The organism is Citrobacter freundii complex sp. 2025EL-00176 (assembly GCF_053309355.1).
In genome coordinates this window covers 115,343-173,013 of sequence record NZ_JBRYHT010000010.1, presented here as the reverse complement: position 1 = coordinate 173,013, position 57,671 = coordinate 115,343, and the positions used below count along the sequence as shown (strand labels likewise).

The following is a 57,671-nucleotide window of genomic DNA, read 5'->3' as shown; positions in this document are numbered from 1 at the left end:
CCTGACAGGCTGTTATCCTCCGCAACCTGACTTTTCCCGCCCTTCAGAGCTTTGCAGAAATTGTTTTACAAAAATGGCGATGCATTCTGTGGCGTGGGGTGGGATGATAGCGCACTTCAAAAGCGCTTTCGGAGACATTTGTCCCGATATCGCCTCTGGTTCAGGTATACTAACAGACGTTTTTAACTCTTTTCACCCAGGGGGAACACTTGCAGGGTAAAGCACTCCAGGATTTTGTAATCGACAAAATTGATGACCTGAAAGGTCAAGACATCATCGCCTTAGACGTTCAGGGCAAATCCAGCATCACTGATTGCATGATTATCTGCACCGGTACGTCCAGCCGTCACGTTATGTCCATCGCAGATCACGTTGTTCAGGAGTCCCGCACTGCCGGCCTGCTGCCGCTCGGTGTGGAAGGCGAGAACGTCGCTGACTGGATCGTCGTTGACCTCGGCGATGTGATTGTCCACGTGATGCAGGAAGAAAGCCGTCGCCTGTATGAACTGGAAAAACTCTGGAGTTAATGCGTGAAGCTGCAACTTGTCGCTGTGGGTACGAAAATGCCTGACTGGGTACAAACCGGATTTACCGAATATCTGCGTCGGTTTCCGAAAGATATGCCCTTTGAGCTGATCGAAATCCCGGCAGGAAAACGCGGCAAGAACGCGGACATTAAACGCATTCTCGACAAAGAGGGTGAGCAGATGCTGGCCGCCGCAGGCAAAAACCGCATCGTCACCCTTGATATTCCGGGCAAACCCTGGGACACGCCGCAACTGGCGACCGAACTGGAGCGCTGGAAACTGGACGGTCGCGACGTCAGTCTGCTGATCGGCGGGCCGGAAGGTCTTTCTCCCGCCTGTAAAGCCGCGGCGGAACAAAGCTGGTCACTCTCTGCATTAACCCTTCCCCACCCTCTTGTTCGGGTTCTGGTCGCGGAGAGTCTGTACAGGGCGTGGAGCATTACCACCAACCATCCTTATCACCGTGAGTGATTATTGATTCTTGAGTAGATTAAGCAGCGGATGAAACTACAGAATTCTTTTCGCGACTATTCGGCTGAGTCCGCGCTGTTTGTGCGCCGGGCGCTGGTCGCTTTTTTGGGGATTTTGCTGCTGACCGGCGTGCTGATCGCCAACCTGTATAATCTGCAAATCGTTCGCTTTACTGATTATCAGACCCGTTCGAACGAAAACCGTATTAAACTGGTACCTATTCCTCCCAGTCGCGGCATTATTTATGACCGCAACGGAATTCCGCTTGCCCTTAACCGCACCATTTATCAGATTGAAATGATGCCGGAGAAGGTAGACAACATTCAGGATACGCTCGACGCGCTGCGCAACGTCGTAGATCTGACGGACGACGATATTGCCGCGTTTAAAAAAGAGCGCGCCCGTTCACATCGCTTCACTTCTATTCCGGTAAAAACCAACCTGACGGAAGTTCAGGTCGCACGGTTTGCCGTTAATCAATATCGCTTTCCTGGCGTTGAAGTTAAAGGCTATAAACGCCGCTACTACCCTTATGGTTCTGCGCTGACCCATGTGATTGGCTACGTGTCGAAGATCAACGATAAAGACGTGGACCGCCTGGACAAAGACGGCAAACTGGCTAACTACGCGGCGACGCACGATATCGGTAAGCTCGGTATTGAACGCTATTATGAAGACGTACTGCATGGGCAGACCGGCTATGAAGAAGTTGAAGTCAACAACCGCGGTCGTGTCATTCGTCAGTTGAAAGAGGTCGCGCCGCAGGCCGGGCATGATATTTACCTCACGCTGGATTTGAAGCTCCAGCAGTATATTGAAACGCTGCTGGCGGGTAGCCGCGCCGCCGTGGTGGTCACTGACCCGCGTACCGGTGGCGTTCTGGCGCTGGTTTCCATGCCAAGCTACGACCCGAACCTGTTTGTGGATGGCATCTCCAGTAAAGATTACTCCGGGTTGCTCAATGATCCGAATACCCCCTTGGTTAACCGCGCCACGCAAGGCGTTTATCCTCCGGCGTCGACGGTTAAGCCTTACGTGGCGGTTTCTGCATTAAGCGCAGGCGTCATCACCCGTAATACTGGTCTGTTCGATCCAGGCTGGTGGCAGTTACCAGGCTCTGAGAAGCGTTACCGCGACTGGAAAAAATGGGGGCATGGGCACCTGAACATCACCCGCTCTCTGGAAGAGTCTGCGGATACGTTTTTCTATCAAATCGCCTATGATATGGGGATAGACCGGCTTTCCGAGTGGATGAGCAAGTTTGGCTACGGCCAATATACGGGCATCGATCTTGCCGAAGAGCGTTCCGGAAACATGCCAACCCGTGAATGGAAGCAAAAACGGTTTAAAAAGCCATGGTACCAGGGTGATACCATTCCGGTCGGCATCGGTCAGGGTTACTGGACGGCAACCCCTATCCAGATGAGCAAAGCGCTGATGATCCTTATCAACGACGGTTTGGTAAAAGTCCCGCATCTGCTGATGAGTACGGCAGAAAATGGCAAGCAGGTGCCATGGGTTCAGCCGCACGAACCGCCCGTGGGCGATATTCATTCCGGTTACTGGGAAATCGCCAAAGACGGTATGTACGGTGTCGCTAACCGCCCTAACGGGACTGCACATAAATATTTCGCTGGCGCGCCTTACAAAATTGCGGCGAAATCCGGTACCGCACAGGTCTTTGGCCTGAAAGCCAATGAAACCTATAACGCGCATAAGATCGCCGAACGTTTACGTGACCACAAGTTAATGACGGCCTTCGCACCTTACGATAAACCCCAGGTCGCTGTCGCCATGATCCTTGAAAACGGCGGCGCGGGTCCGGCAGTGGGTACGATTATGCGCCAGATCCTTGACCATATTATGTTGGGCGACAACAACACCAATCTGCCTGCGGAAAACCCAGCGGTTGCAGCAGCTGAGGACCAATAATCGTGACGGATAATCCGAACAAAAAAACATTTTGGGACAAAATCCACATCGATCCCACCATGTTGCTTATTTTGCTGGCTCTGCTGGTCTACAGCTCGCTGGTCATCTGGAGCGCCAGCGGCCAGGATATTGGCATGATGGAGCGTAAGGTCGGCCAGATCGCGATGGGTCTGGTCATCATGGTAGTGATGGCACAAATCCCCCCCAGAGTTTACGAAGGCTGGGCGCCCTATCTCTATATCTTCTGTATCATTCTGTTGGTGGCGGTTGACGCCTTCGGCGCTATTTCTAAAGGTGCCCAGCGCTGGCTGGATTTAGGTATCGTGCGCTTTCAGCCTTCTGAAATCGCCAAGATTGCCGTGCCGCTGATGGTCGCGCGCTTCATCAACCGCGACGTCTGCCCGCCATCGCTAAAAAATACCGCGATTGCGCTGGTGCTGATTTTTATGCCCACGCTGCTGGTTGCTGCTCAGCCTGACCTCGGCACCTCAATTCTGGTTGCCCTTTCTGGTCTGTTTGTCCTGTTCCTTTCCGGTTTGAGCTGGCGCTTAATCGGTGTCGCTGTGGTTTTGGTCGCCGCGTTTATTCCGATACTGTGGTTCTTCCTGATGCATGACTATCAGCGTCAGCGCGTCATGATGTTACTCGACCCGGAAACCGATCCGCTGGGCGCGGGCTATCACATTATTCAGTCTAAAATTGCTATTGGTTCCGGCGGATTACGCGGTAAGGGCTGGCTGCACGGTACGCAGTCGCAGCTTGAGTTTTTACCCGAACGCCACACTGACTTTATCTTCGCCGTCTTAGCGGAAGAGCTGGGTCTGGTGGGGATCTTGATTTTGCTGACGCTGTACATTTTGCTGATTATGCGCGGGTTGTGGATCGCGGCTCGCGCACAAACCACCTTCGGTCGCGTCATGGCGGGTGGTTTAATGTTGATATTATTCGTTTATGTCTTCGTAAATATTGGTATGGTGAGCGGTATTCTCCCTGTGGTTGGGGTTCCACTCCCACTGGTCAGTTACGGAGGCTCGGCACTGATCGTGCTGATGGCCGGGTTCGGGATTGTTATGTCGATCCACACCCATAGAAAAATGTTGTCGAAAAGCGTGTAAGGGGTACGCAATGCGTAAGCAGTGGCTTGGTATCTGCATCGCAGCAGGAATGCTCGCGGCGTGTTCGAATGATGATGGTCAGCAACAGGTTGCTGTCGCACCGCAGCCTGCGGTGTGTAATGGTCCGATTGTTGAAATCAGCGGGGCCGATCCGCGCTTTGAACCCCTGAACCCAACGGCGAATCAGGACTACCAGCGTGATGGTAAGAGCTACAAAATAGTCCAGGATCCCTCCCGCTTTAGCCAGGCCGGGCTTGCCGCTATTTATGATGCGGAGCCTGGAAGCAATTTAACCGCGTCGGGTGAAGCGTTCGACCCAATGCAGTTGACCGCTGCGCATCCGACGCTGCCGGTCCCAAGCTATGCCAGGATCACCAACCTGGCAAACGGCAGGATGATCGTCGTGCGCATCAACGATCGCGGCCCTTATGGCAACGATCGCGTAATTTCACTTTCACGTGCCGCTGCCGATCGACTGAACACGTCTAACAACACCAAAGTGCGTATCGACCCGATCATCGTCGCTCAGGATGGTTCATTATCCGGACCGGGTATGGCCTGTACGACCGTGGCGAAACAAACCTATGCCCTGCCCGCTCGCCCTGATTTAAGCGGTGGTGGCACTATGTCTTCCGCACCGGATGCGGGCCAGCCGCAAAACGACATCCGCCCTATCAGCAATTCCACGCTGAAAAGCGAAGATGCCAGCGGTGCGCCGGTCAACAGCAGTGGTTTCCTCGGCGCGCCGACAACGCTTGCTGCCGGTGTACTTGAGGGCAGTGAACCCACGCCTGCGCCACAGCCTGTAACCGCCGCGCCCGCAGCATCAACTGCCCCGGTAACCGCGCCAGCCACCGTTGCCGCGCCAGCCGCTGCGACCAACGGACGCTATGTCGTTCAGGTCGGTGCCGTTAGCGATCAAACCCGTGCGCAGCAGTATCAAAAGCGCTTAAGTCAGCAGTTTGGCGTCCCTGGACGGGTAGTGCAAAACGGCGCGGTATGGCGTATTCAGATGGGGCCATTCGCCAGCAAAACGGAAGCCACCTCATTACAGCAGCGTCTTCAATCCGAGGCGCAATTACAGTCCTTCATCACCGGCATGTAATAACGTAAACCGGGCATCTGAATTGTCAATTTCCGTAAATGACATTAACAAAGTCACGCGGAAAGTCAGATGCCTGCCCGTTATGCTTTTGCTATAGTAGGGCACTTTTTTTAATTTCATCACGGACGTCGTAGTTCAGACCATGAAGACCACTTTTTCCGCTCGTTTCGTGCAGCGTATGGCGCTCACCGCGGCTCTCTGCGCAGCTACTCTCTCTGCTGCCCATGCCGATGACCTGAATATTAAAACCATGATCCCCGGCGTTCCGCAGATCGATGCGGAGTCGTATATCCTGATTGATTACAACTCAGGTAAAGTTCTGGCAGAACAGAATGCTGACACTCGCCGCGACCCCGCCAGCCTGACCAAAATGATGACCAGCTACGTCATCGGCCAGGCGATGAAAGCCGGGAAGTTCAAAGAAACCGATCTGGTCACCGTCGGCAATGACGCATGGGCTACGGGTAACCCGGTCTTTAAAGGTTCATCGCTGATGTTCCTCAAGCCAGGTATGCAGGTTCCTGTTTCTCAGTTGATCCGTGGGATTAACCTGCAGTCCGGGAACGACGCATGTGTGGCGATGGCTGACTTCGCTGCCGGTAGCCAGGATGCTTTCGTCGGCCTGATGAACAGCTATGTGAACGCGCTAGGTCTGAAAAACACCCACTTCCAGACCGTTCATGGTCTTGATGCTGACGGTCAGTACAGTTCAGCCCGTGATATGGCGATGATTGGCCAGGCGCTGATTCGCGATGTGCCTAATGAGTACTCTATCTATAAAGAAAAAGAGTTCACCTTTAACGGCATTCGTCAGTTAAACCGTAACGGTCTGCTGTGGGATAACAGCCTGAATGTCGACGGTATCAAAACCGGTCACACCGATAAGGCTGGCTATAACCTCGTTGCATCCGCAACCGAAGGCCAGATGCGTCTGATCTCCGCCGTAATGGGTGGCCGTACTTATAAAGGTCGCGAAACCGAAAGCAAAAAACTGCTGACCTGGGGCTTCCGTTTCTTCGAAACCGTGAACCCATTGAAAGTGGGTAAAGAATTTGCCTCAGAACCCGCCTGGTTTGGTAACACCGATCGCGCATCGTTAGGTGTCGATAAGGATGTCTACCTGACCATTCCGCGCGGCCGTATGAAAGATCTGAAAGCAAGTTATGTACTGAACACCACTGAACTGCACGCGCCGCTGCAGAAAAACCAGGTTGTCGGTACCATCAACTTCCAGCTTGATGGCAAAACCATCGAGCAGCGCCCGCTGGTCGTGCTGCAGGAAATCCCGGAAGGCAACTTCTTTGGGAAAATCATTGATTACATTAAATTAATGTTCCATCACTGGTTTGGCTAAAAATCGAACACTTGAAAGTGTGATTTACGTCCCCATATACTAGGTATCCAGATAACTCCCACGCGCTGTGGGAGTTATTATTTTTTGATGTAACGCCGGAGCTGACATGAAAACCAAACTTAACGAACTGCTTGAATTCCCTACTCCATTTACTTACAAAGTAATGGGGCAGGCGTTGCCTGAGCTGGTTGATCAGGTGGTTGAAGTGGTACAGCGCCATGCGCCAGGTGATTACTCTCCGACGGTAAAACCGAGCAGCAAAGGCAACTACCACTCGGTCTCTATCACCATCACTGCTACGCACATTGAGCAGGTTGAAACGCTGTACGAAGAATTAGGTAATATCGATATCGTACGCATGGTGCTGTAAAAACCTGTCGGTTACCCGCTGCATCCCCGCTCGGGTAACCTCTTCCTCCTGTGATATACTTTTCCCCTCTTTAACCTTCTCTACTCTGTGTGAGTATCTACGGAGATGCCGTTTTGTATCAGGATAAAATTCTGGTCCGCCAGCTCGGTCTTCAACTTTACGAGCCAGTCTCTCTGGCCATGCACGAATTTACCGATACCCGCGATGAAAACAGTCATGATGAAATCTGGCTGGTAGAGCATTATCCTGTCTTTACCCAGGGCCAGGCCGGTAAAGCCGAGCACGTACTGATGCCAGGAGATATTCCGGTGATCCAGAGCGATCGTGGCGGCCAGGTGACCTACCATGGGCCAGGCCAACAGGTTATGTATGTGCTATTGAACCTGAAACGCCGCAAACTGGGTGTTCGCGAGCTGGTTACGCTGCTGGAGCAAACTGTCGTCAATACCCTTGCGGAAATTGGCATCGACGCTCACCCGCGAGCCGATGCGCCAGGCGTTTATGTCGGTGAGAAGAAAATCTGCTCTTTGGGGTTACGTATTCGTAAGGGATGTTCATTTCACGGCTTAGCGCTCAACGTGGATATGGACCTGTCGCCTTTCCTGCGTATCAATCCTTGTGGTTATGCCGGAATGGAGATGGCAAAAGTATCGCAATGGGATAGCGCAGCCACGACTGAGAGCATTCGCCCGCGCCTGCTGGCCAACATTCTGGCGCTGTTAGGTAACCCACCGCACGAGTACGTTGCGGACTAAAAATGCGGTCATACTTTGCCACGGCATATGTTGTGGCAAATGGCACAAAACAACAACTATTTTACATTTTGCCAGCCTGTCAGGCTGCTTTCTGGCCCGTTTCAATGATATACTGCGTATCACTAATTCAAAAATAGTTGATAAATGCAACATTCCCTTGAATTGAAACGCTTTCCTTCGTAATTCGCAACTGGAACACGCAAGCTATGAGTAAACCCATTGTGATGGAACGCGGTGTTAAATACCGCGATGCCGATAAGATGGCTCTTATCCCGGTTAAAAATGTGGCAACAGAGCGTGAAGCCCTGCTGCGTAAACCGGAATGGATGAAAATAAAACTGCCAGCGGACTCCACTCGCATCCAGGGCATCAAAGCGGCAATGCGCAAAAACGGCCTGCACTCTGTCTGCGAAGAAGCTTCCTGCCCTAACCTGGCTGAATGTTTCAATCACGGAACCGCAACCTTTATGATCCTCGGCGCAATCTGTACTCGCCGTTGCCCATTCTGTGACGTTGCCCATGGCCGTCCGGTTGCGCCTGATGCCAACGAGCCGTTGAAACTGGCTCAGACGATTGCGGACATGGCGCTGCGCTATGTCGTGATTACTTCCGTTGACCGTGACGATCTGCGTGACGGCGGCGCACAGCACTTTGCTGACTGCATCACCGCTATCCGCGAGAAAAGCCCGTCGATTAAAATCGAAACGCTGGTGCCTGACTTCCGTGGTCGTATGGACCGCGCGTTGGATATCCTCACGGCCACGCCGCCGGACGTATTTAACCATAACCTCGAAAACGTACCGCGTATTTACCGCAATGTACGTCCGGGAGCTGACTACAACTGGTCGCTGAAGCTTCTGGAGCGCTTCAAGGAAGCGCACCCGGAGATCCCGACTAAATCGGGTCTGATGGTAGGTCTGGGTGAAACCAATGCCGAAATCATTGAAGTCATGCGCGATCTGCGCAGTCATGGCGTGACCATGCTGACGCTGGGGCAGTATTTGCAGCCGAGCCGCCATCACCTACCGGTGCAACGCTACGTTAGCCCGGATGAGTTCGACGAGATGAAAGCCGAGGCCATGGCGATGGGCTTTACCCATGCAGCCTGCGGCCCATTTGTTCGTTCTTCATACCACGCTGACATGCAGGCTAAAGGGCTGGAAGTGAAGTAATCGTGTAATACTCACTTACATATCAGCAATAAAAAAACCGGCAAATTGCCGGTTTTTTTTCATGCAGAGCACGCAGTAAGAGCATCATGCTCCTGACATTACTCTTTATGAGAGAGCTTTTCCGCCTGAACGCTACCATCAGCCTCTTTTCTGGCATCGGCATTATCATCGTTCATCGCTTTCTTAAAGCCCTTAATTGCCGTTCCCAGGTCTCCACCCAGTGTACGTAACTTCTTGGTACCAAACAGCAGAACGACCAGTGCGGCAACCACCAGCAGTTTGGTAATACTAATCTCACCCATAGATACCTTCTTAACTTAAACCAGGCTGCATAAAGCGCCATATTAACCTGAGAATATTAACGGCCTTTCGACGCGCGCACACAATAGCAATCTGTAACAAGGTGAATCAAGCCTTGTTTAAAAAAACGTCATAATAATTGCGGTGGCGCAAAGCGCCGGTTATTTAATACGGGAAGTTGGGCCCTGACCTGCTTCACCCGCTCTGCTGAAACCTCGGCCATAATCAGCGCCGGCGTTTCTGCCGCTGCGGCAATGGTCACCCCAAAGGGATCGATAACCCGGCTTTGACCAATGTTCTTATTACCACATTCTCCAGCCGCAATAACATAGCAAGTGGCATCAAGCGCTCTTGCTGCCAACAATGTTGCCCAGTGATGCTCTTTTAGCGCTCCCCGCACCCAGGCGGCGGGTAAAGCGAGAATGTCTGCACCCTGCAGAGCGTGCGCCAACGCCAGCTCAGGGAAACGCAGATCATAACAGGTCATCAACCCTACCTTTAATCCGTCTACGTCCAGCAGCGGCGCTATAGCGTCTCCTGCATCGACATTCCGCGACTCCTGAATCGCAAACGCGTCGTAAAGATGCAATTTTGCATAATGGGCAACCACCCGACCTCCCCGTAACGCCACCAGCATGTTAAATGCCCGGCCAGGCACAGAAGGAACATGAATCGTCAGGATTGTCGTCATCTCATTTTGCGCGCTTTCTCGTAGTAAACGCGTCAGAAACCCACCCTCCAGTAATTGCGCTGACTTCACTGACAGGTCAGGATCAATATCGTTACGGGCCAGCAACGCCTCCGGTAGTACCAATAACGATACTCCCTCTCCTGCGGCCTGAGACATCAATAAGGCGCAGGTTTCTGCATTCTTTTCCCACGAAGGTCCCACGGCAAACTGCCCTGCTGCAACGAACATATTCCCTCCAGAAAAGTTTGTCAGGCTCGCCAACAGTGATTATTCAGCGTTACACTCATCCTATATACAATCAAATAGCAGGATTTAGCAGTGTTACAACTTCTTTTAGCGGTTTTTATCGGTGGTGGTACTGGTAGCGTAGCAAGATGGATGTTAAGCATGCGCTTCAACCCACTGCATCAGGCTATTCCAGTCGGGACGTTGGTGGCAAACCTGGTTGGCGCGTTTATCATTGGTATGGGTCTGGCGTGGTTTAATCGCATGACAAACATCGATCCCATGTGGAAAGTGCTGATTACTACCGGCTTTTGCGGAGGGCTAACAACGTTCTCCACCTTCTCGGCAGAGGTCGTGTTTTTACTCCAGGAAGGACGCTTTGGCTGGGCTATGGTGAATGTGCTGGTTAATTTGCTGGGATCATTTGCGATGACCGCCCTGGCATTCTGGCTGGTTTCTGCCACTCCCGCACATTAGAGCGAAAAAAACCCGCAATTAAGCGGGTTTTGAATGCTTGCTGTCGTATGCTTACAGAGCGATTACGTTTGCAGCAGAAGGGCCTTTGGCACCGTTAGTGATTTCGAACTCTACGCGCTGACCTTCAGCCAGAGTTTTAAAACCATTGGTCTGGATTGCAGAGAAGTGTACGAACACGTCTTTGCTGCCATCTTCCGGAGTAATGAAACCGAATCCTTTGGACTCATTAAACCACTTAACGTTACCTTTAATCTTAGACATCAAAATTACCTTTACATGAAAAATAGACACAAATGCTGTGTCGGGTATCAGTACAACAATTGTGGTGCGCTTTGTCCAGTCGAACTTTATCAAAAAGTGATAAACGTCGCGTTATTTTTCAGTAAGAGTTTCTATCCGTATGTTTTTTAATGATTTATTAACACCTGGCTGACGCTACAGGTAGCCCATCAAAACTGGAAGCGTAACCACGCAAAGTAGACGTTGCCGTTGTTATAGGTTCCTGGAATGTAAGTCATCTGGAACGTTGCCGGACCATAACCGATCGACGCCAGCGGTAACAGCACCGGCACCGGAATGTAGTTCCAGTTATCGCGCGCGGTAAAGCCAGCAGTAAATCCAAGGCCGGTATGGAAGTTTTCATCGGGCAGCGGACGCCAGGTTTTCTCCCAGCCGTACCCGCCAATCGGTTCCCATTTATTATAGGAATCCTTAAAGGCCATAATATAAAGCCCGTGCCAGTTACCTTTATCATCCCAACGGGACTGGCCAAATCCGGCCCCCCAGGGGCGTTCATTGTAGCGATCCGTTTTTTCTTTATCGTAGGCAAAACGGGCATGCCAGGTAATAGCCGGTACATACAGATCATAATGTTCCGGCTGCTGCCAGGTTTCACTGACATTATCTTTAAACGTGGCGAACCAGCCTTTATCTTCAGCAGCTCCCTGAGGAATGAAAGCTAACTGAATAAAAAGAAATGAAAAAATGAGAAAATATCGTTTAGCAACAATCACAACTTAATTACCATCCTGGGAGTTATTAGCAATTGTAGCAAACTCAACCTTAATGTTAACTTAACAAAAATGCACAGAGATAAAATCAGAATATTCTTCAGATAATACTTATAAGATTATTAACCCTCTATTTATTGAGCTTTATCACAGGAATGATTTTCTCTGAATTGCTATTAAATTATTCTTTTCATACATAACAGCAAAATAAAACAACAATCTATTTACATTTCAATATCAAAACACACACACCAGCAATGCGTTTCACAGTTTTTGTCGGGGATATTCTTTTTTAAACCGCGATGCTGAAAAAACAGTCTGGCCATCGGTTGAATCCGTATTTTTATTGATTTCAATCAGCAATAGTTATTGGTTTATTAGGCACATTCTGTCACCACTTTTTACTTTTTTTAGTTTTTTACTTTCTGGGCAGCAATGCGACAGGGGAAACAATGTTGACATTTATTGAACTCCTTATTGGGGTTGTGGTTATTGTGGGTGTGGCACGCTACATCATCAAAGGTTATTCCGCCACCGGTGTACTGTTTGTTGGCGGCCTGGTTTTGCTGATTATCAGTGCGGTAATGGGGCATAAAGTTCTACCTTCCAGCGCAGCAACGACGGGCTATACAGCTACAGACATTGTTGAATACATTAAAATTTTGCTGATGAGCCGCGGTGGCGATCTCGGCATGATGATAATGATGCTGTGTGGTTTTGCCGCCTACATGACGCATATTGGCGCAAACGATATGGTGGTTAAGCTGGCCTCCAAACCGCTGCAATATATCAACTCACCTTATCTGTTAATGATTGCCGCCTATTTTGTCGCCTGTCTGATGTCTCTGGCCGTCTCTTCAGCGACAGGGCTGGGCGTATTGCTGATGGCGACGCTTTTCCCGGTCATGGTTAACGTTGGGATCAGCCGTGGCGCCGCGGCGGCCATATGCGCCTCCCCTGCCGCAATCATTCTTTCACCGACATCTGGTGATGTGGTGCTGGCGGCAAAAGCCGCAGAAATGCCGTTGATTGATTTCGCGTTTAAAACCACACTGCCAATTTCCATTGCCGCCATCATTGCTATGGCGATTGCGCACTTTTTCTGGCAGCGCTACCTTGATAAAAAAGAGAACATTTCTCACGAAATGTTAGACGTGGCAGAAATCACCACTACCGCGCCGTCTTTTTACGCCATCCTGCCGTTTACACCGATCGTAGGCGTCCTGATTTTTGATGGAAAATGGGGTCCACAGCTGCACATTATTACGATTTTGGTCCTGTGCATGCTCATCGCCGCCGTTCTGGAATTTGTCCGTGGATTCAACACTCAGAAGGTGTTTTCAGGTCTGGAAGTCGCTTACCGTGGCATGGCGGACGCCTTTGCTAACGTAGTAATGCTGCTCGTCGCGGCAGGTGTTTTTGCCCAGGGCTTGAGCACTATCGGCTTTATTCAGAGCCTGATATCTATCGCCACCTCGTTTGGCTCAGCGAGTATTATTCTGATGCTGGTGCTGGTGATCCTGACCATGCTGGCAGCCATGACCACGGGTTCCGGTAATGCACCGTTCTATGCTTTCGTTGAGATGATCCCAAAACTGGCACACTCTTCCGGCATTAACCCGGCTTACCTCGCTATCCCGATGCTTCAGGCCTCCAACCTCGGGCGTACCATCTCCCCGGTCTCCGGCGTCGTTGTGGCGGTGGCAGGGATGGCGAAGATTTCGCCGTTCGAAGTCGTGAAACGTACCTCGGTTCCGGTCCTGGTCGGACTGCTGGTGGTGATCATCGCCACCGAAGTGATGGTACCTGGCTCTTCTTCAGCCGTTGTTGGCGGCTGACTCTCAGCAAAATGTAGGCCGGATAAGGCGTTTACGCCGCATCCGGCATTTCAACCCCGTTGCCGGATATTGATGCTAAAGCATCTTATCCGGCCTACGTCAGAAATCAGCATTTAGCCGCCGTGGTAAATACGCTGCGGTCTACCCACCTTCCCGTGAATAATCTCCGCGATAATCAAATGGCGGCTGGCACAGTACTCCAGATAGCGTCTGGAGGTCGTACGGCTGATGGTGAGCGCCTGGGCGATCGTTTCCGCAGTATGATGTACCGTCGGATCGGCAAATAGCTTCAGCACCGCATTCAGCGTTAACGCATCAATCCCGGTCGGCAAATCGCCTTTCGGCTCGCCGCGCGCATAGGCGTTAAACATTTCATCAATCTGCTTTTGACTGGCGCTGTCATTGCCTGCCAGCATGCGTCTGCGCTGTTGATACCGCGTCAGCGTCTGCCCCAACCGTTCGTAAGCGATAGGTTTGACCAGATAATCAAACGCGCCGCTGCGCACGGCCTCGGAGACCGTTTCCATATCGCTGGCCGCCGTGGTAAAGACCACACCGCCCGGATAGCGCGCCTGGGTCAGCTCATGCAACAAAGTAATACCCTTACCGTCCGGCAAGTAGTTATCAAGAAGAATCAAACCGGGCTTAAAACGCTCAATCATCATTCTTGCCTGCGCAAGATTACCCGCCAGCCATATCTGGCTGAAGCCGGGTATATGGCGGATATATTCAGCATGCATTTCCGCCAGTAGCGTTTCATCCTCAACGATCAGTAGCGTTAATGGTTCCGTCATTATTTTTTTTCACTTTCGGAAGAAATAAAGAAAATAAGGTACCGCAAGGGGAGTTATCTTCGAGCGTAATCACCCCGTCACAGCGCCTCACATAACTTGCAATCAGATACAAACCGATGCCATGTTCGCCTGGTTCATCGGTACGGGTGCTTACACCCTGTTCAAATATTTTTTCACGCAATGCTTCCGGCACACCGCATCCCTGATCGGCAACTTCGATGACCACATCATCCCCTTCGTCGCTCAAATAGAGTTCGACGACTTTGTTGCCTTGCTGGGTGCGTAAACTCGCTTCAAATGCATTATCAAGCAGATTACCAACAATTGCTGCAAACTCTGTGCTATCCAGCCCTTCGGGCAGTTGGTGCAGTTGGCTGCCTGGAACAATGGTCATTGTAAGGCCCAGCTCCCGCGCACGCTGTACCTTGCCAAATAACAGACCCGCCACCTGACGATCGGCAAAAGCGCCGCGCAGGCTGTCAATCAGTTGCTGCTGCGCCTGTGATTCCCCCTGAACCATAGCCAGCACCCGGTCATACTCTTTCATTTGCAGCAGGCCATTGATGGTCGACATCCAGTTCAGGTGCTCATGCCGCAGCGTTCTCAGGCTCTCAACATACTGTTTGATTTGCGTTAATTGCGCATTAAGGGTAGCAATTTCATCTTTACTACGAAAACTGATAATGGCGCCGAGCAGTTCGTCACCGGAGCGAATCGCTTCACGGTTGGCGATAACGCTCAACCCATTAAAATTAACCATCGCATCCTGGCGTTGTTCCGCAATCTGCTGGGTGAAAAAGTCCGCTGGCTGAACGACTTCATTTACCGGTTTGCCCAGCCACTTTCGACCCGGCGATGACAACCCCAGCATTTTCCTCGCACTGCGGTTTATCGCGGTGATGTATCCGTCAGGATCAACGGCAATCAACCCTTCATACACCGAGCTAAACAGCGCTTCCTGCTGACGCACCACCCGCGCGATTTGTTTAGGCTCCATCCCCAACATCTGCCGACGAATATGGGCAGCAAAAAACCAGGAGAGCAGCATAAGTACCAACAACAGCAGGATAAATACCCCAGCCATTGGCAGTAAGAAATCCGATCGCCAGCTGTCAATTTTACTGATCAGATAGCCAATTGAGACCACGCCAATGATTTTGCCATCGTTATCAAAGATAGGGGTTTTGGCACGCATTGCCATCCCGATAGATCCTTTACCGGTAATAAAGTAGCTCTCACCTTTTTCCAGCGCGCCAGGCTTGGTGAACTGCATCGGGTAACCAATTTTTTCCGGGTTTGGGTGATAAAGACGAATGGAGTGGGTATCGCCAATAACGACATAGTCGAAATCAGTCCCGCTCTGCAGTCTGTCGGCAATCGTCGCCAGACGCTTGTAATCACGATGCTTCACCGCCGTGATGATGCTGTCATTAGAAGCGATGATTTTGGCCTGATTCATTGCCATATCGCGGACGTGAGTCGTCAGATAATCTTCAAAACTGGCGGTAAAGTATTGTGCTAACGCTGCGATAATAAGAACAGAAACGACCAGAATGAGCAGGAAGATGCGTAACGGAAACGCCAGACTGCGAAAAAAAAGAAACCGTGTTTTATTTTTCTGTTCTGCCATAATTTTTCCTCACCGACGTTACCGAAACTTATTTTCTATTGTAGTTGTAATAAAAATGTTTTATTTAAAAGCCACGGTATAAAACATGATCGTTGCAGATTCCCCACCTTAAATCAATTAAACAAATTAAAACCACGCGCTATTTCCGAGTTAAATTAATTAAAAAACTTAAAACCATAAAACACATTAAAACCTTCTAACTTATTGTGAAATAAATCAAAAATTACCTCCAAAATACTCCTTACGATGTATGCAGCAGGGAAAAAAAGAAATACTCCGTAATAAAAAAACATTCCCTTCAATTGCAAACAAAACGTTATCAGGTTGCTAATCAGAGCAACAAAAACAGAAACCCAGTAACAAATATAGCGTCGGGGCTCTATTCACTATGTTCGGTAATAATATATTCACGCAAGTTAAACGCTCAGAAAATAAAAAGATGGCGGCTATCGCGCAATTTCTGAAAGAGAATGATCTGAGCGTTGATACCACCGTCGAAGTATTTATCACCGTCACCCGTGACGATCGCCTGATTGCCTGTGGCGGTATCGCCGGCAATATCATTAAGTGCGTCGCGATTTGTGAGTCCGTGCGCGGTGAAGGCCTGGCGCTGACGCTGGCAACAGAACTCATCAACCTCGCCTATGAGCGCCACTGTACGCACCTCTTCATCTATACCAAAACCGAATACGAATCGCTGTTTAAACAGTGCGGCTTTTCCACGCTCACCAGCGTGCCCGGCATTATGGTATTGATGGAAAACAGCACCACGCGGCTCAAACGCTACGCCGAATCGCTGGCAAAACAGCGTCATGAAGGAAAAAAAATTGGCTGTATCGTCATGAACGCCAACCCCTTCACCAACGGTCATCGTTTCCTGATCCAACAGGCGGCCGCGCAATGTGACTGGCTGCATCTGTTTTTGGTGAAAGAAGATACCTCACGTTTTCCGTATGAAGACCGGCTGGATCTGGTACTCAAAGGGACAAAAGACATTCCGCGTTTAACCGTGCATCGCGGTTCGGAATACATCATTTCCCGCGCCACGTTCCCGTGCTACTTCATCAAAGAGCAGAGCGTTATTAACCACTGCTACACCGAAATAGACCTGAAAATCTTCCGCCAGTACCTGGCCCCGGCTCTCGGCGTTACGCACCGTTTTGTGGGTACCGAGCCGTATTGCACCGTCACCTCCCAGTACAACAACGATATGCGTTACTGGCTGGAGACCCCAACGCTTCCCGCCCCACCGATTGAACTGGTGGAAATTGAGCGGCTGTGCTTCCAGGAGATGCCGATTTCCGCCTCCTGGGTGCGCAAGCTGCTGGTTAAAAAAGATCTCACGGCTATCGCATCCCTGGTCCCTGACGCCACGCTGCACTATCTGCAAAGCATGGCTGAACGAGCCTCATCGGGTGCGGCAGTCCGCCAAAATACCCCCGCATTAGCAACAGGTGAAAAATGAAAATAAACCAGGCAGCCGTCGCAGGCACACTCGAGTCCGGTGATGTGATGATCCGCATCGCCCCACTCGATTCGCAGGATATTGACCTGCAGGTTAACAGTAGCGTCGAAAAGCAGTTCGGTGATGCCATCCGGGCCACCATTCTGGACGTACTGTCCCGCTATAACGTACGCGGCGTGCAATTAAATGTTGATGATAAAGGCGCACTGGACTGCATTTTACGTGCGCGACTGGAAGCACTACTGGCCCGCGCTGGCGGTATTCCGGCACTGCCATGGGAGGATTGCCAGTGATTGCCGAATCTTTGCAACAACGTAAAACCCGTACCCGTCGTAGCATGTTGTTCGTACCGGGCGCCAACGCCGCCATGGTCAGCAACTCGTTTATCTACCCGGCTGATGCGCTGATGTTCGACCTGGAAGACTCCGTCGCGCTGCGTGAAAAAGATACCGCCCGCCGCATGGTGTACCACGCGCTGCAACATCCGCTGTATCACGACGTTGAAACCATCGTGCGCGTAAACGCCCTCGACTCCGAATGGGGCATCAACGACCTCGAAGCCGTTGTGCGCGGCGGCGCTGACATCGTGCGTTTACCGAAAACCGATACCGCACAGGATGTCATCGACATCGAAAGCGAAATCCTGCGCATCGAAAACGCCTGCGGACGTGAACCCGGCAGCACCGGCCTGTTAGCCGCCATCGAGTCGCCGTTAGGCATTACCCGCGCCGTAGAGATTGCCCACGCTTCCGAGCGCCTGATTGGTATTGCCCTGGGTGCAGAAGATTATGTGCGTAACCTGCGCACTGAACGCTCCCCGGAAGGGACTGAACTGCTGTTTGCCCGCTGCTCTATTTTACAGGCTGCGCGCTCTGCCGGTATTCAGGCGTTCGATACCGTCTATTCCGATGCCAACAACGAAGCAGGTTTCCTGCACGAAGCCTCACACATCAAGCAACTGGGTTTTGACGGCAAGTCGCTCATCAACCCTCGCCAGATTGAACTTCTGCACAACCTCTACGCCCCGACGCGTAAAGAGCTGGCTCACGCCCGTCTGGTGGTGGAAGCCGCTGAAGCTGCTGCCCGCGAAGGTCGTGGCGTGGTTTCCCTAAACGGCAAGATGGTCGACAGCCCGGTTATCGAGCGCGCCCTTCTGGTTATCTCCCGTGCAGAACTTTCCGGCATTCGCGAAGAATAAGGCAAAAAAATGACGCAGAAAATCGAACAGTCTCAACGCCAGGATCGCGTGGCGACCTGGAGTCGTCATGCAGAAAGCGAGCTTTCCGCTTATCAGAGCACCGCAAAAGCAGAATTGCAGGCGCAAAAACCGCGCGACAAAAAGCTGTGCGCTAATCTGGAAGACGCCATTCGTCGTTCAGGTTTACAGGATGGTATGACCATCTCTTTCCACCACGCATTTCGCGGTGGCGATCTGACGATTAACCTGGTGATGGACGCCATCGCCAGCATGGGCTTTAAAAACCTGACGCTGGCCTCAAGCTCCCTGAGCGACTGCCACGCGCCGCTGGTTGAGCACATCCGTCAGGGCGTGGTCAGCCGTATTTATACCTCCGGTCTGCGTGGCCCGCTGGCAGAAGAGATCTCGCGTGGTCTGCTGGCTGAGCCGGTACAGATCCACTCCCACGGCGGTCGTGTACACCTGGTGCAAAGTGGCGAGCTCAACATTGATGTCGCATTCCTCGGCGTACCGTCCTGCGACCAGTTTGGTAACGCTAACGGTTATACCGGTAAAGCGTGCTGCGGCTCGCTGGGCTATGCCCGCGTCGATGCCGAAAACGCCAGACAGGTTGTCCTGCTGACAGAACAACTGCTGACCTATCCGCATAACCCGGCCAGCATTACCCAGGATCAAGTGGATCTGATCGTCCAGATCGACCAGGTCGGCGATGCGGACAAAATTGGTGCTGATGCGACCCGCATGACCACCAACCCGCGTGAATTGTTGATCGCCCGCAGCGCGGCAGACGTCATTGCTAACTCCGGTTACTTCAATGAAGGCTTCTCATTGCAGACAGGCACCGGCGGCGCATCTCTGGCCGTGACCCGTTTCCTGGAAGACAAAATGCGTAGCCGCGATATCCATGCCGATTTCGCGCTGGGCGGCATCACCGCCACCATCGTTGATCTGCATGAAAAAGGCTTAATCCGCAAACTGCTGGATGTACAAAGCTTCGACAGTGCCGCCGCGAAATCCCTGGCCCGCAATCCAAATCACATTGAGATCAGCGCTAACCAGTACGCTAACTGGGGCTCGAAAGGCGCATCCGTTGACCGTCTGGACGTAGTGGTCCTGAGCGCATTAGAAGTCGACACCAGCTTCAACGTTAACGTACTGACCGGCTCCGACGGCGTACTGCGTGGCGCTTCCGGTGGTCACTGCGATACGGCTGTGGCCGCAGCGCTTTCCATCATCGTCGCACCGCTGGTTCGCGGACGTATCCCGACATTGGTAGATAACGTACTGACTTGCGTAACCCCGGGTTCCAGCGTTGACATTCTGGTTACCGACCACGGTATCGCCGTCAACCCTTCTCGCCCTGAACTGGCGGAACGCCTGCAGGAAGCTGGCATGAAAGTGGTGTCGATTGAATGGCTGCGCGAACGTGCACAGCAGTTAACCGGTCAACCGCGCGCCATCGAATTTACCGACCGCGTAATTGCCGTTGTGCGCTACCGCGATGGTTCGGTCATTGACGTTGTGCATCAGGTGAAGGAATAAGCCATGCACCTGCTCCCTGAAGACGCCACCTGCCACGCGGTCTCCATTCCCGAGCTGCTCGCCAGCCGCGATGAGAGACAAGCAAGGCAGCATGCCTGGCTCACGCGTCATCACGCGCCACTGGTCTCGTTTACCGTGGTCGCGCCAGGTCCGATTAAAGACAGCGAATTAACCCGTCGCATCTTCAATCACGGCGTCACCGCCCTGCTCGCACTGGCGGAAAAATCCGCCTGGATTGTCAGGGAGCAAACTGCGCTGGTCTCTGCCAGCGGACCGGAAGGCCTGCTGGCCATTGAGGCTCCGGCCCGGGACCTCAAGCTCGCCACTATCGGGCTTGAGCATTCACACCCGCTGGGACGGTTATGGGACATCGACGTCCTGAACCCTGAAGGGGAAATTCTGTCCCGGCGTCATTTCGCGCTCCCTGCCCGCCGCTGTCTGCTGTGCGGGCAAAGCGCTGCCGAATGCGCGCGGGGTAAAACTCACGCGCTTTCCGACTTACTCACTCAGATGGAGGCACTGCTGCATGATGCCGATTCCCGCAACATCAACTCATAACGCAGTCCTTCCTCTGGATCTGCCTGACGCTTACGCCACGCTGGCGTGGCGCGCCATGCTGACGGAAGTCAACCTGTCGCCCAAACCGGGTCTGGTGGATCGCATTAATAACGGCGCGCACAAAGATATGGCGCTGGAAGATTTTCATCGCAGTGCTGAAGCGATTCAGGCATGGCTACCGCGTTTTATCGAATACGGTGCATTTAGCGCTCAGCTATCGCCAGAAGATGTGCTGAGTGGGCTGCGTCCGCTGGGCATGGCCTGCGAAGCCGATATGTTTCGCGCCACCGCCGGAGTGAACACCCATAAAGGCAGCATCTTTTCGCTGGGATTACTGTGCGCCGCCATTGGCCGCCTGCTCCAGCTCCGCCTGAGCGTTACCGCTGAAACCCTTTGCTCTACGGCAGCAACATTTTGCCGTGGCCTGACCGAGCGCGAACTGCGCCAGAACAACCAACAACTCACGGCCGGCCAACGTCTTTATCAGCAACTGGGATTAACCGGCGCACGCGGCGAAGCAGAAGCGGGCTATCCCCTTGTCATTCAGCATGCCCTGCCGCACTACCGCTCACTGCTGGCTCAGGGCCGCGATCCTGAACTGGCGTTACTCGATACGTTACTGCTGCTGATGTCTGTCAACGGCGACACCAACGTGGCTTCCCGTGGTGGCGCAGACGGTTTGCGCTGGTTACAGCAGCAGGCCTCCACCTTGTTACAACAAGGCGGGATTCGTACCCCTGCCGATCTCGAATACCTACGCCAGTTCGACCAACAGTGTATTGAACGCAACCTCAGTCCCGGGGGCAGCGCCGATCTGCTGATCGTCACCTGGTTCTTAGCTCAGATTTCACAAGTTCATCATTATCACAATTAAAGATCCTTTCCGGAGAATCACACACATGTCTTTAGCAAAAGATAAAATTTGGAAGTTACTGGCCCCATTGGTAGTCATGGGCGTCATGTTTCTTATCCCCGTCCCTGATGGCATGCCCCCACAGGCATGGCACTATTTTGCCGTGTTCGTGGCCATGATTGTCGGGATGATTCTGGAGCCAATTCCGGCAACGGCAATCAGCTTTATCGCCGTGACGATCTGCGTTATCGGCAGTAACTATCTGCTGTTTGACGCTTCCGAGCTGGCCGATCCGGCATTTAAAGCGGGTAAGCAAGCGCTGAAATGGGGTCTCGCGGGTTTCTCCAGCACCACCGTGTGGCTGGTGTTTGGCGCGTTTATTTTCGCACTGGGCTACGAAGTTACCGGCCTGGGTCGTCGTATCGCGCTGTTCATGGTGAAATTCATGGGTAAACGTACCCTGACGCTGGGCTATGCGATTGTTATTATCGACATCCTGCTGGCGCCGTTTACACCATCCAACACCGCGCGTACCGGTGGTACCGTATTCCCGGTTATCAAAAACCTGCCGCCGCTATTTAAATCATTCCCGAACGATCCTTCCGCGCGCCGTATCGGCGGATATCTGATGTGGATGATGGTCATCAGTACCAGCCTGAGCTCCTCTATGTTCGTCACCGGCGCTGCGCCTAACGTACTGGGTCTGGAATTCGTCAACAAAATTGCTGGCATTCAAATCAGTTGGCTGCAATGGTTCCTCAGCTTCCTGCCGGTCGGTATTATTTTGCTGATCGTTGCACCTTGGCTGTCCTACGTTCTGTACAAACCAGAAGTTACTCACAGTGCTGAAGTTGCCGCATGGGCCGGTGAAGAACTGAAAACCATGGGTAAATTGACCCGTAAAGAGCTGACCCTGATCGGTCTGGTTCTGCTCAGCCTGGGTCTGTGGGTCTTCGGGGGTAAACTGATTGATGCCACCGCGGTGGGCCTGCTGGCAGTCTCCCTGATGCTGGCGCTGCACGTTGTACCGTGGAAAGACATTACCCGCTATAACAGCGCATGGAACACTCTGGTTAACCTCGCCACGCTGGTTGTTATGGCAAATGGTTTAACCCGTTCAGGCTTCATCGACTGGTTCGCTAATACCATGAGCACGCACCTGGAAGGCTTCTCGCCTAACGCGACCGTGATCGTGCTGGTGCTGGTGTTCTACTTTGCTCACTACCTGTTTGCCAGCCTTTCCGCACACACCGCCACCATGCTGCCGGTTATTCTGGCGGTCGGTAAAGGTATTCCGGGCGTTCCAATGGAACATCTGTGTATCCTGCTGGTGCTGTCCATCGGTATCATGGGCTGCCTGACGCCGTATGCAACGGGCCCTGGCGTTATCATCTACGGTTGTGGTTATGTAAAGTCCAAAGACTACTGGCGTCTGGGCGCTATCTTCGGCGTTATCTACATCGCCATGCTTCTGCTGGTCGGTTGGCCGATTCTGGCAATGTGGAGCTAACCATTCCGGCTCACGCCTGATGAAAATGATGCCAGTCAGCTAAACCTGACTGGCATTTTTTATGATTAAATAGATGATATTCAGAATTTATATAAGTATCCGAAATCATCATGACATCTACGTGGCGTTATTCTTCTTTACTGGCAGCACTTCTGCTGCCAGTTTCTGCGGCTCAGGCCGATGAACTTCAGGCAAAACAGTACGGTGATTTTGATCGCTACGTGCTGGCCCTTTCCTGGCAAACCGGTTTCTGTCAAAGCCAACACGAGCGTAATCGTCAGGAGCCTGACGAATGTCGTCTACAAAAAGAGATCGCGGACAAAGCGGATTTCCTGACCGTTCACGGTTTATGGCCCAGCCTGCCAAAATCGATCGCCGCTCGCGGGGTAGACAACCGCCGCTGGATGCGTTTTGGCTGCGCAACACGCCCCATTCCTAACCTGCCTGAAGCGCGTGCCAGCCGTAAATGCGCAGCGCCTGAAACCGGCCTGTCACTGGAGAGTGCGGCGAAACTGAGCGCGGTGATGCCCGGAGCGGGCGGAACATCCTGCCTGGAACGCTACGAATATGCCAAACACGGCGCCTGTTTTGGTTTTGATCCCGACGTGTACTTTGGCACGATGGTGCGGCTGAATAATGAATTCAAAAACAGCGAAGCGGGCAAGTTCCTCGCGGATAACTACGGCAAAACCGTCAGCCGCAGCGCATTTGACGCCGCCATCGCCAAAAGTTGGGGCAGCGAGAACGTTAAAGCCGTGAAGCTAAGCTGTCACGGCAATCCGGCTTATCTCACAGAGATCCAGCTATCCCTGAAAGCCGACACCATCAATCAACCGCTATCTGTGCAGTCATTCTTACCGCAACCGCATCCAGGTAACTGCGGTAAACAATTTATTATCGACAAGGCAGGGTACTGAAAATAACGACCGACGCGCAAACCTGGCGTCGGTCTGCATGCTTAGCGTTGCAAACGGGCGTCCGGGCGAACCAGATCAAAGCGGTGTGTTTCACTGATTGAATAGTACGCTGTCGGTCCCCCCGCACGCAGTACCGGCTTCGCTTTTGCCGTCTGGTAGATGCCCTCTTCCAGTAGCGTTTCATCTATGTGGATACCCACCACTTCTCCCAGCACCAGCCAGGTTTCTACAGGCGCGCCATCAGCGGTGGTCAGTTGCAGAGTTTGCGATAAACGGCACTCAAAATTAACCGGGCTTTGCGCCACGCGCGGCACGCCGACAATCCGGCTGTCGGCCTTACTCAGACCAGCGGCAAAAAACTCATCCTCGCCGTGCGGTAAGCTGGCCGACGTTTCATTCATCGCGCTGGCCAGTTCAAGAGTGGTCAGGTTCCAGACAAACTCACCGGTTTCGATAATATTCTGCACGCTATCTTTCCAGCCGCTGCTGGCAAAACCAATAATCGGCGGATGGTAGTTAAAACAGTTAAAGAAACTATACGGCGCCAGGTTATGTCGCCCGTTGCTATCGCGCGACGCAATCCAGCCAATAGGGCGCGGTCCAATGATGGCATTGAGCGGGTCGTGCGGTAAGCCGTGTCCCTGTGAGGGTTGATAGAAATACATAGCCTTCTCTGGTGTCGTTAACGTCAGCCAAGCACGAATTATGCTTCGCTCATCTCCCTGGAAAAAGAGGATCAGCGTAGAACAATCCGCTAAAGATTACGACTGAATAAAGTTGAGCAGATCGCCGTTGATCTGCTGTTTATGGGTGGTGCAAATGCCGTGAGAACCTCCGGCATACACCTTCAACTGCGCATCCGGCAATATTTCTGCCGCGACCTTGCCGCAGGTTTCAAACGGGACAATCTGATCGTCATCGCCGTGGATCACCAGCGTCGGGATGGTCATTTTTTCGAGATCGCCGCGCAGGTCTGTTTCTGAAAACGCATGAATGCAGTCGTACAACGCTTTGATAGATCCTTGTAAGCCCTGTTCAACAAAACTTTCCCGAACGGCTTTTGACTCTTTTGCGCCTGGACGGTTATAACCATAGAATGCCGCGGTCAGTTCATAGAAGAAGGCGGCGCGATCGTTCACTACCCCTTCCCGGATGCCATCAAACACCTCTTTCGACACGCCATTGGGGTTAAAGTCGGTCTTGATCATGATGGGCGTCACCGCGCCAATTAGCACCGCTTTTGCCACCCGCTGCGTCCCATGGCGGCCAATATAACGCGCCACTTCCCCACCGCCGGTAGAGTGCCCGACATGTACGGCATCTTTAAGATTGAGATGCGCGGTAAGTTCAGCCAGATCGTCAGCGTACTGATCCATATTGTGGCCATCCCACGGTTGGGCCGAGCGGCCATGTCCGCGCCTGTCATGGGCGATCACACGAAATCCTTTCGACCCGAGAAACAGCATCTGATCCTCAAACGCATCTGCCGTCAGTGGCCAACCATGACTGAACACGATGGGCTGTCCACTTCCCCAGTCTTTAAAATGCAAATAGCTGCCGTCTTTTAAGGTAAGTTTGTCGTACTGGCTCATGAGATCTCCTGTAGCGGAACACTGAGTTGTATTGACGCACCCGCAACGAGCGCTTAAAAAGCATAATTCAAATTGGAGAACGATCACGTTTTTCGGCTAAAATCACACCATACGCGACAATATTGATGATTTACCTGAATGTGAACTAAATCACTTCAAACATAGGGTAAGTCTCAGTATCATCATAAAAGCTAAACCCTTGCCGCCTGACGGTGAGGGTTTTCTTTTGGGATTATTTACCTGCGCACCCGCAGTATCGACGACATGGAGTAATAAATGTCCAGACCAACTATCATCATTAACGACCTTGATGCGGAACGCATTGACCGCCTGTTGGAGCAACCTGCGTTTGCTGGTTTACCCATTGCCGACGCCCTGAACGCCGAGCTGGATCGCGCGCAAATGTGTTCGCCAGAAACCATGCCGCACGATGTCGTGACCATGAACAGCCGCGTGAAATTCCGCAATCTGAGTGATGGCGAAGTCCGTGTGCGTACCCTGGTGTATCCGGCCAATATGACTGACAGCAGCACACAGCTTTCCGTCATGGCCCCTGTTGGCGCGGCACTTCTGGGCCTGCGCGTTGGCGACACCATTCACTGGGAACTGCCAGGCGGTACCTCAACACACCTCGAAGTCATCGAGCTTGAGTACCAACCCGAAGCTGCAGGCGACTACCTGCGCTAACTCTGTCTTATCAAAGCCATTCGCTTTATCTTGCAGGGGATGCATCTGCATCCTCTTTCCGGTTAGATCCCTACTCCCATTAATTTGGTTGTTGTTTTCCGCTTCTGTTCGCAAAACATAAATCTGTGCCGTGACTGGCAGAATCATTTTTAATACTATGCTGTTATGTGTTCATGTAATGACAAGGAGAATGTTTATGTACAACACAATCATAATGCCTGTTGATGTATTCGAAATGGAACTGAGTGACAAGGCTATTCGCCATGCAGAATTTCTGGCACAGGAAAACGGCGTAATCCATCTGCTGCATGTGCTGCCAGGCTCAGCGAGCTTAAGCCTGCACCGCTTTGCGGCAGACGTTCGTCGTTTTGAAGAGCATTTGCAACACGAAGCGGAAACGCGTCTGCAAACGATGGTCGGTCACTTCAGCATCGATCCCTCCCGCATTAAACAGCACGTGCGCTTTGGCAGCGTTCGTGACGTGGTCAACGAGTTGGGTGAAGAATTGAATGCGGATGTGGTGGTCATTGGGTCGCGTAACCCGTCCATCAGTACCCACCTGCTCGGCTCAAACGCCTCCAGCGTTGTCCGCCACGCCACTTTGCCGGTACTGGTTGTTCGTTAATAGCGTCTGATTTGCTGTAAAAACCCCCTGCCAGGTTAACACCTGACAGGGGGTTTTATTATGGTGCGATCAATACAAATGACCGATATTCACGATGGTGCTGACCGTATCGCCAAAGAACGTCAGACGACTGAGGAATACGCCAACAAACAACAGGACAAACAGCGCTTTTGCCCGACGTTCACCCTGACGACTTAATACAAAGGCCAGCGCCAGACAGACCAGGCTCGCCAGATAAAGCGGCGAGGTCAGCCAGGCATGCGCGGTCATCTGCATAATGGTCCCGCCGCTTAACCAGATAATTGGGGCTGCGATCATGACCGCCATACAAACGACAACCCCCTGGCGCAATGCGGCAACGGCAGGCGCGAGATTAAGCAGCGGAATCGCCGCACAACCCATAACCCACACGGTGATGAAGAACAGCAGCATCGTCAGACCGTTGGCGATCGCCACCATTGCTGGTGCGGCATAGGTCATACCCTGTACCGCCACCAGCGCGATCCCAAGGACAGACGCCAGAACAGCCGGAACTTTGTGCCCTTTTGCCAGGAACGTCACGCCCACCGCCGCGCCGTATAAGGTTGCGCCGAGAATTTCACGGCTCAGCCAGGCGTGCTGCAGGTTTATCAGGGCGTTGTAGGCGCGGTCCGGATGCGCAAGGTGCAGGATCGCTGCCACAGATGCGGCCGCCAGAACCAGACCGGTAACCAGCCAGTACAGGCGTTTGCTTTCCAGTTTTCCTTGCAGCGTGCGTAGCGTCAAGATCAGCGTGATCCCAACCGACATCTGACTCAGTACGGTAAAAATGACCAGCGGAAGTTCATACTTTTCCATTACTTGCCCTCCGGCTGCTTCGGTTGACGCGCCAGGATAAAACGCGTGCCCGGATTAAGCTGCGGCATACGTGGGAACCCCGGCGGATACTGGACGGCATTGTTGGGTATCGGGTCAGCATCGAGATCGATTAGCGTCAGCGCCCCCACCGGACAGGCATTCACACACGCCGGCAGCATACCAACGTCAAGACGTTCGTAGCACATACTGCATTTTTCCGCTTTTTTCGTCTCTTCATTGAAACGTGGCGCGCCGTATGGGCAGTTGCGGATACAGTTTTTGCATCCGATACAGCGCTCCGGGTTATGCACCACAACACCATCCTCGCGTTTGGTGTAAGCCTCTACCGGACAAGCCGCCAGGCAGGCCGGGTTTTCGCAGTGATTGCAAGCCAGCGAGTAGAATGCCCGCTCTTCATGCGGATAAATTTCTTTATCCAGCGGATAGACGTAGCGCCAGAAACGTTCAGGTTCCAACTGGTTAAAACTCTTACACGCCATCGCGCAGCCACGGCAGCCGATGCACTTATCGCTATTGACTAAAAACGCGCGTCTCATGCCGCTGCTCCTTTACCGATCAAAATGATGTCCGCAAATTGACTGTGGATCGCCGCCCCCGGCGCGCCGGTTTTCATCAGTCCCATATCCGCTGGAGTATCCGCCACCACGTTTTGTACGTTGTATTTCCGTTTCGGGAACCACGCCTCGTACATCACGAGGAAATCTTCCGGAACGTTAGCGGTCACCTTCGCACGCAGTTCTACTTCACCTACGGTGTTAAACACTTTCACCAGGTCGTTTTCGGCAATGCCTCTTTTTTGCGCGGAAATCGGATGCATATAGACAAACGGCTCCGGATAGAAGACCTGCATCCAGTCAAGGTTGATAAATTGGGAATGGATACCGAACTGCACATGCGGTGTAAACAGGTGGAATGGCAGCGTGCTTTTCGCTTCCGCTTTGTATTCCGGAAGCGCCGTATGGCCATTTTTCTCACATAGCTCAGATTTGAATTCAAACTTTCCAGAGGGGGTTTTAAATTTACGGTCATACCAGGCCGCAGAGCTCGGCAAAATGGCTTTTTTCGGGCCATCCAGCAAGTCATCCCAGGAGGAGATGCCAAACATTTTGGCCATTCCGTCATTGAATTCCTGGTCCAGCCAACGCTTATGATCGAACTCCTGCGGGAATGTACAAGAACCCGGCTCAAGCTTGTTAATCGTCCGGGAGAGTAAAACGGCAATCTCCAGATCGCATTTCGCCTCATACATCGGCTTAATGGCTGGTTGGTTGATAGAGAGCCAGTAATGCCAGTAGGAGGCATCTACGTTCCACTCTTCAAATGCTGTAGTAACCGGCAAGACGATATCGGCATGTTGGACGGTTTCATTAAAGAACTGTTCGGCGCACACCACCATTTCCAGTTTTTCGAACGCCTTTTCCATCTTGCTGCGATCAAAATCCTGAGCAAACGGGTTCTTACAGGCGACCCAAAGCATACGAACAGGCGGTTCGTTGGCTTCCAAAATTCCCTTGGCGGTCTGGTTGATATTAAGAGAACGATCGGAATATTGCGCCACTGCCCCCGCAGAACCGAACTCACTGGTTGTACCCGCCGCTCCAGGCATGCCTATGGAGCCTACCGGTGGTTTCTGCAACATAGCGTTGTAGTTAAAGCCCCAGGTATGCAGATGCCCATAACGAGCGCCGCCGCCTTCAATACCGATATTACCCGTCATGGCGACGAAAGCATCAATGGCACGAACGTTAGCGCCGCCGTTAACATGGCGCTGCATACCGTAACCAATCCACACGGTGGCCGGATTAACCGCCGTAAACTCTTCCGCCAATTGACGAATGACATCCGCAGACAAGCCGCAAATTTCAGCCGCCCATTCAACGGTCACGCTGTTACGCAAATAATCTTCGAATTCCGGATATCCATGGGAGTAGTTGTTGACGAAATCCTGGTCCACCAGGCCTTTATCCACCAAATGGCGTGCCATCCCCAGCGCCAACGCGCCATCAGAACCAGGACGAACGCGTAAATAGAGATCGGCTTTTGCGGCGGTCTGCGTTAACAGCGGATCGATAACGACCACTTTCGCCCCTTTCTCCCGCGCCTGGTAGATGTACTTCATGGTGTGCATTGAGCACCACGCCGGATTGGCGCCCCAGATGATGATGTATTTTGCTTTCACAAAATCTTCCGGGTCGTTACACCACATATCGCCCATATCGTAGTTCTGGGCATCGATACCGGCAGGCCAGCAAGGCGTTCCGGCAAAACGGGTGGTGTAACCCAGCGAAGACATCATCCCTTCAACGGCATAGTTCAACACCCCGAACTTGCCGGAATATTTGGTCATCGCCAGACCCAGCATTGAACCGTCTTTCTTTTTGATCTCCAGCATCTTGGTCGCAATGCGCTGCATTGCTTCATCCCAGGAAATACGACGCCAGTTACCACTACCGCGAACATCCTGAACCATTGGATACTTAATGCGATCCGGGCTGTATACCCGACGCGGGTAGCTCAACCCTTTAACACAGGGTGCTCCATGCGTAAACGTTGACTCAGGCGCGCCTTCCACAAAGGTGATGACATCATCTTTCACCCATGTTTTCAGGCTACAAGTGTCATAGCAGTTACGTGGACAGGCGTTGCGATAAATTTTGTAGGTTTTCGGGTTAAAAGGAATGGGCGGTTGCGCCAATGCGCAACGTGAAGTCAGCAGTCCCCCTGGTAGGGCAGCCACTGTGCCAAGGGCAACCAACCCTTTCAAAAATGAACGTCTGTTCAGAACTCCCGGTTCATTGCTCATATGATACTCTCGTGTTTAATCCATCAAGCCAAGAAGACAATATTTCCGCTACGGTTCTCAACGTGGCGGTTTGTGCATTTATCTTTATTTTTTCAATAAAATCGGGAACCCAAACCACTATGTACTCACTTACATATCGAGTGAGCACAGTCTGATATTCTGCTGATGCCCGGGCGTTTACCGACAATAAAACGGCCAACTCCAATACATATGAAATATGATCATCAGGAATCTTATTCACATGATTTATAGACAGGCCGATATTTGCCATGAATTCCCGAATACTCAGGGTAGATTGCCCCATAACAAGAGCATCTTCTTCGAGATAAACTGAAGCAAACGGTGCGGCCTTTAGCGCCTGCGGCCCGATAAAGAGTGCATTGAAGTCGTACTCCGCTTGCAGCCACTCCTGCTCTGTCAGCGTCGAGGCATTTGTATCCAGCGCGGAATATGTTTTTTTCAGCGTATTGCTATCAGCAGAGATAAAAAAATCACGCAACAATAACCCTGTCGATTCAAAGATCGTCAGGGTTTCATATATTTCACCCATGAATTAACCAACCATTTATTCACACAAGAAATGAAAACATAGTGCAGGTTAATATAATAAAGAAAATGTCTATTCTTTCTTTGACGAAACTAATGATCAGGCTAATTAAATGAATGTTTAATGCAGTTTATTGTTTCAAGAATTGACAATTTGAGAGCGCGGAAATAAAAAACCGCCAGCGGATGACTGGCGGTTTTGGCATGCAGGTGAGTCTTACTTTTTTATGCTACTGTTGTGCGAATCAGATAATCAAAAGAGCTTAACGAGGCTTTCGCGCCTTCGCCTGTCGCGATGATGATCTGCTTATACGGTACGGTGGTGCAGTCACCCGCAGCGAAAACACCTTTCACGCTGGTTTCGCACTTCGCATCGATGATAATTTCACCCATGCGGTTACGTTCAACGGCGCCTTCCAGCCAGTTGGTGTTCGGCAGCAGACCAATCTGTACAAAGATACCTGCCAGCTCCACACTGTGAATATCACCGCTCACGCGGTCACGATACTCAAGCCCAGTCACTTTGCTGCCATCGCCTTTTACTTCTGTCGTTTGCGCATTCAAAATAATGTCGACGTTTTTCAGACTGCGCAGTTTATTCTGCAGCACCTGATCGGCCTTCATTTCAGGAGCAAACTCCAGCAGCGTCACATGTTCAACGATGCCCGCCAGGTCAATAGCGGCTTCAACACCAGAGTTACCGCCGCCAATCACCGCCACGCGCTTGCCTTTAAACAGCGGACCATCACAGTGCGGGCAATAGGTTACGCCTTTGGTGCGATACTGATCTTCGCCCGGAACGTTCATGTTGCGCCACTTCGCGCCGGTCGCGATGATAATACTGCGCGCTTTCAACACCGCGCCGGATGCTGTTTCAATCTGATGCAGACCACCTTCCTGCGCCGCAGGAACCAGTTTGCTGGCGCTTTGGCTATCGATAACGTCAACATCATAGTCATCAACGTGGGCTTTCAGCGCGCCCGCCAGTTTCTGACCTTCGGTTTTCGGTACCGAGATATAGTTTTCAATATCAACGGTATCCAGAACCTGACCGCCAAAGCGTTCGCCCATCAGACCGGTGCGAATACCTTTACGTGCAGAGTACACCGCCGCAGCCGCTCCCGCAGGGCCGGAACCAACAATCAGTACGTCATAAGCATCACGTTTGTTCAACTCTTCAGCCGCACGCTTCTCTGCGCCGGTATCCACTTTCGCCACGATCTCAGTCAGCGTCATGCGGCCCTGGCCGAACTCTTTACCGTTCATAAATACCGCCGGAACGCCCATCACGTTACGATCGGTGATTTCGTTCTGGAAAGTACCGCCGTCAATCGCCGTATGCTTGATGCGTGGGTTCAGCACAGACATCAGGTTCAGCGCCTGCACCACGTCCGGACAGTTATGGCATGACAGTGAATAATAGGTTTCAAACTCAAAATCGCCGTCGAGATCGCGGATTTGCTCCAGCAACGCCTGCGCCTCTTTTGACGGATGACCACCGGTCCACAACAGCGCGAGCACCAGCGAGGTAAACTCATGGCCCAGCGGAGAACCCGCAAAGCGCGGCCCCTGATGAGAGCCAGGATTGGTTATCAGGAACGATGGCTTACGTACCGGCAGAGTATTGTCTTCTTTAAAAGTGACTTTCTCTGACAGTTCAGCAATTTCAGTCAGCAGCTCCTTGATTTCTGCCGATTTAGCGCTGTCATCCAGCGTAGCAATCAGCTCAACAGGTTTGGTCAGTTTCTCAAGGTAAGCCCTGAGCTGGGTTTTCATATTTGTGTCGAGCATTCTTCTTCCCTCTCTGAAAACATCATCATGCAAGCCGACTTCGCGGGACTGCATTAATGCAACTTGCGTCATGGTGCTGGAATGAAACAGGCGCAGATTTGCGCCTGTGGAATGCCGGATGCACTACGTTTATCCGGCCTACAAATTAGCTTAGATTTTACCAACCAGGTCCAGGGACGGAGCCAGAGTTGCTTCGCCTTCTTTCCACTTAGCCGGGCAAACTTCGCCTGGGTGGGAAGCGACATACTGTGCAGCTTTAATTTTGCGCAGCAGGTCAGACGCATCACGGCCGATACCTTCAGCGGTAACTTCGATTGCCTGGATGATACCCTGCGGGTCAACAACGAAGGTTGCGCGGTCAGCCAGACCTTCATCTTCACGCATGTTGTCGAAGTTACGGGTCAGGGCGCCAGTCGGGTCGCCGATCATCGCATATTTGATTTTTGCGATGGTGTCAGAGCTGCTGTGCCATGCTTTGTGCGTAAAGTGGGTATCAGTAGAAACAGAGTAAACGTCTACGCCCAGTTTCTGCAGTTCTTCATAATGGTCTGCAACGTCGCCCAGTTCGGTCGGGCATACGAAGGTGAAGTCAGCCGGGTAGAAGAAGAAGACGCTCCAGCGACCTTCGGTATCTTTCTCGGTTACTTCGATGAACTCACCGTTTTTGAACGCCTGGTTTTTGAAAGGTTTAATTTTGGTATTAATCAAAGACATCTGTACTTCCTCCGTGTTTTCGTTGAGAGATAAGTTAACGAAAATCTCTTCAAAGGGCTAATGCGTTTCCTTTATCAAATCAATAAGCGTTAACTAACAACTCACTCAAACGAATCTAAAAGACAAAAGTAAAAAAGGCCCCCTATGCAGGGAGCCTCATTACCTGAGCTACCCGCAGGTAACGTCAGTACCAGCAGAGCTGGCTATGTGTTGCGCTCTACATTACCTTAACAAAGGTCGTAACAGCGATTGGGATTACATCACCCAACCAAAGAAAGGGCAATCGACAGACTGTCGATCTTACCTATGGCTGTGATAGGTTTTGCAATTCAGTTCCCTTTCCTTCTGATTTTATAAGGAAAATCAATGTTTAAACGTACCTTACTCTTATCCTTGCTTCCCGCTATCGTTCATGCCGAAGAGCTACCTGCCCCTGTTAAAGCCATTGAGAAACAGGGCATTACCATCCTGAAGCCTTTCGACGCACCAGGTGGAATGAAAGGTTATCTGGGTAAATACCAGGATATGGGAGTAACCATTTATGTCACTCCTGACGGTAAACATGCCATCTCCGGTTATATGTATAACGAAAAAGGGGAAAATCTTAGCAATGCGCTGATAGAAAAAGAGATCTACGCCCCTGCAGGGCGCGAGATGTGGCAACGAATGGAAAAAGCGTCTTGGATTCTGGATGGTAAGAAAGAGGCCCCGGTAATTGTCTACGTGTTCGCCGATCCCTTCTGCCCTTATTGCAAACAGTTCTGGCAGCAGGCGCGTCCGTGGGTTGATTCCGGTAAAGTTCAGTTGCGTACGCTGCTGGTGGGCGTAATCAAACCCGAAAGTCCGGCAACAGCTGCCGCAATCTTGTCGGCAAAAGATCCAGCCAAAACCTGGCATGACTATGAAGCTTCCGGCGGCAAAATGAAACTGGAAATTCCAGCCTCACTCCCGCCCGAGCAGATGAAGATACTCAATATCAATCAAAAGTTGATGGATGATTTAGGCGCTAACGTGACGCCAGCCATCTACTACATGAGTAAAGACAATACGTTACAGCAGGAAGTCGGGTTACCCGATAAGGAAAAATTAAACATTATCATGGGAAATAAATAAAGGTAACAAAATGAGTGATTGTTATCGTTCTCATTTCAATCACTCAACGCAATTCTTTTTTCCTCGTAAAAATTAAGCACTCTGTGCTATGTTAGTTTAAATTAATCGTTCATTAAGCACTGAAACATAAAGCCTGTAAATAAGTACCTTTTAAACTATTACATAATTTAATTTTTCAAATTTTACCGTCACAGGAAAGTATACATGGCTAACCTCTATGATCTTAAAAAATTCGATCTCAATCTGCTCGTTATTTTTGAATGTATATATCAACATTTGAGCATAAGCAAAGCTGCGGAGACACTGTATATCACCCCCTCAGCCGTTAGCCAGTCGCTACAAAGACTACGTGCACAACTAAACGATCCACTGTTCGTTCGATCGGGTAAAGGAATTACCCCCACAGTGATGAGCATCAATCTACACCGCCACCTTGAGAATAATCTTAATCACCTGGAACAAACGATAAATATTATGCATAGTTCCAGCCTGAAGAAAAAATTTATAATTTATAGTCCACAGATTATAAATAGCACATTTGTTATTGCATTAGTCAACCTGATTAGAGAAGATAAGCATGTTGAAATCGAACACAGTGACATATTAATGACATCGGTATCGGCTGAAGAACTGTTAGCATACCGCAAAGCAGATGTTGTCATCACTGCATCCCCTGTTGTAAATCGTTCGATTATATGTAGTCCGTTTAGAAAGGTCGAAACAGTTTTAGCCTGTAGTAAAAATCATCCCAGGATAACGGGTAAAACAACGTTAACTAAAATACTTGAAGAGCAGTTTTCCCTGCTACTCACTGACGATTCAGGTGTAAAACAATACCAGTCTCAAGCAAATTCCTTTTTACAAAATAGAAAAATAGGTTTTTCCAGTAATTCACTAATGTCAATTGTTAACATCATTGCCCATACCGATATTATTGGTATACTTCCCAAAGCAACTTATGAGCTATACTCGTCTGTTTTGAACTTAAAAGAGATCGACATTGATATTGAGATGCCATCATTAGATTTTTTTATAATGTATAATCGGGCATCGCTAAATAATAAAAATTTCGAGGACTTCATAAATAAAATAAATAATGCAGAACGCCAAGTTTATATATCTCACTAAAGACAAAATTGACACCATGAATAAAATAATAGCAACAAATTCACTTAATGGATATATTTAAAAGTTGCACGTCGCGTAAATTAGCCTATCTTATTACAAGTATACATTGGAGATGTAACTCATTTATTATTTCAGTATGGACTTGCTATGTCTGTTTACAAAATCCCGCTTGGGCAAAACGTTCTGGAAGCGTCTCTGGAACGCATTGCCTGGACTCTGGAGGCGCTGCCTCACGTATGCGTGTCATTCTCCGGAGGAAAAGATTCCGGTCTCATGCTACATCTTACAGCTACCCTTGCACGCCAGTTACACAAAAAAATTAGCGTACTTTTTATTGACTGGGAAGCTCAGTTTTCTTGCACCATCGACTATGTTCAAACACTGAGAGAGCATTATTCTGACGTTATTGAAAAATTTTATTGGGTCGCATTACCTCTGACCACACAAAACTCACTTTCACAATATCAACCGGAATGGCAGTGCTGGGAGCCAAATATACAATGGGTGCGTCAGCCACCGGCCGATGCTATAACCGACCCCAATTTCTTTTCTTTCTATCAGCCCGGCATGACATTTGAACTCTTTGTTCGCGAATTCGCTGACTGGTTTTCACAAAAACGACCAGCCGCGATGATGGTCGGCATTCGTGCGGACGAGTCATATAACCGCTTTGTGGCCATCGCTAATTCGCACAAGCAACGTTTTGCCGATGACAAGCCGTGGACGACCGCAGCGCCTGGTGGACACACCTGGTATATTTACCCGCTATATGACTGGAAAACAGCTGATATCTGGACATGGTTTGCAAAGTCGAAATTGCCGTGTAACCCCCTGTATAATCTGATGTACCAGGCCGGGGTCCCGACACGATATATGCGTATTTGCGAACCCTTTGGACCAGAACAACGCCAGGGGCTGTGGCTGTACCATGTCATTGAGCCCCAGCGATGGGCGGCTATGTGCGCCCGCGTCAGCGGTGTTAAAAGCGGAGGAATTTACGCCGGTCATGACAACCATTTTTACGGTCATCGAAAAATACTCAAGCCTGAACATTTAAGCTGGCAAGAATATGCCATGCTGCTATTAAACAGCATGCCAGAACAGACCGCAGAGCATTACCGCAACAAAATTGCCGTCTATATACAGTGGTATAAGAAAAAAGGTTTGGACAATATCCCGGAAAGTCAGGAAGGTGATATTGGTTCCAGGGATATCCCCTCATGGAGAAGGATCTGCAAAGTACTCCTGAATAATGATTACTGGTGTCGAGCACTTTCGTTTAGCCCCACAAAAACGAAAAACTACCAGCGATATACTGAACGTATGAAAACCAAACGCCAGGAATGGGGGATTTTATGCAACAACGACTAACACAGGAACTCACCGGCTTTCTTTCTGCTCTGTCTGAAGAAAAGCGTATTGAAGCGATCAATGAATTCAGGAAAGCCATCCATAGCGTCAGCCCTTTTCGTGAAGAGCCGGTAGATTGCGTACTTTGGGTTAAAAATGATCATATTTCTCCCAACGACTACAACCCGAACAATGTTGCTCCGCCAGAGAAAAAATTACTGCTTAAATCTATTGAAGCTGATGGCTTCACTCAGCCGATTGTGGTGGTTGAATCATCCAGCGAAGAGTATGAGATAGTGGACGGTTTTCATCGCCATGAATTAGGGAAAAATAAAGCATCGCTAAAGCCGCGCTTAAAAGGCTATCTGCCCATCACCTGCCTGGAACGCGATCGTCATGAGCGTATGGCGGCGACAATCCGCCACAACCGCGCCCGCGGACGCCACCAAATCCACGCCATGTCGGAGATCGTGCGTGAATTATCGCAACTGGGGTGGAGCGAAGAAAAAATTGCTAAAGAACTCGGCATGGATAACGATGAAGTATTGCGACTGAAGCAAATCAACGGCCTGCAGGAGTTATTTGCCGACCGTCGGTTTTCCAAAGCCTGGACAGTAAAATAACTACAGCGAAACCAGACGCTCTGCGGCTGCTAACAGCGTCGATTCTTGCTTGGCAAAGCATAGGCGGATCAGCTTATGCGGGAAAGGATCGGCGCAGAATACCGACAGCGGTATCGCCGCAACCCCCACTTCTTTAGTTAACCACTGGCAAAACTCAACGTCGTTAAGCGTTGAGATCGCACTGTAATCGACCAGCAGAAAATAGGTCCCCTCACACGGCAGAATGTCCAGCCGACTGTCACGTAACGCATTCACCAGCACATCACGCTTTTTCTGATAAAACGCGGGCAGCTCGCGGTAATGCATTGGGTCCTCCCGCAGCATATCCGCCAGCGCCAGCTGAGCCGGCGTGTTGACTGAGAACGTCAGGTATTGATGGACTTTGCGTAGCTCGGCGCTAATGGCGGCGGGTGCAACGCAATAGCCGACTTTCCAACCGGTCATATGATACGTTTTGCCGAAGGATGAAACGGCAACAGCGCGTTCCCGTAGCTGCGGGTGAGCCAACACGCTCGCATGTCCATGAGCGGTAAAGCAGATATGCTCATAAACTTCGTCGCTGATAACAAAAATCTCACGTTCTTTAATCGCCTGCCATAACGCATCAAAATCGGTGCGCTGCCAGACGGTCGCAGATGGGTTATGGGGTGTATTGAGGATCACTAACCGGGTGCGCTCGCTGAGTAACGTGGCAAATTCCTGCCAGTCCACACGAAATGACGGCGGTTGCAGCGCAATACGTTTCACCACGCCGCCGGATAACGCCACCGCAGGCGCATAGCTGTCGTAGCTCGGATCAAAACAGATCACTTCATCACCAGGCCGTACCAGCGCCGTAATGGCTGCATACAATGCTTCTGTGGCCCCTGCCGTGACGGTGACTTCACTTGTCGCGTCGGGCTTATAGCCGTACAACTCCATGGTTTTATCGGCAATGGCTTCACGCAGCGGCTGCACGCCCGTCATCGGCGCATACTGGTTTGCGCCATGCGCGACATGATATGCCAGACGTTCCTGCAAGAAATGTGGACCATCAAAATCAGGAAATCCCTGCGAGAGGTTAATGGCCTGATGCTGCTGCGCCAGCGCGCTCATCTGCGTGAAGATTGTGGTGCCCAGATTAGGCAGTTTACTTTGCACAATCAGCGGGTTATTACTCATTATTGTTATCCCAGCGTGTGATGTTGTTGTTGAAGCCACTATAGCACGATGCTAGTATTTGGCAATCAAGACGTTCAGACGTCCATATAAATATAACCTGCCTGAACAGGACAGCCAAAAGGACAACACAACATGAGTAATACCGAGATTCGCGTCGTCACCGGCCCGGCCAACTATTCTTCCCATCCCGGCAGCCTGTCGAGACTCAACGATTTTTTCACAACCGACCAACTCTCACGCGCCGTCTGGGTTTATGGTGAACGTGCCATCGATGCGGCCCGCCCTTATCTGCCAGAGGCTTTTCATCTTGCCGAAGCTAAGCGCCTGCTGTTTACGGGACATTGCAGCAAAACCGACGTTGCTCAACTGGCAAAAGAGTCGGGAGATAACCGCAGCGTGGTGATTGGCGTGGGTGGCGGGACATTGCTCGACACGGCCAAAGCGCTGGCCCGTCGTCTGGGTCTGCCTTTTGTTGCTATTCCTACTATCGCGGCGACCTGCGCCGCATGGACGCCGCTCTCCGTCTGGTACAACGATGCAGGCCAGGCGCTGCATTTTGAAATTTTCGCTGACGCCAATTTCCTCGTGCTGGTTGAGCCACAGATCGTGCTCAGCGCGCCAGAGGAATATTTACTGGCGGGGATCGGCGATACGCTGGCGAAGTGGTATGAAGCCGTGGTGCTCGCACCTCAGCCGGAAACTCTGCCATTGACTGTACGTCTGGGGATCAATGCCGCACAGACGATCCGTGACGTCCTGCTGGAAAGCAGCGAACAGGCGCTGGCAGACAAACAACAGGGCACGCTAAGCCGCACGTTTTGCGATGTGGTGGATGCGATTATTGCCGGAGGCGGCATGGTCGGTGGCCTGGGTGAGCGCTACACCCGCGTGGCGGCGGCACATTCGGTCCATAACGGGCTGACAGTCCTGCCCCAGACGGAGAAATTTTTGCATGGCACCAAAGTGGCGTACGGCATACTGGTGCAGTGCGCGCTGCTTGGACAAGATGATGTGCTGGCGCAGTTAATTACCGCTTATCAGCGCTTCAACCTGCCAACCCGATTGGCTCAACTGGAAGTGGACATCAATAATCGAGTCGAAATCGACAAGGTAGTTGCACACACCCTGCGCCCGGTGGAATCTATTCATGCGCTGCCGGCAACATTAACGACAGATACCCTGCGCGCAGCGTTCGAGAAGGTAGAATCGTTTACGATGTGATTATGGTGCAGGTTGCCTGATGGCGGCTTCGCCTTATCAGGCCTACGATGATTAATTATAACGGCAAATGCTCACAATAATTCGAGGAGTTGTAGGCCGGATAAGCGTCAGCGTCATCCGGCAATAAATCAGCAGCACTTCGCGCCACCTTTCCCCCCATAGCGCGCATCCTGACGCTCGCGAAAGAATTCTTCGTAGGTCATTGGCGTCTGGTCCGGGTGCGTGACACGCATATGCTCAACATAGTTGTCGTAATCCGGCACACCGATCATCAAGCGGGCGGTTTGCCCTAAATACTTCCCGGCTTTAGCGAGTGTTTCAAACATAGTGATTCCCTGGCGTACAAACGCCCTCCCTGTTCAGGGGAGGGCTATGTTGGTTAAGAGAATATTAGTGCGCGCCTTTCGCCTGCGCCACGATCTCTTCGACATTCTCAGGCATCGGTTCGTACGGCGTTTCTTTCGACGTCGGTTTGTCCTCTTTCAGTGCTGCCAGCGCAGTTTTAATCGAGAACAGACCCAGTACCACCACGACCACCATGAAGAAAATAGTGAGCCCCGCATCCAGGCGGTTGTTAAACACCAGTTGCGTCAGCTGCGACTGAGTGTACTGCGCCGGAATATTACCGCTGTCGATCATCGCCTGGAACTTGTTGGCGATCGCCAGGAAGCCAATTTTCGCATCCGGGCTAAACGCTTTCTGCCAGCCGGCAGTCAGAGTACAAATCAGCAGCCAGGCCGTTGGTACCAGTGCCACCCATGCGTAGCGCTGACGTTTCATCTTGAACAGTACGACCGCACACAGCATCAATGCCATACCGGCCAGCATCTGGTTCGCGATACCGAACAGCGGCCACAGGGTGTTGATGCCGCCTAACGGATCGACCACGCCCTGGTGCAGGAAGTAACCCCAGGCCAGTACACACAACGCGGTTGCCAGCAGGTTTGCCGGTAGCGAGTCGGTCCGTTTCAGCCCCGGTGAGACGACGCCCAGCAGATCCTGCAGCATAAAGCGCGCCGCGCGGGTACCCGCATCAACCGCCGTCAGGATGAACAGGGCTTCAAACAGAATGGCGAAGTGATACCAGAACGCCACATCCATCATGCCGCCCAGCGCACCATGCAGAATATACGCCATCCCAACGGCCAGCGTCGGCGCACCGCCTGCGCGGGAAATAATGGATTGTTCACCGACTTCATTGGCGATTTGATGCAAGGTGTCCGGCGTAATGGCAAAGCCCCAACTGCTGACCACCTGCGCCGCAGAAGCAACTACATCCACCGTACCCGCAGGAGCCAGCACCGCCATTGGGCTATTCATTGCAAAGTACACGCCCGGATCGATGATGCACGCGGAAACCAGCGCCATAATGGCGACGAAGGATTCCATTAACATCCCGCCGTAGCCGATAAAACAGGCCTGCCCTTCGTTCGCCAGCATCTTCGGCGTGGTACCGGAAGAGATCAGCGCGTGGAAGCCGGAAACAGCGCCACAGGCAATGGTAATAAACAGGAATGGGAACAGGTTACCGGTCCAGACCGGGCCAGTACCATCAACAAATTTGGTCAGCGCAGGCATGGTCAACGTCGGGCGCATGATCAGTATCCCCACCGCCAGACCAACAATGGTGCCGATCTTCAGGAAAGTAGAGAGATAATCACGCGGGGCCAGCAACAGCCATACCGGCAGTACGGCAGCGACAAAGCCGTAACCCACCAGCATCCACGTCAGTTGTACGCCGGTAAAGTCAAAATACGGTGCCCAGGTCGGACTTTCGGCCACCCAGCCGCCGGAAATAATGGCAAACACCAGGAATACCAAACCGATGACCGACACTTCGCCAATGCGGCCCGGACGCAGATAGCGCAGGTAGATCCCCATAAAGATCGCCAGCGGAATGGTAAATGCGACGGTGTAGGTTCCCCACGGACTGTGGGTCAGCGCTTTCACGACGATCATCGCCAGTACCGCGAGGATAATCACCATGATCATAAAACAGGCTACCAGCGCAATAACGCCCGCCGTTGGGCCCATCTCTTCTTTCACCAGTTCGCCAAGGGAGCGACCATCGCGACGGGTAGAAACAAACAGCACCATGAAGTCCTGCACTGCCCCGGCGAGTACCACCCCGGCAAGCAGCCAGATCATACCCGGCAGATAACCCATTTGTGCCGCCAGTACCGGTCCGACTAACGGACCCGCCCCGGCAATCGCCGCAAAATGGTGACCGAACAGCACTTTTTTATCGGTAGGAACATAATCCAGACCGTCGTTATGGCGCACGGCTGGCGTCATACGCGTCGGGTCCAGCGCCAGCACATTTTTCGCAATGTACAGGCCATAGAAACGGTAAGCGATAAGGTAGACACAGACCGACGCCACGACTATCCACAACGCGTTGATCTGTTCACCACGGTTTAATGCGATATAGCCGAGGGCAAATGCTCCCACCACGGAGAGCACTGTCCAGACGAGGTACTTCCCTGATTTATTCATATTGGTTATCCGTTGTCCAGGTCAGAGAGATGTTACATTTTGTTTCTATAACATCTTTTCTGAATTTAACAACCTGACAACCATACAAACCCGAAGTATCACTGAGTTTTTACATTGCAGTGTTAACTAGATCACTTCATTTACCTGTTAACCCTGCAATTTCATTTTACTTTGTCGGGCGACTTCACCCCATCACCGCAGTACCTAATCGGCAGGTACAACAGCGCCGGCCTTGCTCATCAAAGATGACGATTTCCCAGCTTTGATTCTGCCGTCCAAGATGCAGCGGCTGACAAACGCCGCGCACTTTTCCCTGCGAAACCGCCCGATGGTGCGTGGCGTTCAGTTCTGTACCGACCACACACTGCCCGTCGCGGGTCATCAGATAACCCGCCATTGAACCCAACGTTTCAGCCAGTGCCGCCGACGCGCCGCCGTGCAGCAAACCAAACGGCTGATACGTGCGGGTATCAACCGGCATTTCGGCCTCCAGCGCATCATCGCCCAGTCGGGTATAGATGATGCCTAAGTGTGCGACCATGGTGTTGTGGCTGGTGGCATTTAATTCATCCAGCGTGAGATGGCGTTTCCAGATCATCATCATGCTCCCAGCGTTGAGCCGCCATCCACCACGATATCCTGTAGCGTAATGTGGCTGGCAAGGTCAGAGGCGAGAAATAAAATGGTGTTGGCTATCTCCTGCGGACGGGCGATTTTCCCCAACGGGATACCGAGCTTAAACTGCTCGCCAAACCCGCGAATACGCTGCTGTTCCGCGTCATCACTAACCCATAACGTGCGCTGCATGTCAGTATCGGTCGAGCCTGGGGAAACCACATTACAGCGCACACCGCTGCCCGCAAGTTCCAGTCCGACGGTAAGCGCCAGGCTTTTTAGCGCGGCTTTTGACGCCCCATAAGCACTCATGCCAATACGCGGCGTGTGCGCCGCATCCGACGCGACCGTCACGATCGCCCCGCCCTGCTGGCGACGAAACTGCGCCATCGTCTGCTGAAACAGATTGAACGCGCCGCCAACGTTAACGGCAAACGTCTGCTGCCACTCTTCAACGCTCAGTGTGTCGGTGGCTCCCATGCGCAGAATACCGGCGGCATTGACCAACACATCCAGCCGCTCGCACGCTTTAAGGACGCGCTGGCACACCTCCGCCACCTGCCCGGCATCGGCCACATCCAGCACTTCGGTCGCAAACGGGTAGTTATCCTGAGGAAATTCGCGATCGAAACCCGTCACCTGCGCCCCTGCTTTCACAAATGCCAGTGCCGTAGTATAACCAATGCCTTTTCCCGCGCCGGTTACCCAGACGGTTTTCCCGGCAAAATCAAATCCGGCCATCAGTTCACCTCGCGGGAGAGCAGCGTCCACCAGGCGTCTATGGTCGGATTTTTCGCCAGCATCACGAAATCAATATCGCCATGAACTTTACGCCAGCGAGCCGCCAGCGCCATCATGCGCACGGAATCCAGCCCGTAGTCGATCAGGTTTTCGTCATCCATTGGCTCCTCGGACTCATCCAACAGCGGCAGAATAACGCTGCGCAGCGCCTCTTTACTCGCCGGGACCGGCGTCGGCAAAAGTTCCTGGGTCATCACCACCCGACCGGAGCGTCCCGCCACGTATTTCAGCGACATCAGGTGTTCATCGCGACTAAAATCCGCCAGCGCATCAGCGACCATAAACGGCTTGATATCGCGCATAAAAGCGTCAGTCGCTGTGGTCATACAGCCAATATGGGCATACACACCTGTAATAATCAGTTGGTTACGTCCAGTGTCTTTGAGCATCTGCTCCAGCGGAGAGCGATGAAAAGCGCTGTAACGCCATTTCACCAGGATGGTATCCGCTTCATCGGGAGCCAGCGCATCAACGATTTTTTGCTGTTCCGGGGAACGCGTCAGGCCCGGTCCCCACATATCATTGAGCAGGGCGCGGTCTTCATCACTCTGTTCTTTCGGCTGAGCGGTGTAATACACCGGAATGTTATGCTCTTTGCAGTACTGACGCAGTGCGGCAATGTTGGCCACCACTTGCTCCATCATCGGGCAGTTATCACCCCAAAAGCCGATAAAATAGTCCTGCATGTCGTGGATCAGCAGCGCGGCGCGCTCAGGTTCAAACGCCCAGTCAACTTTATTGGCTGGAACATCAAGCGCCGTAGGCAGTGCATAAGCCTGCAGTTTAGGAATTGCCATCTCTTTTTCTCCTTCAGGCCAGTGAACGTGACGCCAGCCACTGACGTAATTGTTTTTTATCCACTTTACCGACCGGGGTCAGCGGGAGTGACTCAACGCACTCCACACGGTCAGGTAATTTGAATTCCGCCACGCCCTGGTCGCGCAGGAAACGGCGCACCTGTACCGCGCGCAGCGGCTCTTTCACCACCAGCCAGGCACAGCTTTTCTCGCCCATCAGTTCGTCATCCATACTGACCAGGGCCGCATGGATCACCAATGGGTGGCGTAACAGCAGATTTTCAATTTCCTCTGCTGCGATCTTCTCGCCACCACGGTTGATCTGATCCTTCTCACGCCCTTGTACGGTGATGTAGCCATCCTGATCGATGGCGATCAGATCGCCGGAGCAGTAAAAACCGTTGGCGTCAAAGGCGCTGGCATTGTGCTCCGGGCTGTTGAAGTAACCGCGGAAGGTGTACGGACCGCGGGTCATCAGGCGTCCCGTTTCGCCCTGCGCCAGAGGATTACCATCTGCATCGGCGACCCAGACTTCATCATCCGGGCACATCGGTCGTCCCTGGGTATTGATGATGCGCTCAGGGCTGTCGTCCAGACGGGTGTAGTTCACAAGCCCTTCCGCCATGCCAAAAACCTGCTGCAACTGGCAACCAATCTCCACCGGAATACGCGCCGCAAGCGAGGCGGAAAGCCGTGCCCCACCAACCTGCAGCAACGTCAGCGAAGCCAATTGCGCATTGCTCCCCCACTCCGCAATCGCCTGTAGCCACAGGCTCACCGCCGGTGGCACCAGCGCCGTGACGTTAACCTGATGCTGTTCAATCAGCGGGAAACACAGGGTTGCGCTCGGGTCAGCCGCCAGTACCACGGTGCCGCCAGCCAGGAATACGCCAAGCGAACCAGGCGAACTCATGGCGTAGTTATGCGCCGCCGGGATCGCGCACAGATAGCGCGTTTCCCCGGTGAAGCGGCAGATCTCATTACTGCGACGCACGCTGTAGTAGTAATCGTTATGAGTACGAGGAATAAGCTTTGGCGTCCCGGTGGTACCGCCGGAAAGCTGGAAGTACGCCACCTCATCAGCAGGCGATGGCGTCGCGATAAAATCAGCCGCGGGCTGGTCTATCGCCGTTTGCAGGTTATGTTCGCCGTCATCATTGCGCAGTAGCACCACGCGCACTGAATTGTGCTCGGCCACAAAGGTATTAAGAAAATCGTCCCCGCTAAACAGCGCATGCTGGCGATCGGCGATCAGTAACGCCGGTTCGATCTGTTTGGCATAGGCATTGAGTTCGTTACGTTGGTGGCTAAACAGCGCCAGCACCGGAGCGACGCCCAGCTTAAGCAGCGCAAAAAAAGTGATATACAGCTCGGCCACGTTGCCCAACTGCACCAGCGCGGTTTCGCCTGGTTTGATTCCCTGACGACGCAGGCTGCAGGCGAGATTGTCAGTGGCCTGATTCAGCTGGCGATAGCTCAGATGGCGTTCGCCATCGATTACCGCCGTATGGTCGCTCTCGGCGTGACGGGTAAGAATGTCGGTCAGCGGCAAATCCTGCCAGTAGCCTTTTTCACGGTAACGGCGGGCAAACTCCTCCGGCCAACGGGTGAAAGGAATACTCATTATCACTCCTTAGAGCCTGTCAATAAGGCGTATATTGTTGCAGCCAGTTTGGACACGGACAGCGCGGAGCAACCGGAGCGTACTTGTAGTACGTGAGGATTGTGAGCACTGCCCAGGGTCAAACTGGCAAATAAAATAGCCTGATGGACCAGGCGCTTAATGCAGTCCAAAAACATTCAGCATGGTGGAAAGCTTGGCTCCCGTTTCACGCCATTCCGCAACCGGAGAAGACGCTGGCACAATACCGGCGCCAGCAAAGAAACGAACCTGATTACGCAGCAGCTTCGCGCAGCGGATCGTCACCACCCATTCGCCGTTACCTTCCGCATCACACCAGCCGACGATACCGCCGAACAATTCGCGATCGAACGGCTCCAGCTCGGCGATCAGCTTGCGCGCAACCTGATGCGGGAAACCGCTCAGCGCAGGCGTCGGATGCAACAGGCACGCCAGCGTCAGCGCGTTTTCCTCTGCGTTGGCTTTACCTTCAAACGGCGTGCCGAGGTGCCAGAGCGTAGGCGTAGTGACCAGTTGCGGAGAGGAAGGCAGTTGCAGTTCACTGCTGCGATCGCGCAACACGGCTTTCATCGCCTGCGTCACCAGTTCATGCTCATGACGATCCTTCTCAGACGCCAACAGGCGGATCCCCGCTTCTCTGTCCAGCACATCATCCGGCTGACGACGCGCCGAACCGGCCAAAGGCAGGGAGCTGAAATGGTCGCCTTCTTTGCGTAACAGCAGTTCCGGGCTGGCGCCAATCAATACGCCACCGTCTTCAATGGGGACATGGAAGTTGTAACTCGCCGGATTTTGCGCCACCAGGCGTTCAAGTAACGCCCCGCTGTCAATATTGGCATCGGTGGTGATATCGATCAGGCGTGACAACACCACTTTGTCGACTTCCGGGGTTGCCGTCAGCGCCGCCGCCCGGGCGACCATCTCTTCAAAAAAGTCCTGTTCCGGGATCGATTTACGTTCAACGACGTTTAACGACTGATGCGCGTTAAAGTAACGTGATGATTGCTGCTTAGTCGTTCGCGAGAAGGTCTGCCATGTTTGGGGAATAAACAGCGACGACGGCTGGCGGGTGTCGAAAGGAATTGCCCCGACCATGATGGGGTTAGCGATACCCTGCGATTTGGCATCAGCAAACAGTGCGTGCATTTTTTGTTGGAAAGGGCTGTCTGGCGAATCGCCATCAATTGCCGGTTCCGCATAGCGGGCGAAGCATCCTGACGTCGTAAAACTACGATACGGCGACATAAAGAAAAAACTGTCGGGAGCGAGCGTCGGCATAGTCTGCGTTTTTTCCTCGGCCAGTGACATATCCATATCATCCTCCAAAAATGATAAAGGCTCTAATAATGATTATCATTTATATTTTCGGTCGCTAACCTAAAAGCAAAGCGGCTGTATGTCAACTCTTGTGGCAGCACAATGTGCGACTTTGGCTTGCATCCTCGCTCGCTAACAATGAAAATGAGAAGCATTAACCATACTGATAACAGGAAGCTGATTCGTGAGTCTCCACTATTTTTGTCGCACCGTGCTTTTACTGACGGGTTTGTTTATTTCAGGAATTTCTTCAGGTCACGCCGCCGACTGGCCGCGTCAGATCACCGACAGCCGTGGCACGCATACGCTGGAGCATAAGCCGCAGCGCATTGTCTCCACCAGCGTGACCCTCACCGGCTCGCTGCTGGCAATTGATGCCCCGGTCATCGCCAGCGGTGCCACCACGCCAAACAACCGCATTGGCGATGCGCAAGGCTTTTTACGTCAATGGAGCGACGTGGCCAGGGAACGCAAACTCAGCCGTCTGTACATCGGTGAACCGAGCGCTGAAGCCGTAGCGGCACAAATGCCGGATCTGATTCTAATCAGCGCCACCGGCGGCGACTCCGCACTCGCGCTATACGATCAGCTGTCCACCATTGCGCCCACGCTTATCATCAACTACGACGACAAAAGCTGGCAGTCGCTGCTGACGCAACTGGGTGAAATTACCGGTCAGGAGCAACAGGCAGCAGCGCGTATTGCCGAATTTGATAAGCAACTGCAAGCGGTTAAGCAACGTATCACCCTGCCGCCACAGCCGGTCAGCGCGCTGGTCTATACCGCTGCGGCGCACAGTGCTAATCTTTGGACGCCTGAGTCGGCACAGGGCAAGCTGATGGAGCAGTTAGGTTTCACGCTGGCGCCGCTGCCTGCCGGTTTGCACACCAGCCAAAGCCAGGGGAAACGCCACGATATCATCCAGCTTGGCGGTGAAAATCTGGCGGCTGGCCTGAACGGCGAAGCGCTGTTCCTGTTTGCCGGCGACAGCAAAGATGCCAACGCCATTTATGCCAATCCGCTTCTGGCGCATCTGCCAGCCGTGCAAAATAAACGTGTATACGCCCTGGGCACGGAAACCTTCCGGCTCGACTACTACAGCGCGACGCTGCTAGTGCAACGTCTGTCGGCGCTCTTTTAAAAGCCCGCGCCGGATGCGGCTAACGCCCTATCCGGCCTGCAAACCGTAGAGCATAACGCCATCAGGCATTCACGGGCATTTGCCGGAATCGACGTAATTCCCCCAGCAACAGCAGCAGTAACAGACCAACAATCACCAGCCCAAATCCACTCACGCTTGCCGAGGCGACCGGCGTCATCATCGCGCCCAAACCGCCCAACAGCGCCGCGCCAATCGCGTCCCCGGTGACGTTCTGCGCCGTCCACAAACCGTTAATTCGCCCGAGCATCGCTTCTGGCGTCTGCGTCTGTAACAGGGTGTACTGCAACAAAGAGCTAACCGCACTTAACCACCCGAACAGCGCCAGGCAGACAACCCCAAGCTCCCAGACCGGCATCAAGCCAAACAGGCCGATAGCCAGGAATGAAGCCACGGTAGAACCCAGCATGATCAGTCCCGGACGAACGCTGTGCGCCAGCTGTCCGCTGGTCAATGCGCCCACCGCCGCGCCAAGAGGAATGGCTGCATACAGCAGGCCAATTTGCGCGCTCGACATCTGCCAGTTAATCGCTAACGCCGGATACAGCACGCGCACGGCGCTCGCCATGGTCAATAAGCCCCCGAGCAACGCAATGCCGCCAATCAGCGGACTGGCGAGCAAAAAGCGAAATGCTGCCAGCAGCGATTTCAGCGGATGCTCGCGCGGCTGGGGCGGTGGAGGTAACGCGGGAAGGCTCAGCAACGGCAGTAAGGTAATGAACGTGCCTGCCGCCGCCAGGCCGTAGTTCCAGGCCACACCACCGGTTGCCAGCAGCACCCCGCCAAGCATCGGCGAAATGACCGAACCCAAACGCACCGTCAGCATGGTAATCGCCCCGGCCTGCATCAGGTTTTCCCGCCCGACCAACGCCGGCGTTGCTGCCAGCAAGGCAGTCACGCCCAGCGAGGCAAAGAAACCGTCCCATAAGCCAAGCAGATAAATCGCCAGTAACGACGGTTCGGGCAGCAACGCGTTCAGACACAAACCAATAAAGCCGACGCCACAGGTTCCACGCGCCAACAGGATCACTTTTTTACGCTCGTAGCGATCGGCCAGTACGCCGCCAACCATCAGGCCAATAAACATCGCGCCACCGGTCAACGTCACCGACAAACCTACCTGCCAGGTCGACTGGGTCATCATCTGGATCTGAACCGGAACCGCCACACCGAGTAATCCCAAAGAGACGATGGAAATAAAACGAGCGAGGAAGACGGCGCGAAACGCAGGGTGGGTCTTTAACAAGCTGAGATTAAGCAGCCAGGATTGTCGATTCATTACAGAGCCTTACCAGGTACTTTTTCAATATCCATTCGATGGCTGCACATGCTAACATATCCAAATAAGATCGATAACGATAATTACTATCATTATCAGGGAAGTTGATATGTCATGCTCTGTTTCCGCGACACGCGCCTTCGCCGTGCCCGGACTATTGTTATTACTTGTACTCACCACGGTATTAAGTCTGGTTATTGGCGCAAAATCGCTGCCTGCCTCCGTGGTGCTGGATGCACTCACCGGCAGTTGCCAAAGCGCGGATTGCACCATCGTGCTGGACGCGCGACTGCCACGCACGCTGGCAGGCCTGCTCGCCGGCGGCGCGCTGGGTCTGGCAGGCGCATTAATGCAAACGCTCACGCGTAACCCGCTCGCCGATCCGGGGATCCTTGGCGTTAACTCTGGCGCCAGCTTCGCCATCGTGCTGGGCGCGTCGCTGTTCGGTTTCTCTTCCCCACAGGAACAGTTGCTGATGGCTTTTTCCGGGGCGCTGGCCGCCTCGCTGATTGTGGCATTTACCGGCAGCCAGGGCGGCGGGCAGCTCAGCCCGGTACGACTGACGCTGGCGGGCGTTGCGCTGGGTGCAGTGCTGGAAGGGCTATCCACCGGCATCGCCCTCCTCAACCCGGACGTCTACGATCAGTTGCGTTTCTGGCAGGCCGGTTCACTGGATATCCGCAGCCTGCAAACGCTGAAGGTAGTACTGGTGCCGGTCCTGATTGCCGCTGCTGTCGCATTGTTCCTCAGCCGTGCCCTGAATAGCCTGAGTCTCGGCAGCGACACCGCTACCGCGCTTGGCAGTAAAGTCGCTCGCACGCAGTTTATCGGCCTGCTGGTGATTACCGTCCTGTGCGGTAGTGCGACCGCCATTGTCGGCCCTATCGCCTTTATCGGCCTGATGATGCCGCATATGGCGCGCTGGCTGGTGGGGGCGGATCACCGCTGGTCGCTGCCCGTCACTCTGCTGGCAACCCCCTCTCTGCTGTTAATTGCCGATATTATCGGTCGTGTGATTGTCCCCGGTGAGCTGCGTGTTTCGGTGGTCAGCGCGTTTATCGGGGCGCCCGTGCTTATCTTTTTGGTACGCCGTAAATCGCGCGGGGGTGGCGCATGATGCATCGCTCACGTCGCCTGATCATCAGCAGCATGCTGCTGGTTGTAGGTTGTCTCGTCGTTGGATTGTGGAGCCTGCGTAGCGGGGTCGTTACGCTGGAAACTCAGCAAATTATTGCCGCTCTGTTCGGCGATGCGCCGCGCAGTATTACGCTGGTGGTCACCGAATGGCGCTTGCCACGCGTGCTTATGGCGCTATTGATTGGCGCGGCACTGGGCGTGAGCGGCGCAATATTTCAGTCGCTGATGCGCAACCCGCTGGGCAGCCCGGATGTGATGGGTTTCAATACCGGTGCCTGGAGCGGTGTACTGGTGGCAATGGTGCTGTTTGGTCAGCATCTTACCGCTATCGCGCTGGCGGCTATGCTGGGTGGGATCCTGACTTCCCTGGTGGTCTGGGCGCTCGCCTGGCGCAATGGCATCGACACCTTCCGGCTGATTATTATTGGTATCGGCATACGCGCTATGCTGGTGGCGTTCAACACCTGGCTGCTGCTGAAAGCATCATTAGAAACCGCGTTAACGGCCGGACTGTGGAACGCCGGATCGCTCAATGGCCTGACCTGGGCCAAGACCTGGCCTTCTGCCCCACTGATTATTGTGATGCTGGTGTGCGCCACGCTGCTGGTGCGCCGGATGCGTTTACTGGAAATGGGTGATGACAGCGCCTGTGCGCTTGGCGTCAGCGTTGAGCGTTCGCGTCTGATGATGATGCTGGTCGCCGTGGTATTGACCGCCGCCGCCACCGCGCTGGCAGGTCCAATTTCCTTTATTGCCCTCGTCGCCCCGCATATTGCGCGTCGACTTAGCGGCACTTCCCGCTGGGGGTTAACCCTGTCAGCGCTGTGCGGCGCGCTGCTGCTGCTGATGGCGGATTTATGCGCCCAACAGCTGTTTATGCCTTATCAGCTTCCGGTGGGTGTGGTCACCGTAAGCCTCGGCGGTATTTATCTTATCGTCTTGTTAATTCAGGAGTCCCGCAAAAAATGATCGAATCAGTTGCCCGTTTGCGTGGCGACCAGTTAACGCTGGGTTATGGCAAGTTTACCGTAGCGGAAAACCTCAATGTGTCGATTCCCGACGGTCACTTTACCGCGATTATTGGGCCAAACGGCTGCGGAAAATCAACGCTACTGCGTACACTGAGTCGTCTGATGACACCCGTACACGGCAAGGTTTGGCTCGACGGCGAGCATATTCAGCACTACGCCAGCAAAGAGGTCGCACGCAGAATAGGTTTACTGGCGCAAAACGCCACCACGCCGGGTGATATTACCGTACAGGAGCTGGTTGCTCGCGGGCGCTATCCACATCAACCGCTGTTTACCCGCTGGCGGCAAGAAGATGAAATCGCGGTAAACACAGCGATGCAGGCCACTGGGATAACCCATCTGGCGGCGCAAAGTGTGGATACGCTTTCCGGCGGACAACGCCAGCGCGCATGGATAGCAATGGTGCTGGCGCAGGAAACATCGATTATGCTGCTCGATGAACCCACCACCTGGCTGGATATCAGCCATCAGATCGATCTGCTGGAGCTGCTCAGTGAGCTCAACCGGGAGAAGGGTTATACGCTGGCCGCCGTTCTGCACGACCTCAACCAGGCCTGTCGCTACGCCACGCATCTGATTGCGCTTCGTGATGGAAAAATTATTGCTGAGGGGGCGCCGAAGGAGATTGTTACGGCGGAGCTTATCGAAAAAATCTATGGATTACGCTGTATGATTATCGACGATCCGGTTGCCGGCACGCCGTTAGTGGTGCCGCTAGGGCGCAACAAATAGCGAGATTTAACGTATGGCGGCTGTCTGCCGCCATACGGCAATTACTCACACCAGTTGCTGATCAATAAACGTCATTTTTTGCTTACGCGACACCATGGCGTAATTCAGCAGAACGCCACCACAGGCGACCATGCCACCCAGTAACGCAGCCAGAATAACGATCATCGATTTAGCCGGACCATCTTTTTTCACTGGCAGCGAAGGTGAAAGCTGATATTTAAATGGCGTAAATTTTACGTCACTCACATTCATCGCTAACAGCTGATCAACATGATATTGGCGGTTACGTAATTCCCCGTTAATTTCCGCTACATCTGTTACAGATTTTTCTATTTCTAATTTACGCGAGATGCCGTCCGCGCCCAGTGAAATAGAGAAATCAGGGTCATCCTTCACCGCCTGGCCATTACTGTAGACCGGCTTTTTAATCCCGGCGGCATTCGCAATCTCCAGGGAGTAGTTCAGTCGCTGGATATTTGCTTCCAGCTGATTTTTGAGCCTGACGCGATCCATCGCCAGCCTTTCTTTCTCGAAGCTAGTTTTGATGAACAGTTTATTGCGAATATCTTCCAGCGTTTCTTTCACTACAATATCTGAAATATAGCGGATATATCCCTCTAGCACAGACTGAGCTTCTTCGGCCTGAGGGGCGGTAAAGCTCAGCGTCCACGCGGTATACAGCGAGGTCTCATTCTTTTTGTCACGATTGGCGTCAACCGCGGTCATTTTTTCACTGAGCCTGACGATTGCGCGGTGCAGGTCCATTTCGTCAATATCAGCGCCTTTCAATTGATCCATCACATAGGGTGAAGATCGCAGATAATTTTCTAACAATGAGGGCGACTGGAATTTTTTGATAAACAGGTTAAACACATCACCACGGCTAACGTTAATATCCATATCCAGTACGCGCAATTTGGTCAACGTATTCTCGAGATTCTGCCACTGAACCGGTTCTGCTGGGGTGACGATGGCCTGACTGGTCCATTTTTGCGGCAGCAGGAAAGAGACCAGAATACCCACGCAGGCAAAGGCGAAAACGGTAGCCACGATTTTCGTCCTGGCGCGCCATAAGATTTCGATCAGGTTAACCAAATCAATTTCGTTGGCGTTTGCCGTAGTCTGAGGATAGGCAGTAAATTCCGAAACGTTGTCTTGCTTAATATTTAATGATGACATGTTGCGTGACCTGAAAACTTTCCCAAAAGAAAAACACTCCCGTGGGAGAAGTCTACCAGCTAGTCAGAATTATCCGAAACTTTCTTTACGCATCCGCCCCTACCAAAAATTATATTCGGAATTTATTACTCCCTTCGTTACCCCATCACACACCAAAGCAACAACTCCACAACATGACACTGCGTTATGGAGTTGTTCGACCGCCGCGATAGCAAAATTCGCGTTATTACACAGATTTATTAATCAGCGCATTGATTACAGGCCCTATTGTCTCAAACGCGGTAGGAGAAATGATATCGACATGCGCGCAGTCCTGACGATAAACATCCAGACTGGATATCCATGGTGACCAGCTACGTTCAGGGCTGACGTCCTGCGGTAATGTACGTTCAGCAACGAACAACGTAGCGTGGCCCGCAAAAGGTACGCTGTGGGCTGTGGTTAACAGGCGAACCGCATCGGCATAGTTACCTTCAATAGCGTTAAATAACGCGTCAGAGGCATTGCCCTGCTGTGCGGCCAGAAATGCTTCACGTTCACGCTCAATCTCCGCCAATACGGCAGGATCCAACCCATTGGCCTCTTTTTCCTGCCAGTTTTGCGTTTCCGGCGGCCAGGTATCCAGCAGCCCCAGAAAGGCAACTTTCTCCCCCCGGGCGAGTAAACGCGCGGCAATCCCCTGCGCCAGCGTGCCGCCCAGCGAGTAACCTAACAGATAGTATGGACCGTGAGGCTGCTGGTTAAGCAACGTTGCCAGGTGATGGTCACATACCGCATCGAGGTTTTCCGCCGTTTGCATAGGTCCATCCGGTCGCGGCGACTGAATACCTATAATCGACCACTGTGGGCTGAGGTAACGCGACAGCACGCTAAACTGCCAGGCAAAACCCGACGCGGGATGGAAGCAAAACAGCGTTGGGCCCTGACTTTCGCGCAGCGGCAGTAGCGTCTCAAATCCCAGACGCTGCGACTGTTCATCATCATGACTCTCCAGCAAGGCGCTGAGTTGTTCAACGGTAGAAGCCACCATAATCTGACCTGGCGTCACCTGTCGTTCAAACAGGCGACTCAATTGCGCCGCCAGCTTCATCGCCAGCAGAGAATGTCCGCCCAGCGCAAAGAAATCGGCCTCCACATCATTAACTTCACACTCCAGCAAGGCTGCAAAAGACTGCGCAATGGTAGTTTCAATCCCAGGGCGCGGCGCACGTCCCACTGTACGCGACGTTAGCTGCGGCATCGGCAGCGCTTTACGATCCAATTTACCGTTCGCGCTGAGCGGCAGCTCCGCCAGTTGCAACAATACCGTCGGCACCATATGCGCTGGCAGTTTTTCGCGCAGACTCTCCCGCAATCCAGAGGTGTCCAGCGGTAAACCTGATTGCGACACCAGATACCCCACCAGTTGACGCGCATCGCCGCCGGTCGCCGCTGCCTGGTTAAATACGCAGGCATGAGCAACAGCATGCTCGACATCGGGCAGTTGCTGCATCACCCGATCAATTTCCCCCAGTTCAATACGCTGTCCGCGAATTTTAAGCTGGTCATCGCTGCGCCCCAAGTATTCCACCGCACCATTTTCCAGCCAGCGGGCCACATCCCCGGTACGGTACATGCGTTCACCGGCATTAAACGGATCGGCGATAAAGCGGCTTGCCGTCAGATCCGCGCGTCCCAGATAGCCCTGCGCCAGTTGGATCCCCGTCAGGTATAAGTCACCCGCTACGCCGAAGGGCACCGGACGCATCATCTCATCGAGGATCCGTAAACCGGTGTTCCATACCGGATAACCAATCGGCACGCTGTTGCCGGTGACGGCGGCAAGCGCTTCACCCCAGGCCGGATACCAGCTCACATCGACCGCCGCTTCAGTTGGTCCGTACAAATTGTGCAACGGCGCATGGGTCAACTGTTCCCACTCACGGCATAAATCTGCCGGCAAGGCTTCGCCGCTGCAGAATACCTGCTTCAGCGAGGCACAACTTTCCTGCGCAGTTTCCGGCGTCAAGGACGCAATAAAAGCAGCCAGCATGGAAGGGACAAAGTGAGTGGTCGTCACCCCATATTGGGCAAGGAATTGCTGCATCGCCAGCGGGTCGCGGTGCGCCTCCGGTTCCGCCATCACCAATTTTGCGCCGGCAATAAACGGCCAGAAAAATTCCCACACCGAGACATCAAAACTGCATGGTGTTTTTTGCGCCACCACATCCTCTGCCGTCAGCGGATAGTGATTTTGCATCCACAACAGGCGGTTGACGATAGCCGTTTGCCCAACCATCACCCCTTTGGGTCTGCCGGTAGAGCCGGAAGTAAAAATAATATAGGCCGTATGATGTGGTTGAGAGAGGGCCAACGACGCGGTATCTCCCGCTGGCAGTGGCGCGTTGTAGCACAGACTTTCCAGTCCTGGGATATCGCCAAAGCGCGCCAGTTGCTCATCGGTTGCGATCAACAATTTTGGCTTCGCGTCTTCGAGCATCATCCGCAGGCGATCGTCCGGGTATCCGGTATCCAATGGCAGCCAGGCAGCTCCGGCTTCAACAATACCGTGCAGCGCCAGCGTCAGGAACACGGAACGCGGTAATGCCACCGCAACGCTGTCACCTGGCTGTACGCCACGCGCACGCAGTAGCTGCGCCAGCGCCACAACCTGCTGGCGCATTTCGCGATAGCTAAACTGATAGCGAGCATCAGCCAGCGCCGGGGCATCCGGCGTTTTATCGGCCTGCTGTGCCATCAGCGCGCTCAGCGTAGTGGACGGGATCTCCACGGTGGTGTCGTTAATCTTCGCCAACTGCTCGTATTCCGTTGGCAACAGCATCCCAGCCTCACCACAGCATAGCGCCGGATTGTCGGCAAACTGTTCGATAAGCGCGGTTAAACGCGATGCGTGTTGCGCCAGCGTCGCTGCATCGTAACGCTGTTTATTGGCGAGGATTTCAATACTTAGCCCACCATTTTCATCCGGGAATAGCGCCAGCTCAAGATCGTTGACCGGGCCTGTCGCCAGAGTATGGGTCTGCGCCTGAACGCCCGGAATACTCAGCTGATAATCGAATATTTTCACGTTCAGCACCGGGCCGAACAGCGGCTCGGCACCGGCTGCACGCCCGCTATCGCGAACGATTTGTTCAGCGTCATAACGCTGATGTCGCCGCATTTTCTTCAACTGCGCTGCCAACCGCTGGGCCAGCGCAGGCAAGCTTTCTGCCGCATCCAACCTCACACCAAAGGGCAAAACGTTTAAAACCGGTCCGGTGGACGTGAGCGCCGCCGATCCCATACGCCGCATAAAGATAAACCCGGCGGCATAATCCATTCGACTGCATAAACGCCCCAGCCACAACGCCACCAGCGCCAGGGCAAGATCTGCACGCTGAACGTCAGGCATCCGTGCCGCAAGCTGGCGGAACGCGCCTTCAGGCGCGGTTAGCTTCATGCGGATAATATCGGCACTGGCCGAGC

The 57,671-nt window shown here is 52.7% G+C and carries 55 protein-coding genes (1 of these 55 cut by a window edge); 30 read left to right on the top strand and 25 right to left on the bottom strand.

Annotation, left to right across the window (positions count from 1 at the left end):
• Positions 1 to 209: 209 nt before the first annotated feature.
• From rsfS to lipA, 9 genes are all read left to right on the top strand, one after another.
• Positions 210 to 527 carry a ribosome silencing factor gene (rsfS, locus tag ACVXHP_RS18445; protein WP_003022728.1) on the top strand — a complete coding sequence of 106 codons (318 nt, stop codon included), beginning with the start codon at positions 210 to 212 and terminating at the stop codon, positions 525 to 527.
• A 3-nt stretch (positions 528 to 530) separates the two neighbouring features.
• Positions 531 to 998, top strand: coding sequence for a 23S rRNA (pseudouridine(1915)-N(3))-methyltransferase RlmH (rlmH, locus tag ACVXHP_RS18440; protein ID WP_003022725.1), 468 nt, complete (start codon positions 531 to 533; stop codon positions 996 to 998).
• A gap of 30 nt (positions 999 to 1,028) precedes the next feature.
• Positions 1,029 to 2,930, top strand: a complete 1,902-nt coding sequence (mrdA, locus tag ACVXHP_RS18435; RefSeq protein WP_006685528.1) for a peptidoglycan DD-transpeptidase MrdA — start codon at positions 1,029 to 1,031, stop codon at positions 2,928 to 2,930.
• A gap of 2 nt (positions 2,931 to 2,932) precedes the next feature.
• The gene (gene mrdB, locus ACVXHP_RS18430) at positions 2,933 to 4,045 is read left to right on the top strand and encodes a peptidoglycan glycosyltransferase MrdB (RefSeq protein ID WP_006685529.1); all 1,113 of its coding nucleotides are present in this window, start codon (positions 2,933 to 2,935) and stop codon (positions 4,043 to 4,045) included.
• Positions 4,046 to 4,055: 10 nt separating this feature from the next.
• Complete coding sequence (gene rlpA / locus ACVXHP_RS18425) at positions 4,056 to 5,150, top strand: endolytic peptidoglycan transglycosylase RlpA (protein ID WP_316130454.1); 1,095 nt, start codon at positions 4,056 to 4,058, stop codon at positions 5,148 to 5,150.
• A gap of 142 nt (positions 5,151 to 5,292) precedes the next feature.
• Positions 5,293 to 6,504 carry a D-alanyl-D-alanine carboxypeptidase DacA gene (gene dacA, locus ACVXHP_RS18420; protein ID WP_038638745.1) on the top strand — a complete coding sequence of 404 codons (1,212 nt, stop codon included), beginning with the start codon at positions 5,293 to 5,295 and terminating at the stop codon, positions 6,502 to 6,504.
• 106 nt (positions 6,505 to 6,610) lie between these two features.
• The gene (gene ybeD / locus ACVXHP_RS18415) at positions 6,611 to 6,874 is read left to right on the top strand and encodes a DUF493 family protein YbeD (protein ID WP_003022706.1); all 264 of its coding nucleotides are present in this window, start codon (positions 6,611 to 6,613) and stop codon (positions 6,872 to 6,874) included.
• A 113-nt stretch (positions 6,875 to 6,987) separates the two neighbouring features.
• Positions 6,988 to 7,629 carry a lipoyl(octanoyl) transferase LipB gene (gene lipB / locus ACVXHP_RS18410; RefSeq protein WP_316130455.1) on the top strand — a complete coding sequence of 214 codons (642 nt, stop codon included), beginning with the start codon at positions 6,988 to 6,990 and terminating at the stop codon, positions 7,627 to 7,629.
• 206 nt (positions 7,630 to 7,835) lie between these two features.
• Positions 7,836 to 8,801, top strand: coding sequence for a lipoyl synthase (gene lipA / locus ACVXHP_RS18405; RefSeq protein WP_003022702.1), 966 nt, complete (start codon positions 7,836 to 7,838; stop codon positions 8,799 to 8,801).
• Between the two features lie 98 nt (positions 8,802 to 8,899).
• Here lipA and tatE read toward each other — a convergent pair whose 3' ends face one another.
• Together tatE and ACVXHP_RS18395 are read right to left on the bottom strand one after the other, a co-directional pair.
• The gene (gene tatE, locus ACVXHP_RS18400; RefSeq protein WP_042309820.1) at positions 8,900 to 9,103 is read right to left on the bottom strand and encodes a twin-arginine translocase subunit TatE; all 204 of its coding nucleotides are present in this window, start codon (positions 9,101 to 9,103) and stop codon (positions 8,900 to 8,902) included.
• Between the two features lie 128 nt (positions 9,104 to 9,231).
• A complete protein-coding gene (locus ACVXHP_RS18395; RefSeq protein ID WP_304696890.1) occupies positions 9,232 to 10,020 on the bottom strand; it encodes a deaminated glutathione amidase in 789 nt (262 codons plus the stop codon).
• 90 nt (positions 10,021 to 10,110) lie between these two features.
• Here ACVXHP_RS18395 and crcB point away from each other — a divergent pair, with 90 nt between their 5' ends.
• Complete coding sequence (gene crcB / locus ACVXHP_RS18390; RefSeq protein ID WP_200007393.1) at positions 10,111 to 10,494, top strand: fluoride efflux transporter CrcB; 384 nt, start codon at positions 10,111 to 10,113, stop codon at positions 10,492 to 10,494.
• A 51-nt stretch (positions 10,495 to 10,545) separates the two neighbouring features.
• Here the strand turns inward: crcB and cspE are convergent, their stop codons facing one another.
• Both cspE and pagP read right to left on the bottom strand, forming a co-directional pair.
• Positions 10,546 to 10,755, bottom strand: coding sequence for a transcription antiterminator/RNA stability regulator CspE (gene cspE, locus ACVXHP_RS18385; RefSeq protein WP_000034825.1), 210 nt, complete (start codon positions 10,753 to 10,755; stop codon positions 10,546 to 10,548).
• Between the two features lie 188 nt (positions 10,756 to 10,943).
• Positions 10,944 to 11,507, bottom strand: a complete 564-nt coding sequence (gene pagP, locus ACVXHP_RS18380) for a lipid IV(A) palmitoyltransferase PagP (protein ID WP_038638726.1) — start codon at positions 11,505 to 11,507, stop codon at positions 10,944 to 10,946.
• Between the two features lie 449 nt (positions 11,508 to 11,956).
• Between pagP and dcuC the strand changes: the two genes are divergently transcribed.
• On the top strand, positions 11,957 to 13,342 hold the full coding sequence (gene dcuC, locus ACVXHP_RS18375) for an anaerobic C4-dicarboxylate transporter DcuC (RefSeq protein ID WP_304696889.1): 1,386 nt from the start codon (positions 11,957 to 11,959) through the stop codon (positions 13,340 to 13,342).
• A 113-nt stretch (positions 13,343 to 13,455) separates the two neighbouring features.
• On the opposite strand, the gene dpiA is transcribed toward dcuC, so the two are convergent.
• Positions 13,456 to 14,136, bottom strand: a complete 681-nt coding sequence (dpiA, locus tag ACVXHP_RS18370; RefSeq protein WP_003831279.1) for a two-component response regulator DpiA — start codon at positions 14,134 to 14,136, stop codon at positions 13,456 to 13,458.
• Positions 14,105 to 15,766: a sensor histidine kinase DpiB gene (dpiB, locus tag ACVXHP_RS18365; protein WP_316129747.1), complete on the bottom strand. Its 1,662-nt coding sequence runs from the start codon at positions 15,764 to 15,766 to the stop codon at positions 14,105 to 14,107. Before dpiB ends, dpiA begins: the two co-directional genes overlap by 32 nt.
• A gap of 388 nt (positions 15,767 to 16,154) precedes the next feature.
• Here dpiB and citC point away from each other — a divergent pair, with 388 nt between their 5' ends.
• The 8 genes from citC (at position 16,155) to rna (ending at position 23,809) form a co-directional block, all read left to right on the top strand.
• Complete coding sequence (citC, locus tag ACVXHP_RS18360) at positions 16,155 to 17,231, top strand: [citrate (pro-3S)-lyase] ligase (protein ID WP_200007397.1); 1,077 nt, start codon at positions 16,155 to 16,157, stop codon at positions 17,229 to 17,231.
• Positions 17,228 to 17,524 (top strand): citrate lyase acyl carrier protein, encoded by a 297-nt coding sequence (citD, locus tag ACVXHP_RS18355; RefSeq protein WP_003831276.1) that lies wholly within the window; start codon positions 17,228 to 17,230, stop codon positions 17,522 to 17,524. Before citC ends, citD begins: the two co-directional genes overlap by 4 nt.
• The gene (locus tag ACVXHP_RS18350) at positions 17,521 to 18,429 is read left to right on the top strand and encodes an aldolase/citrate lyase family protein (protein WP_069323153.1); all 909 of its coding nucleotides are present in this window, start codon (positions 17,521 to 17,523) and stop codon (positions 18,427 to 18,429) included. The genes citD and ACVXHP_RS18350 overlap by 4 nt, the downstream gene beginning before the upstream one ends.
• Before the next feature lie 9 nt (positions 18,430 to 18,438).
• The gene (gene citF, locus ACVXHP_RS18345) at positions 18,439 to 19,971 is read left to right on the top strand and encodes a citrate lyase subunit alpha (protein ID WP_200007399.1); all 1,533 of its coding nucleotides are present in this window, start codon (positions 18,439 to 18,441) and stop codon (positions 19,969 to 19,971) included.
• Positions 19,972 to 19,974: 3 nt separating this feature from the next.
• Positions 19,975 to 20,529, top strand: a complete 555-nt coding sequence (gene citX / locus ACVXHP_RS18340) for a citrate lyase holo-[acyl-carrier protein] synthase (RefSeq protein WP_447571984.1) — start codon at positions 19,975 to 19,977, stop codon at positions 20,527 to 20,529.
• The gene (gene citG, locus ACVXHP_RS18335) at positions 20,498 to 21,403 is read left to right on the top strand and encodes a triphosphoribosyl-dephospho-CoA synthase CitG (protein ID WP_447571983.1); all 906 of its coding nucleotides are present in this window, start codon (positions 20,498 to 20,500) and stop codon (positions 21,401 to 21,403) included. The genes citX and citG overlap by 32 nt, the downstream gene beginning before the upstream one ends.
• A 25-nt stretch (positions 21,404 to 21,428) precedes the next feature.
• Positions 21,429 to 22,892: a citrate/succinate antiporter CitT gene (gene citT, locus ACVXHP_RS18330; protein WP_038638704.1), complete on the top strand. Its 1,464-nt coding sequence runs from the start codon at positions 21,429 to 21,431 to the stop codon at positions 22,890 to 22,892.
• 110 nt (positions 22,893 to 23,002) lie between these two features.
• Positions 23,003 to 23,809, top strand: coding sequence for a ribonuclease I (gene rna, locus ACVXHP_RS18325; protein ID WP_200007404.1), 807 nt, complete (start codon positions 23,003 to 23,005; stop codon positions 23,807 to 23,809).
• Between the two features lie 41 nt (positions 23,810 to 23,850).
• Here rna and ACVXHP_RS18320 read toward each other — a convergent pair whose 3' ends face one another.
• Both ACVXHP_RS18320 and ACVXHP_RS18315 read right to left on the bottom strand, forming a co-directional pair.
• Positions 23,851 to 24,474, bottom strand: coding sequence for a flavin reductase family protein (locus ACVXHP_RS18320; protein WP_200007407.1), 624 nt, complete (start codon positions 24,472 to 24,474; stop codon positions 23,851 to 23,853).
• A 96-nt stretch (positions 24,475 to 24,570) separates the two neighbouring features.
• Complete coding sequence (locus ACVXHP_RS18315) at positions 24,571 to 25,401, bottom strand: alpha/beta fold hydrolase (RefSeq protein WP_447571982.1); 831 nt, start codon at positions 25,399 to 25,401, stop codon at positions 24,571 to 24,573.
• 276 nt (positions 25,402 to 25,677) lie between these two features.
• Here ACVXHP_RS18315 and rnk point away from each other — a divergent pair, with 276 nt between their 5' ends.
• Positions 25,678 to 26,088 (top strand): nucleoside diphosphate kinase regulator, encoded by a 411-nt coding sequence (gene rnk, locus ACVXHP_RS18310; protein ID WP_005120853.1) that lies wholly within the window; start codon positions 25,678 to 25,680, stop codon positions 26,086 to 26,088.
• Between the two features lie 196 nt (positions 26,089 to 26,284).
• Positions 26,285 to 26,713: a universal stress protein UspG gene (gene uspG, locus ACVXHP_RS18305; RefSeq protein WP_016152215.1), complete on the top strand. Its 429-nt coding sequence runs from the start codon at positions 26,285 to 26,287 to the stop codon at positions 26,711 to 26,713.
• A 69-nt stretch (positions 26,714 to 26,782) separates the two neighbouring features.
• Here uspG and ACVXHP_RS18300 read toward each other — a convergent pair whose 3' ends face one another.
• The 6 genes from ACVXHP_RS18300 to ahpC all read right to left on the bottom strand — a co-directional run bounded on the left by ACVXHP_RS18300 (position 26,783) and on the right by ahpC (position 33,425).
• On the bottom strand, positions 26,783 to 27,550 hold the full coding sequence (locus ACVXHP_RS18300) for a dimethyl sulfoxide reductase anchor subunit family protein (RefSeq protein WP_447571981.1): 768 nt from the start codon (positions 27,548 to 27,550) through the stop codon (positions 26,783 to 26,785).
• On the bottom strand, positions 27,550 to 28,107 hold the full coding sequence (locus ACVXHP_RS18295) for a 4Fe-4S dicluster domain-containing protein (protein ID WP_447571980.1): 558 nt from the start codon (positions 28,105 to 28,107) through the stop codon (positions 27,550 to 27,552). The genes ACVXHP_RS18300 and ACVXHP_RS18295 overlap by 1 nt, the downstream gene beginning before the upstream one ends.
• On the bottom strand, positions 28,104 to 30,374 hold the full coding sequence (locus ACVXHP_RS18290) for a molybdopterin-dependent oxidoreductase (protein WP_447571979.1): 2,271 nt from the start codon (positions 30,372 to 30,374) through the stop codon (positions 28,104 to 28,106). The genes ACVXHP_RS18295 and ACVXHP_RS18290 overlap by 4 nt, the downstream gene beginning before the upstream one ends.
• Complete coding sequence (locus tag ACVXHP_RS18285) at positions 30,364 to 30,924, bottom strand: TorD/DmsD family molecular chaperone (protein WP_447571978.1); 561 nt, start codon at positions 30,922 to 30,924, stop codon at positions 30,364 to 30,366. The genes ACVXHP_RS18290 and ACVXHP_RS18285 overlap by 11 nt, the downstream gene beginning before the upstream one ends.
• 221 nt (positions 30,925 to 31,145) lie before the next feature.
• Complete coding sequence (ahpF, locus tag ACVXHP_RS18280; protein ID WP_200007417.1) at positions 31,146 to 32,711, bottom strand: alkyl hydroperoxide reductase subunit F; 1,566 nt, start codon at positions 32,709 to 32,711, stop codon at positions 31,146 to 31,148.
• 150 nt (positions 32,712 to 32,861) lie between these two features.
• Positions 32,862 to 33,425, bottom strand: coding sequence for an alkyl hydroperoxide reductase subunit C (gene ahpC, locus ACVXHP_RS18275; RefSeq protein WP_004859485.1), 564 nt, complete (start codon positions 33,423 to 33,425; stop codon positions 32,862 to 32,864).
• 366 nt (positions 33,426 to 33,791) lie between these two features.
• Between ahpC and dsbG the strand changes: the two genes are divergently transcribed.
• From dsbG to ACVXHP_RS18255, 4 genes are all read left to right on the top strand, one after another.
• Positions 33,792 to 34,538, top strand: coding sequence for a thiol:disulfide interchange protein DsbG (dsbG, locus tag ACVXHP_RS18270; RefSeq protein WP_316129754.1), 747 nt, complete (start codon positions 33,792 to 33,794; stop codon positions 34,536 to 34,538).
• A 204-nt stretch (positions 34,539 to 34,742) separates the two neighbouring features.
• On the top strand, positions 34,743 to 35,666 hold the full coding sequence (citR, locus tag ACVXHP_RS18265) for a DNA-binding transcriptional repressor CitR (protein ID WP_447571977.1): 924 nt from the start codon (positions 34,743 to 34,745) through the stop codon (positions 35,664 to 35,666).
• A 147-nt stretch (positions 35,667 to 35,813) separates the two neighbouring features.
• Positions 35,814 to 37,037 carry a phosphoadenosine phosphosulfate reductase gene (locus tag ACVXHP_RS18260; protein WP_447571976.1) on the top strand — a complete coding sequence of 408 codons (1,224 nt, stop codon included), beginning with the start codon at positions 35,814 to 35,816 and terminating at the stop codon, positions 37,035 to 37,037.
• Positions 37,022 to 37,639, top strand: a complete 618-nt coding sequence (locus tag ACVXHP_RS18255) for an IbrB-like domain-containing protein (RefSeq protein WP_316129757.1) — start codon at positions 37,022 to 37,024, stop codon at positions 37,637 to 37,639. The genes ACVXHP_RS18260 and ACVXHP_RS18255 overlap by 16 nt, the downstream gene beginning before the upstream one ends.
• On the opposite strand, the gene ACVXHP_RS18250 is transcribed toward ACVXHP_RS18255, so the two are convergent.
• A complete protein-coding gene (locus ACVXHP_RS18250; protein WP_447571975.1) occupies positions 37,640 to 38,800 on the bottom strand; it encodes a pyridoxal phosphate-dependent aminotransferase in 1,161 nt (386 codons plus the stop codon).
• A 132-nt stretch (positions 38,801 to 38,932) separates the two neighbouring features.
• Here ACVXHP_RS18250 and ACVXHP_RS18245 point away from each other — a divergent pair, with 132 nt between their 5' ends.
• On the top strand, positions 38,933 to 40,021 hold the full coding sequence (locus ACVXHP_RS18245) for an oxidoreductase (protein ID WP_316129759.1): 1,089 nt from the start codon (positions 38,933 to 38,935) through the stop codon (positions 40,019 to 40,021).
• Positions 40,022 to 40,149: 128 nt separating this feature from the next.
• Here ACVXHP_RS18245 and ACVXHP_RS18240 read toward each other — a convergent pair whose 3' ends face one another.
• From ACVXHP_RS18240 to entC, 7 genes are all read right to left on the bottom strand, one after another.
• A complete protein-coding gene (locus ACVXHP_RS18240) occupies positions 40,150 to 40,347 on the bottom strand; it encodes a YbdD/YjiX family protein (protein ID WP_003022064.1) in 198 nt (65 codons plus the stop codon).
• A gap of 64 nt (positions 40,348 to 40,411) precedes the next feature.
• Positions 40,412 to 42,517, bottom strand: a complete 2,106-nt coding sequence (gene cstA / locus ACVXHP_RS18235; protein WP_200007431.1) for a pyruvate/proton symporter CstA — start codon at positions 42,515 to 42,517, stop codon at positions 40,412 to 40,414.
• Between the two features lie 184 nt (positions 42,518 to 42,701).
• The gene (entH, locus tag ACVXHP_RS18230; RefSeq protein WP_316129764.1) at positions 42,702 to 43,115 is read right to left on the bottom strand and encodes a proofreading thioesterase EntH; all 414 of its coding nucleotides are present in this window, start codon (positions 43,113 to 43,115) and stop codon (positions 42,702 to 42,704) included.
• A gap of 2 nt (positions 43,116 to 43,117) precedes the next feature.
• On the bottom strand, positions 43,118 to 43,873 hold the full coding sequence (gene entA / locus ACVXHP_RS18225; protein WP_200007433.1) for a 2,3-dihydro-2,3-dihydroxybenzoate dehydrogenase EntA: 756 nt from the start codon (positions 43,871 to 43,873) through the stop codon (positions 43,118 to 43,120).
• On the bottom strand, positions 43,873 to 44,730 hold the full coding sequence (locus ACVXHP_RS18220; RefSeq protein WP_304696879.1) for an isochorismatase: 858 nt from the start codon (positions 44,728 to 44,730) through the stop codon (positions 43,873 to 43,875). The genes entA and ACVXHP_RS18220 overlap by 1 nt, the downstream gene beginning before the upstream one ends.
• A gap of 13 nt (positions 44,731 to 44,743) precedes the next feature.
• Positions 44,744 to 46,354, bottom strand: coding sequence for a (2,3-dihydroxybenzoyl)adenylate synthase EntE (gene entE, locus ACVXHP_RS18215; protein WP_316129760.1), 1,611 nt, complete (start codon positions 46,352 to 46,354; stop codon positions 44,744 to 44,746).
• 156 nt (positions 46,355 to 46,510) lie between these two features.
• Entirely contained in the window at positions 46,511 to 47,686 is a 1,176-nt protein-coding gene (entC, locus tag ACVXHP_RS18210) for an isochorismate synthase EntC (protein ID WP_316129761.1), read from the bottom strand.
• A gap of 187 nt (positions 47,687 to 47,873) precedes the next feature.
• On the opposite strand from entC, the gene fepB reads away from it, so the two are divergent.
• Positions 47,874 to 48,830, top strand: coding sequence for a Fe2+-enterobactin ABC transporter substrate-binding protein (gene fepB / locus ACVXHP_RS18205; protein WP_447571974.1), 957 nt, complete (start codon positions 47,874 to 47,876; stop codon positions 48,828 to 48,830).
• Between the two features lie 61 nt (positions 48,831 to 48,891).
• Here the strand turns inward: fepB and entS are convergent, their stop codons facing one another.
• Complete coding sequence (gene entS / locus ACVXHP_RS18200) at positions 48,892 to 50,127, bottom strand: enterobactin transporter EntS (protein WP_200007441.1); 1,236 nt, start codon at positions 50,125 to 50,127, stop codon at positions 48,892 to 48,894.
• Between the two features lie 109 nt (positions 50,128 to 50,236).
• On the opposite strand from entS, the gene fepD reads away from it, so the two are divergent.
• From fepD to fepC, 3 genes are read left to right on the top strand one after another with little or no spacing between them, the layout of a single operon-like run.
• Complete coding sequence (gene fepD, locus ACVXHP_RS18195; RefSeq protein ID WP_447571973.1) at positions 50,237 to 51,244, top strand: Fe(3+)-siderophore ABC transporter permease; 1,008 nt, start codon at positions 50,237 to 50,239, stop codon at positions 51,242 to 51,244.
• Positions 51,241 to 52,233, top strand: coding sequence for an iron-enterobactin ABC transporter permease (gene fepG / locus ACVXHP_RS18190; protein WP_200007445.1), 993 nt, complete (start codon positions 51,241 to 51,243; stop codon positions 52,231 to 52,233). Before fepD ends, fepG begins: the two co-directional genes overlap by 4 nt.
• A complete protein-coding gene (fepC, locus tag ACVXHP_RS18185; RefSeq protein ID WP_316128979.1) occupies positions 52,230 to 53,027 on the top strand; it encodes an iron-enterobactin ABC transporter ATP-binding protein in 798 nt (265 codons plus the stop codon). The genes fepG and fepC overlap by 4 nt, the downstream gene beginning before the upstream one ends.
• 45 nt (positions 53,028 to 53,072) lie before the next feature.
• On the opposite strand, the gene wzz(fepE) is transcribed toward fepC, so the two are convergent.
• Together wzz(fepE) and entF are read right to left on the bottom strand one after the other, a co-directional pair.
• Positions 53,073 to 54,206, bottom strand: coding sequence for an LPS O-antigen length regulator Wzz(fepE) (gene wzz(fepE), locus ACVXHP_RS18180; protein ID WP_316128980.1), 1,134 nt, complete (start codon positions 54,204 to 54,206; stop codon positions 53,073 to 53,075).
• 226 nt (positions 54,207 to 54,432) lie between these two features.
• Positions 54,433 to 57,671 carry the 3' portion of an enterobactin non-ribosomal peptide synthetase EntF gene (entF, locus tag ACVXHP_RS18175; RefSeq protein ID WP_447571972.1) on the bottom strand. 652 nt of this gene lie beyond the right edge of the window, so 3,239 of the gene's 3,891 nt are visible here — the last part of the coding sequence; its start codon lies off the right edge, out of view; its stop codon occupies positions 54,433 to 54,435.

Bases quoted from the DNA above. Each gene is read 5' to 3' on its own strand.
- dcuC (WP_304696889.1), top strand. From the start codon at position 11,957: ATGTTGACATTTATTGAACTCCTTATTGGGGTTGTGGTTATTGTGGGT.
- ACVXHP_RS18260 (WP_447571976.1), top strand. From the start codon at position 35,814: ATGTCTGTTTACAAAATCCCGCTTGGGCAAAACGTTCTGGAAGCGTCT.
- ybeD (WP_003022706.1), top strand. From the start codon at position 6,611: ATGAAAACCAAACTTAACGAACTGCTTGAATTCCCTACTCCATTTACT.
- ACVXHP_RS18395 (WP_304696890.1), bottom strand. From the start codon at position 10,020: ATGTTCGTTGCAGCAGGGCAGTTTGCCGTGGGACCTTCGTGGGAAAAG.
- entE (WP_316129760.1), bottom strand. From the start codon at position 46,354: ATGAGTATTCCTTTCACCCGTTGGCCGGAGGAGTTTGCCCGCCGTTAC.
- entA (WP_200007433.1), bottom strand. From the start codon at position 43,873: ATGGCCGGATTTGATTTTGCCGGGAAAACCGTCTGGGTAACCGGCGCG.
- entH (WP_316129764.1), bottom strand. From the start codon at position 43,115: ATGATCTGGAAACGCCATCTCACGCTGGATGAATTAAATGCCACCAGC.
- tatE (WP_042309820.1), bottom strand. From the start codon at position 9,103: ATGGGTGAGATTAGTATTACCAAACTGCTGGTGGTTGCCGCACTGGTC.
- rlpA (WP_316130454.1), top strand. From the start codon at position 4,056: ATGCGTAAGCAGTGGCTTGGTATCTGCATCGCAGCAGGAATGCTCGCG.
- citG (WP_447571983.1), top strand. From the start codon at position 20,498: ATGATGCCGATTCCCGCAACATCAACTCATAACGCAGTCCTTCCTCTG.
- dpiB (WP_316129747.1), bottom strand. From the start codon at position 15,766: ATGGCAGAACAGAAAAATAAAACACGGTTTCTTTTTTTTCGCAGTCTG.
- citD (WP_003831276.1), top strand. From the start codon at position 17,228: ATGAAAATAAACCAGGCAGCCGTCGCAGGCACACTCGAGTCCGGTGAT.
- citT (WP_038638704.1), top strand. From the start codon at position 21,429: ATGTCTTTAGCAAAAGATAAAATTTGGAAGTTACTGGCCCCATTGGTA.
- entC (WP_316129761.1), bottom strand. From the start codon at position 47,686: ATGGATATGTCACTGGCCGAGGAAAAAACGCAGACTATGCCGACGCTC.
- ACVXHP_RS18240 (WP_003022064.1), bottom strand. From the start codon at position 40,347: ATGTTTGAAACACTCGCTAAAGCCGGGAAGTATTTAGGGCAAACCGCC.
- ahpF (WP_200007417.1), bottom strand. From the start codon at position 32,711: ATGCTCGACACAAATATGAAAACCCAGCTCAGGGCTTACCTTGAGAAA.
- rna (WP_200007404.1), top strand. From the start codon at position 23,003: ATGACATCTACGTGGCGTTATTCTTCTTTACTGGCAGCACTTCTGCTG.
- ahpC (WP_004859485.1), bottom strand. From the start codon at position 33,425: ATGTCTTTGATTAATACCAAAATTAAACCTTTCAAAAACCAGGCGTTC.
- ACVXHP_RS18320 (WP_200007407.1), bottom strand. From the start codon at position 24,474: ATGTATTTCTATCAACCCTCACAGGGACACGGCTTACCGCACGACCCG.
- ACVXHP_RS18300 (WP_447571981.1), bottom strand. From the start codon at position 27,550: ATGGAAAAGTATGAACTTCCGCTGGTCATTTTTACCGTACTGAGTCAG.
- dacA (WP_038638745.1), top strand. From the start codon at position 5,293: ATGAAGACCACTTTTTCCGCTCGTTTCGTGCAGCGTATGGCGCTCACC.
- ACVXHP_RS18295 (WP_447571980.1), bottom strand. From the start codon at position 28,107: ATGAGACGCGCGTTTTTAGTCAATAGCGATAAGTGCATCGGCTGCCGT.
- citX (WP_447571984.1), top strand. From the start codon at position 19,975: ATGCACCTGCTCCCTGAAGACGCCACCTGCCACGCGGTCTCCATTCCC.
- mrdA (WP_006685528.1), top strand. From the start codon at position 1,029: ATGAAACTACAGAATTCTTTTCGCGACTATTCGGCTGAGTCCGCGCTG.
- citC (WP_200007397.1), top strand. From the start codon at position 16,155: ATGTTCGGTAATAATATATTCACGCAAGTTAAACGCTCAGAAAATAAA.
- citR (WP_447571977.1), top strand. From the start codon at position 34,743: ATGGCTAACCTCTATGATCTTAAAAAATTCGATCTCAATCTGCTCGTT.
- cstA (WP_200007431.1), bottom strand. From the start codon at position 42,517: ATGAATAAATCAGGGAAGTACCTCGTCTGGACAGTGCTCTCCGTGGTG.
- ACVXHP_RS18250 (WP_447571975.1), bottom strand. From the start codon at position 38,800: ATGAGTAATAACCCGCTGATTGTGCAAAGTAAACTGCCTAATCTGGGC.
- cspE (WP_000034825.1), bottom strand. From the start codon at position 10,755: ATGTCTAAGATTAAAGGTAACGTTAAGTGGTTTAATGAGTCCAAAGGA.
- dpiA (WP_003831279.1), bottom strand. From the start codon at position 14,136: ATGACGGAACCATTAACGCTACTGATCGTTGAGGATGAAACGCTACTG.
- ACVXHP_RS18315 (WP_447571982.1), bottom strand. From the start codon at position 25,401: ATGAGCCAGTACGACAAACTTACCTTAAAAGACGGCAGCTATTTGCAT.
- uspG (WP_016152215.1), top strand. From the start codon at position 26,285: ATGTACAACACAATCATAATGCCTGTTGATGTATTCGAAATGGAACTG.
- fepG (WP_200007445.1), top strand. From the start codon at position 51,241: ATGATGCATCGCTCACGTCGCCTGATCATCAGCAGCATGCTGCTGGTT.
- ACVXHP_RS18220 (WP_304696879.1), bottom strand. From the start codon at position 44,730: ATGGCAATTCCTAAACTGCAGGCTTATGCACTGCCTACGGCGCTTGAT.
- ACVXHP_RS18290 (WP_447571979.1), bottom strand. From the start codon at position 30,374: ATGAGCAATGAACCGGGAGTTCTGAACAGACGTTCATTTTTGAAAGGG.
- ACVXHP_RS18245 (WP_316129759.1), top strand. From the start codon at position 38,933: ATGAGTAATACCGAGATTCGCGTCGTCACCGGCCCGGCCAACTATTCT.
- fepD (WP_447571973.1), top strand. From the start codon at position 50,237: ATGTCATGCTCTGTTTCCGCGACACGCGCCTTCGCCGTGCCCGGACTA.
- citF (WP_200007399.1), top strand. From the start codon at position 18,439: ATGACGCAGAAAATCGAACAGTCTCAACGCCAGGATCGCGTGGCGACC.
- ACVXHP_RS18285 (WP_447571978.1), bottom strand. From the start codon at position 30,924: ATGGGTGAAATATATGAAACCCTGACGATCTTTGAATCGACAGGGTTA.
- dsbG (WP_316129754.1), top strand. From the start codon at position 33,792: ATGTTTAAACGTACCTTACTCTTATCCTTGCTTCCCGCTATCGTTCAT.
- lipA (WP_003022702.1), top strand. From the start codon at position 7,836: ATGAGTAAACCCATTGTGATGGAACGCGGTGTTAAATACCGCGATGCC.
- entS (WP_200007441.1), bottom strand. From the start codon at position 50,127: ATGAATCGACAATCCTGGCTGCTTAATCTCAGCTTGTTAAAGACCCAC.
- ACVXHP_RS18255 (WP_316129757.1), top strand. From the start codon at position 37,022: ATGCAACAACGACTAACACAGGAACTCACCGGCTTTCTTTCTGCTCTG.
- rnk (WP_005120853.1), top strand. From the start codon at position 25,678: ATGTCCAGACCAACTATCATCATTAACGACCTTGATGCGGAACGCATT.
- fepC (WP_316128979.1), top strand. From the start codon at position 52,230: ATGATCGAATCAGTTGCCCGTTTGCGTGGCGACCAGTTAACGCTGGGT.